A 57,671-nucleotide genomic window follows, 5' to 3' on the forward strand; every position below is an offset into this window, starting at 1 on the left:
TCGGACAAGTACGGTTGGCGAGTTTTTTTTCGGCGCGACTCGTTTTTCGTTTTCAAGGCGGAGCCTTGTAGGGAAAAGTGCAGCTAATCCCAAAAGATTCATAGCGTCTATTTTTTTGGCTCAACATTAAGCGTAGGTGTTAAGCTGTTATAGTAGTAGATGTTCTGCTCTTCTAAAAACTCAAAAACAAGAGGCAGGTTTTTATTAAACCGGGAGATATCTTTGTTGTAGTTATTTGTCCACGCAGATTCTGATAAAGCTAACATCCTTGGATAAGTCATAAAGTCTAGCCATTCTTCAGTGTCAAAACGTTCGGTCCACAAACAGGCCTGAATTCCCTTTATTAATTTCATTTCTTCATCTGAAAAAAGATGTGTACTGTCAGGATACCCATAAACATCTTCGATACTACCAAAACCGTCCCAACGTCTACCAACAGTATGAATATCATGTTGAACAAAATCAAAATATAAAGGAATGCGTGGGCAAAGGATAGTATTGTATCCTTTTGTCAAAGATTTTTTAAGTTGTTCTTTTTTATCGTGACGCCACCAATATACCAATGTGCTTTTATTACTTACACCAGATTCAATAATTTCATCCCAACCGGCTAGGTTTTTGTTTATTGAAAATAGATGATCTTTCATTCTTTGCATAAAATAGTGCTCAACATCTACTAATGATTCAAATCCTTCTCGTTGTATTACTGTTTGTATAGAGTCGTTTGTATTCCATGCCTCATTTCCAAAATGGACTTCGTCACCACCAAGATGAATGTACTTAGACGGAAACAGTTCTGCTACCTCATTGAGAATCGTGTTTAAATACCTATAAGTGCTTTCTTTCCCTGGATTAAAAGTAAAGTCGGGATACTTTTCACTTCCTCCACCCGAAAATTCAGGATATGCCCTATTGGCTGCGGTTGCATGTCCTGGCATATCAATTTCTGGAATAATTTCGACAAACCTATCCGTAGCAAAATCAATTATCTCTCTGATATCTTCCTTTGAGTAATATTTTGCGGGGGCATCGGGCTGCTTATAATGCCCTTGCCCACCAATAGTGGCAAGTTTGGGATAGGCCTCAATTTCTATACGCCACCCAGGCGCATCCGTAAGATGCCAATGAAATGTATTCAATTTAAATTTTGACATCATATCGATTATTTGCTTGACTTTGTTCTTTCCAAAAAAATGTCTTGATTCATCTAACATAAATCCTCTGTATTCAAAACGAGGTTCGTCCATAATGTATCCGCAGGGAATAGTCTTGCTCTTCGAGAACTTTAGCTCCTGCCATATAGTCATTAACCCATAAAAAATACCTTTTGGATCAGATGCCGTTAGCTCAATACGGTTTTTATTCACTTCCAATTTATAAGCTTCAGATCCTTTATCACTTGAGCTTTTTAGTTTTAGAACCAGGATTTTGTCAGAATTCTTGTTTGTATCAATTCCCAGATTATTTAGTTCGTTCTTAAATAAAGATATGGTTTGATTTAAGTTCTCATCTGAAGATGAAATAGCAATGCCATGTTCGAAAGTAAAAGTACCTGGAAGAATGGAAATGGAATCAGGATATGGGATAAGTGTCCATGACTTACTTTGCTCAATTTGACAACTATTGACTATTATTGAAAGGAATAATATAACTATTGCGTTTTTCATTTCTTGATTTCATTTACAATATGAAACTATGATCAGCATTCAAACTATTTAAATTCTAACTTAAAAACAGTAACTATTTCATTCATATCCGAACTCTTGGGCGTGGTAATGTTGAGTGTTTCATCTTGTATGGACCATTTTAAGGATACATTACTCCCAACTACGGAAACATTTTTAACCGTGGCCTTCTTATTTGAATCAAAGACATGTTTTAGTTGTATATCGGCATTGGCCTCGGGGAGTCCTAAAGAATAGACATAGATTGTATTGCCATCTTTGGAAGTAGTAAAACGAAAATCATTTTCATTATATTTTATAGTTGCCGATTGTCCGCCAAAATGTCCTTCCTCAAAGTTGGCAACTCCGTAACCATGTATGCTATGTACGCGTGTTTCATAAACAGCTTCTTCATGTATATCTATCCACGCTCCGATTACCTTAAGAATATTATGTTGTTCCTTATTAATGATTCCGGCGGCGGTTGGTGAAACATTTAACAGTACAATTCCCTTTTTGCTCCATACATCTATCATATTCCTAATTATCAAAGAAGGTTCTTTATAGACCTGACCCTCGGTGTAGCACCATGCACCATCGCTAATGGTAATATCTGTCATCCAGTAGTCTTCGGATATTTCAGTTTTGCCTCCCTGTTCTATATCTAACAGACTCACGTTTTCAGGTAAATCTTCTTGTTTATGAACTGCTATCGGTGCCTGACCTCTACTGACTGCGGTATTAAAATGGTGGGCAACCATTTGCTGTCTATAATTTTCGGGTATTTGATCTAACCACGAATCAAACCAAATGATATCTGGAGCATAGCCATCAACCACCTCTTTGATCTGGTCTAGCCAATATTGGTTGAATTCTTCCTCCTCAAGATTTCCATATAACTTCCTCAACTTTGGATCGGTGGTAGCCGTTATATAGTCTGGATGATACGGATAATGGCTGTTGACGCCAACATCGGGTCCTTTACCTAGCCAGTTGGTAGAATCTGTGGCATACCTTTGCCCCAGACGTGCGTGGTGAAAGGTTGCGATAGTTTTGATATTCTTTTTACTGAGTGCACTATATAGTTCTTCTGTAATATCTCTTTTGGGTCCCATATCTTTTACATTCCATGGGTTCACTTTGCTACCCCACATGGCGAAACCATCGTGATGTTGCGCAACGGGCCCGGCAAACTTGGCCCCTGCATCTTCAAACAGGGTGGCCCACTCATTGGCATCAAACTTTTCGGCCTTAAACATGGGAATAAAGTCGTGATAATTAAACTCCTTAACAGAGCCGTATTTTTTTTCATGATGAGAATAAATTCGGGATCCCCATTCACTTCCTCTATTGGGGAAATACATCCATCTTGGATACCATTCACTATCAAAAGCAGGAACACTATAGACTCCCCAATGAAAATATATCCCTAATTTGGCATCTTTAAACCATTCGGGTTCTCTTTCTATTGTTGAAAGAGATTCCCAATTTTCTTCAAATTTTAACTGGGTAGTTTCCTCTTTGGATTTAGGCACATCCTTACAGCCTATTAATAAGATAATTACCCCAAATAGTAATCTGGTGCTTTTTATTTTCATTTTAGTTGTTTTATTGATGATAGCCTATAGCCTTGCCCATGAGCGATTACGGTGTTAGAAATCTGGTTCTTTAAAGATAGAAATTTTATTGGAGGCAATTCTGCGAGCTGAGTTATGGACTATTTTGGTCACTGCTTTTTTTCTTTATTATATCTACATGTAGGTAAACAAGAAACAGGTTAAATAGAAAATAATGATTACAGATCGAGTGGTTAAATTTAGTTGAAGTGTAAATCCCTTGGTTACAACCCCTCCGCTAAAGTGGATGTTTAGGTTTATTATCTCCCATATTATTTGATATATTCGTAGATATATCCGTAAGTGTTTATATAAAATCTGAGAATAATCGGCAATTGAACAAATTCCTATCTCCAAGAGCATATAAACTAGTTAAATTTCTGAGAATATTAAATACTATACCATGAGACTTAAAGTAAATAGTGTGTTATTCATTTTAATTTTGATGGCGCCAATTATAGGATGTTTTGCCCAAGAAAAAGCACGCCCCAATGTAATTTTGATCATTACCGATGACCAGGGCTATGGTGATTTTGGCTTTACCGGCAACAGTCAGATAAAAACTCCTGTTATCGACAACTTGGCAAAGCAAAGCATTCGGTTCAATCAATTTTATGTGTCGCCCGTATGTGCGCCTACTAGGGCTAGTTTAATGACCGGGCGCTATTCTTTGCGTACCGGTATTAGGGATACATACAATGGAGGGGCCATTATGTCTCCCAACGAAACAACAATTGCGGAGATGCTAAAACAAGCGGACTATAAAACGGGCATTTTTGGTAAATGGCATTTAGGGGATAATTATCCTAGCAGGCCCCAAGATCAGGGTTTTGATGAGTCACTTATTCATCTTGCCGGTGGTATGGGACAAGTAGGTGATATAACCAACTATTTTAAAGGAGATCGCAGCTATTTTGACCCGGTACTCTGGCACAACGGTACCACTGAACCGTATAAGGGGTATTGCTCCGATGTATTTACGGATGGGGCTGTTGAGTTCATAGAAAAAAACAAGAACACCCCTTTTTTCTGTTACCTCTCCTTCAACGCGCCGCACACGCCCTTACAAGTGCCCGATAGTTACTATAAAATGTATGCGGATACCGATCCGTCCGAGGTATATGACAAGGAAGGGACCTCTACTTTAAAAATGACCAAAAAAGATAAGGAAGATGCCAGAAGGATATATGCCATGGTCTCCAATATTGATGATAATATTGGTAAGATCTTGGAGAAAGTAAATGCCCTAGGCATTGCCGAAAATACCGTTATCATCTTTATGACGGATAATGGGCCACAACAGCTAAGATATACTGCTGGGATGCGAGATAGAAAGGGGAGTGTTTATAGGGGAGGGGTAAGGGTTCCTTTTTTATTTAGCTATCCGGGCTTGTTCAATGGCAACAAGGATATTGAAATAAACACCGCCCACATAGATGTGCTCCCTACGCTTGCTGAACTTTGTGATGCAGATCTTCCAAAAGAAGTTAAAATTGACGGCAAAAGTCTGTTACCACTAGTTAAGGACGAAAAAATAGATTGGGAAGATCGGTTGTTGTTTTTTTACTGGACAAGACGTTACCCCGAACTTTATAATAATGTGGCATTACAAAAAGGAACTTACAAATTGGTTGGGCATACAGATTACGATGCTACCATAGGTCAATTTGAATTATTCAATACGAACATGGATCCGTACGAGCAAAGAAATATTGTCTTGGAAAATGGCGGATTGGCCAATGAACTTAAACAAGAACTCCATACAATTTACAAGGAATTGATAGTTTCAAAAAACCTCCAAGAACCGCCTTTGATCTCCATAGGTTCCAACTTTGAGAACCCTACCATCCTCAATAGGAACGATGCTGACGGACAACGGGGTATTTGGGATCAGGAAGAAATATATGGGAAATGGAATGTAAAAATAACAGAAGGCCGCTATAACTTCACCTTTAAATTTATAAAACCCGTAGAAGCCTCTGGGCGCATGATTTTGGAAACAAACGCCATTGTTAACCAAACTAAAAATGAGCTATCAACGGACATTATAGAAATGAAAAATGTAAGCCTTCCCAATATGGATGCTTCCCTTATTCCGTTCTATGCTGTCAACAACAAACGGATACTACCTTTTTGGGTAGAGGTAGAGCGCGTTGAATAGTAGTTCTTTTATTTAAATCATTACGAGGTCAACCCGTAAAGTATAGCAATACAGATATTACTACAATAACCAATAGCACGGATAAGATTACATCTACCCACGTAAAACTGTTTTTTGTTTCCGCAACCTGCTCCTTGGTAAGGGTGCCAAAGGCCAAACCTTTAATGGTGGCATAATCGGGTGCGGTTGTTGCCAAACTGGTAGATATACAAACAACTACAGAGAATATGAACATAAAAATTGCCATGTGGGCAAAGTTGATGGTGGCAAACTCATAAGCAATTCCTGAAAGACCTTCCTTGCCAATTTCCGCAGCAATTCTTAGGGCTGCAATGACCAAGCCCGAGAAAAGGGTAATAATGGCCGCCTGCGAATTTACCCGTTTCCACAGTATACCCAAAACAAACACGGCCGCTATTGGCGGTGCAATATACGATTGTACACTTTGTAGATATTGATAGAGCACGCCTCCTCCAATTTTGTTCATGATAGGAATCCAGACAATGCCAAGGAATACCACCAAAGTAGTTGCTATTCTACCAATATTAAGTAGTTTTTTTTCGGGTGTGGCCGGGCGTAGTTTTTTATAGATGTCTATAGTGAATATGGTGGAGCACGAGTTAAATACCGAAGCCAGAGAACTCATTAGAGCGGCCATTAGACCACCGGCCACCAATCCTTTAAGTCCGGTAGGTAATAAGGTCTTTACCAGTACGGGAAATACCTCGTCCGCCTTATCGTAAGTAAGTACCCCTTGCTTTGCCAAAGCAAAAGCGATGATACCGGGAATTAAAAAGATAAATATGGGGAGTATTTTAAGGTAGGCACCAAAAATGGCACCACGCCTTCCTATTTTAATGTTATTGGCGGCAAGGGTACGCTGTACAATGTACTGATCGGTACACCAATACCATATACCTACAATGGTGCCTCCAAACAACATACCCGTCCATGGAAAATCTGGGTCGGACATAGATCTCCACATGTTAAAATGATCAGATCCAACGGTAGCTCTAAGTTCTGTCCAACCACCAACTTCTTGCAGGCCTAGGTACGTAATGATCAAAGATCCTGCTATCAGAACAATGGTCTGTAGGGTTTCGGTATAAATTACCGCTTTCATTCCTCCTATAATGGTATATGCTCCCGTAAAAACTACAATGCCTATGGCACCATACCAAAACGGTATTCCCAGAAGTTCCGATACTACAATACCTCCGGCATAAATGGTGACAGAAACTTTGGTTATGACATAACCTACCAAGGAAAAAATAGAGAGAAACCATCGCGATCTGCTGTCGAATCGTTTTTCAAGAAATTCGGGCATTGTAAATACCTTGCTCCTCATATAGAACGGTAAAAACAACCAACCCAGAAGCAGCACTATCCAGGCATGCAACTCGTAATGCGCCATGGGCATACCGGATTCTGCTCCGGTACCGGCCAGTCCTACAACATGCTCGGAACCAATATTGGAAGCAAAAATGGAGGCGCCAATAACGAACCACCCCACATTACGACCTGCCAAAAAATAATCGGCCGTATCTTTATTTTTTTGAAGCACTACCCAAATGGCCACACCTATAAGTGCCAAAAAGTATACTGCCAATACAACCCAATCCATTTGTTCTAAAACTGATTCCATAAGTTGTTATTATATGTATTGGTTCACTATGTTTTCAAAAAGTTCTTGCTTGCCGCTTTGTAGCGCTAATTCCCCATTTTCCATAGCAATTTTGTAGAGGTCGTCAAAATCTAGTTTGCCTTCTTCAAAGGCCTTGCCTTTTCCGGAATCAAAAGAACTATAACGTTGTGCCAACAGTTTTTCATAGGGCGAAGAGTTAATAATCTTATCAGCGATCAACAGGGCCCTGGCAAAAATATCTGCACCGCCAATATGGCCAAGAAAGATGTCTTCCAAATCTGTGGAATTTCGCCTTATTTTGGCATCAAAATTAATACCGCCTCCCTGCAGGCCGCCCGCCTTCAAAAATACCAACATGGCTTCTGTGGTCTCCATAATATTATTTGGAAATTGATCGGTATCCCATCCGTTCTGATAGTCGCCCCTATTGGCATCCACACTGCCTAACATGCCGGCATCGGCAGCAACCTGAAGCTCGTGCTGCATCGTGTGCTGTGCCAAGGTTGCATGGTTGACCTCTATATTGATTTTAAAATCTTTGTCTAGGCCATATTCCCTTAAAAAGCCAACGACAGTAGCGCAATCAAAATCGTATTGATGTTTGGACGGCTCCATAGGTTTTGGCTCTATAAAGAAATTACCTTTAAATCCATTCGTCCTTGCATAATCTCTGGCCATTCCCAAGAAACGTCCCATATGATCCAATTCTTGTTTCATATTAGTGTTCAGAAGAGACATATAACCTTCCCGACCGCCCCAAAAAACATAATTTTCACCATTTAGGGCAATGGTTGTATCCAAGGCTATTTTAATTTGTGCACCCGCCCTCGCAACTACGTTAAAGTCCGGATTGGTAGCGGCCCCGTTCATATATCTAGGGTTAGAAAAACAGTTGGCAGTACCCCAGAGCAGCTTAACCCCGGATGCTTCCTGTTTTTGTTTTAGATATTTGGTAATGGCTGCTATCCTTTTTTCAGATTCAGCCAGGGTAGGTGCTTCATCGATCAAATCAAAATCATGAAAGCAATAGTAATCGAACCCAATTTTAGTGATAAACTCAAAAGCTGCGTCGGCTTTGTCCCTTGCCGCTTGATTGGGGTCACTGTCCAGTGACCAAGGATAGATTTTGGTGCCGGGCCCAAAAGGATCGCCCCCTGTGTTACAAAGTGTATGCCAATAGGCCATGGCAAATTTAAAATGTTCTCTCATGGTTTTACCGGCCACCACCTTATTTGCATCGTAGTATTTAAATGCCAAGGGGTTGTCCGATGCTGCCCCTTCAAATTTGATCTCGCCAATACCCTTAAAGTATTCTTTGTTACCTAGTACTATCATTTTTTGTGTTTGTTTAAAATAATTTCCAATTCATTTTTCCAGTCCTCATATGCCTTAAGATAGGCCTCCCTATTTTTAAAGGGCATAAAGGTCATCACATGGTCGTTCTCCATAATATGGTTTCCAAAACTTTCAAAATTTCCCTTGTGCAATGCTGCGGCTCTGGCAGCACCAATGGCCCCAGTAGTGTTGTAAATTTCTATTTCCTGTTCAATTAGGGTGGCTATGGTATTCGAAAAAATTTCCGAACGGAACAGGTTATCGTTACCCGCTCTTATAACTTTTGGAGTAATACCATCAGATTTTAATATTTCCATGCCGTACACAAAAGAAAACGCAATACCTTCCAATGCAGCTCTACAAATATGGGCCTTGGTATGATTGTTTAGATTGATGTTTGCAATATAGGTCCCAAGATCTTTGTTGTCTAACATGCGTTCTGCGCCATTGCCAAAAGGAATTACACTTACGCCGTCCGAGCCCACTGGGATCTCTGATGCCAACGTATTCATTTCTTCGTAAGAGGTAACACTTAAGTTGTTTAGCAACCAGCGATACTGAATTCCCGAACCGTTAATGCATAGCAACTTACCAATTCTAGGGATGGATTTGGTATGGTTAACATGTGCAAAATTGTTTACCCGGGCACTTTCCCTTACCGATAAATTATCGGTAACCGCATACACTACACCAGAGGTGCCGCCGGTAGCTGCCACTTCACCCGGATCAAAGACATTCAACGATAAGGCATTGTTTGGCTGGTCACCGGCCCTATAAAGTATAGGAATGCCAGCAGCAAGCCCGGTGGCTTTGGCGGCAGCCTTGGTAACCTTGCCCTGAGGGCCAAAGGTGTCTACAACACGGGGCACTAAGTTTTCGGCAATTCCAAAATGCCTTAATAACCAATCTGCCAACTGCTCTTTTTTAAAGTCCCAGAGGATACCTTCAGAAAGACCGGATTGTGTGGTACTAACCTCATCGGTTAACTTAAAACCTATGTAATCTCCGGGTAACATAAATTTATGGATCTTGGTATAAAGCCCGGGTTCGTTTTCTTTTACCCATTTTAATTTGGAAGCCGTAAAGTTAGCGGGTGAATTGAGGAGGCTGTTTTTACAAATGTCTTCCCCTATTTCCTGGTAGGCCGTATTACCGATTTCCACTGCTCTTCCATCGCACCAAATAATGGCGTTGCGCAAGGGTGTTCCATCTTTGTCTATTACGACCAATCCATGCATTTGGTAGGCAATACCGATTCCAATAATATCACTGGCTTGGATTTTAGTTTGATCCAATAGTTTTTTTGTGGCACCACAAACATGTTTCCACCATAATTCAGGATCTTGTTCTGCCCACCCATTTTTAACTGCGGTCATCTCCATTTCCGTTTCCGGTTCCTGTACTACGGCTAAACTTTTGCCACTTGCAACAGCTACCAGGGCGGCTTTTATTGATGAGCTTCCTATATCATAACCTATATAATACATATTGCTGGTACGGTTTGATTTTTATTTGATCTTAGGGCGTAGTACATAAAAGTACACGTTGTTTAAATTGTGATATTGTTAAAGGAGCGACTCAAAATTATCATATACTTAGCTTTCTTCATACAATTTAATGGATATATGAAATAAAAGCCAGTATTATTGATGATTTTGAAAACATAATATAATTTGTAATAAATTGATAATCAACTACTTATATATGTCAATAGAGGTCCAAAAATATGCGAAATCGTTTTCGTTTTTTTCTTTGCGAATCACCCATAAAATAGCCAATTTAATTTGTATTAAATTAGTTGATGCCTTTTGGCTTTTAAAGAATTATGAAGCAAAAACTGACATTAAAGGATATCGCTGCCCATTTTAAAGTTTCCGTGTCCACGGTTTCAAAAGCTTTGAACGATAGTTATGAAATCAGTAGTTCTTTAAAAAGAAAAATTACCAATTATGCCAAAAAGCATCATTACAGGCCCAATATTAACGCTGTAAACCTTAGAAAGGAACAAGCAGCCACTATTGGTGTAATTATTCCAAACATACTTAATTACTTTTTTGCGCAGGTTTTTAGTGGAATAGAAAAAGTGGCCAACAAAAAAGGGTATAACATTATTAGTTGCATATCTAACGAGTCTTTGGACAAAGAGGTAGCCACCACGGAGATGCTTAAAAATGGATTGGTTTCTGGTCTGTTGGTCTCCCTGTCCGAAGAAACGGAGAAATTGCAAAAAATAGACCATTTTAAAAAGTTTACAGAAATAGGCATTCCCTTGGTAATGTTTGATCGGGTGTCCGATGCGGTTTTATGTGATAAGATCATCGTAGACGATTTCGAAGGAGCTTATAATGCCACATCACATTTTATCAACTCGGGATGTAGGCGTATAGCGGTAGTTTCCATTTTAGACAATTTGCAAATTGGAAGGCAGCGTATCGAAGGCTATAAAAAATGTTTATTAGACCATAACATATTGGTGGATGAACGCCTAATCCTTAGAAATTTTGAGGCGGACTTCTTGGAAACTCAGATAAAAACACTATTGAAAACCCATGAGGTAGATGCTATTCTGGGCTTGGAAGAGTTCACGGCCATTAGTTCCATGACCATTGCCAAGGATATTGGGTTTAGAATACCCGATGATATTTCCATAATTGGTTTTACAAATGGTATGCTACCAAAATATGTAACCCCTACAATAACATCTGTAAGTCAACATGGAAGGTATATTGGTGAAAAGGCCACGGAAATGTTGATTTCGAGAATAGAAGAAGATAGCACCACCACCACTCCTTTTGATATTGAAGTATTGAAGACCAGCTTGGTCTTAAGAGGTTCTACTAGAAACTGATCCTTCAAAATGTGGATTAATTCTTAATCTTTTGTCAATCTGTTTTTTAATTGGTTTTTGATCTACAAGATTTTCAATTATTTGACAATAAAAGTGCGGTTTTGTCAATTATGGCCAATGTTGGTCCGAAACTTGCGAAAACGGTTTCGTTGATGATTTAATTCCTTTCGAAATAGGATATAAATAGTTGATAATCAATTTATTAAGACGAGGTAATGAAAAAGTTCCGGGTTTAATAAAATACTTCTATACCTACCGCCCAATTGTTAAAAATTAAAATTCCTCCCAGTCCTTCCAATAAATTTGAAGGAATGCAAGCTGCTTGTCTGAGCGGATAACTCAACTTATAATATAGATTAACTAAACTAAACAAAATTTTATGGGCACAAATTATTTTCGGATTTTTTGGATTTTACCTTTGGTATTGGTAGGACTCCAATCCAACGCTCAAACCGTTACCGGGAGAGTAACCGATGCCTCGGGGCCACTACCCGGGGCAAGCATTGTTGTTGACGGGACAACTAATGGAACACAAACTGATTTTGATGGAAATTACAGTTTGGATAATGTAGGAGATCAGGCCACTTTAATATTTAGCTATATTGGTTATTCTAGCCAAGAAATAAGGGTTAATGGCCAAACTTCCATCAATGTGTTACTTCAAGAAGATGCGCAAGCGCTGGCAGAGGTCGTGGTTCTTGGCTATGGTCAAATACAAAACAAAAGAACGGTTACCACTGCTGTAGGTGTGGTGAAAGCCGAACAGATTAAGCAACTACCCATATCCCAAGCGGAAGCAGCCTTACAAGGTACTGTTCCGGGTGTGGTAGTACAACAAAATTCGGGGTCTCCAGGATCTCCTCAAACCGTTAGGGTAAGAGGTATTGGAACACCAAACAATGCTAATCCTTTGTTTATTGTTGATGGTGTTCAGGTACCTAACCTAACCTTTTTAAACCCAAGTGACATCGTTACCCAAACAGTGCTAAAAGATGCAGCTTCTACTTCCATATATGGATCAAGAGGTGGAAATGGTGTAATCTTGGTGGAGACCTTAAAGGGAACGCGGAACAGTTCTAAACCAGAGATATCGGTTCAGTCGTTTTACGGCATCCAAACGTTGGCGAACAAACCCGAGTTAATGAACCGAGATCAGTATGTACAGTATTACAATCAAGGCGTAGCTGCTGCCGGAGGATCTATCGTTGCAGGATTTAGAGGAGCATTTACCGAAGCAGAACGGGCCGCATTGCCAGATACAGATTGGTACGATGTATTGTTCGATGATGCTCCCATACAAAATGTGTACGCTTCCATCGTTGGTGGTGGAGATAAGATTACCTATGCCGTTTCTGGAGGCTACTTTGGACAAGAAGGAATTTTGGGCGGCAACAATAAGGCCGAATTTAATAGAAGAAATATACGTACGGCACTGACCATTGATCTCTCTAACAAATTAAGTGTAACGGGTGTGGCCCAATATCAGAATCAGGATCGCTACACCATATCACAAAACAATGGTGCTGCAGGTAGTGGTATAAGCAGTTTCATAAATGCATTGCCACCAATTTATCCAGCTTTTGATGAGGCGGGCAATTTCTTTAACCCATTTCTTCAAAATGGTGTGCCCACGGCCAATGGAGTACCACTAAACAGTTTGGGAGCAGTACAGAATCCTTTGTTTTCAATTGCTGCGTCAGATACCCAAGCGGTTCAAGACATTCTCAACCTGTCCATTGTGGTCAATTGGGAACCCGTGGATAACTTAAAACTGAGCGGGACCTATGGGTCTTTCAATAATTTTTCTTTTATCAAAAACTTCTCTCCTTTAATACAGCAACCAGACCAAGAATATGATACTAGCACCGGAGTGGCCTACCAGGAAAGCTCTAATCGTCAGATCAATAGGCAATATGGGGGAACCGCACAGTTTTTTTTCAACAAATTGGCAGAAAAAAACCATAACCTTAATATTCTTTTGGGTTACGAGGTTGTAGAAACCGGGTTTTTTGGAGGGGCTACCACTAGAGATGCCGGACAATTTTTGACCAATGACTTTAAAGAGGTAAATTTTGCACTATCCGTAGACAATACGGACGCAACGGTTGTACCCGGGACATCTACAGAGATTGCCATGGAATCGTTTTTTGGAAAAGTAGACTATAACTACAAAGAGAAATACTTATTAAGTGCCGTTTTAAGAAAGGATAAATCATCAAATTTTGGTGCGGATAACCGGGAAGCTTGGTTTCCTGCAGTATCGGCCGGTTGGATACTGTCCGAAGAAAACTTTTTACAGAACGTAAATACCCTAAACCTCCTTAAAATTAGGGGTAGTTGGGGGGTTAGCGGTAATGACCGTTCAGCAAGGGCGTTGGCATTTCTGTCTTCCGTAAGTACCAATGCAAGCTATGCAGGGCAACCGGGTATTGTATTGACCGGCTTAGCCAATCCCGATTTGGGATGGGAAGAGTTAACGCAGTTCAACATTGGATTGGACATTAATGCATTTAATAACAAGCTTGGTCTTACCGTGGATTATTACACAAAAGAAACTACGGATATATTGCTATCGGCAACTACTCCGCTTACATCAGGTTTAACGCCAGCAGTACAAAATATTGGGGCTTTGGATAACAGTGGCTTGGAAGTGCTGGTGTCTTATAGAGACAATTATGAGAGTGGTTTTGGATGGAATGTAGCGGCCAACGTTGGTTTTAACAAGAACGAAGTAACCGATCTTGGAGAAACCTCTTTTATCTCTTCAGCCCAAATACAACCGCAGTTCAATGATTTTGCTTCCAGAACCCAAGTGGGCGATCCTATTGCCAGCTTCTATGGTTATGTAGTAGAAGGTGTAGATGCCAACGGCAATCTATTGTTTGAAGATATTAACGGAAATGGTAACAACCAATTAGTGCCAGATGGTGAAGATAAAGCCATTATCGGAGATCCAAACCCAGACGCCACTTTTGGTTTTAGTATTGGAGTTAATTATAAAGGCTTCGATTTTTCGACATTTATGTCGGGGACAGCCGGGAATGACATTTTGGATGCCACCATTAGATATGATGCCCAAGGTACCAGCAGGCCTTCATCTTATGTAACGGAGCCAGGAGCTCCAAGAAATGTGGTAGTAAGTAGCTCACCCAACAATGGCGAACAATTGATCTCCGATTTCCATATTAAGGATGGTACCTATCTAAAGGTAAAAAATGTTACGCTGGGATATAGTTTTCCCGAAAGTGCCTTGAATGCCCTTGGAGCTAAGGAAGTAAGGATATACGTCTCCGGACAAAACCTATTCACCTTTACGGAATATACTGGTATAGACCCCGAGATAGGCCAAAACAATATTAGCACTCCGCTAAATATCGGTATAGATCAGGGCTTTTTCCCTCAAGCCCGTCAGGTACTACTAGGGTTTAATTTTAAATTTTAAAAAAGGCAGGAAAATGAAAAAGTTTCAAAATATAAAAAACAACAAATCAAAGAGCTTGCTTCTTACCATTTTTGGCACAGCGTTTTTGTTTTTATCGTGTACTGACGACTTAACCGATAAAGAGCCCATAACCGAGATTGTGGCGGAAACAGCCTTTAAAACGGAGCAAGATGTTATTGCTAGCTTAAATGCCGCTTACGATCCCCTACAATGGCAAAGTGTTCTTAACAATCAGACCTTTCCATTGATGCAACAAGGTGTAAGGGCAGATGATTTACATTCCCAATCTGCAAATTTTTGGGCAATTGGACAACAGTACGATCAATTTAGTACCATTGTGGCTACCCTACCTTCCGTAGCATCTGTATGGAGTAAATGGTACCAAGGCGTGGCAAGGGCCAACTTTACCATTCAATTGGCGCAAAGTTTCGAGAATTTTCAGACGCCAGGCTTACAAGAACAGATTGTTTCCGAAGCCAGATTTTTAAGGGGTCTTTACTATTTCGAATTGGTAAAACTCTTTGGTGATGTACCGTTATTTGAAGAGGCAGTAACCTCGGCAGATCAGGAATTGTTTAAGCCAAGGACTCCAGCTTCAGAAGTGTACGCATTTATTGAGGCAGATTTGGAGGCCGCGGGCTCTACCTTGCCTATTCGGGGTAATGAAAGGGTGCAGGGTTCAGCAACCTCTGGCGCGGCTTACGGTTTACTCGCGAAAGTATTTCTGTATCAAAATAAGTGGGCCGATGCGGTTTCAGCTGCAGAGGTAGTCATTAACCAAGGTGTTTATTCCTTGGAAAGCGATTTTAGGAACAATTTTCTTCAAAGCACAGAATTTGGCCCCGAATCCCTTTTTGAAATCAACTACCAAGACGGACTGTTCCCAGGTGGTTTTAACGGCACTGGTCAGCAACAAGAAGGTTCTGGCATGTGGCGCTGGTCCTTTCCATTTCTTTCCGGGACCTACCCTTCTTTTAACAACTTCATACCAAGACAAAGTTTAGTAGACTTTTTTGATGATAGCGACCAACGCAAGGACGCCACCTTTTTACTGCCCGGGCAGGTGTTGAATTCCCCTGGCCTAGCAGCACTTAACTTTGATCCTGTGCCCGATAATTTTGGTTATGCCATTGGTGTAAATACAGGAGCGAAAAAATACTTTTTGACTTTTGAGGAAGTACAGCCTTTGCTTAATGTTGAAGGTTCCCCACTTAATGAAAAAGTGCTACGTTATGCGGAAGTGTTGTTAATCCATGCCGAGGCATCCGTAATGGGCGGCGGGGGTAACGGCGCAGCATCTTTTCAGCAAGTTATAGACCGCGCATATGGTCCTGGCAATACTGCCGCTCCAGCCTATGATTTACAAGGTGTAAAGGATGAACGTAGAAGAGAACTGGCAACTGAAGGATGGAACCGTTTTACGGATTTGGTAAGATGGGGAGATATTCAGGCGGCCGTAACAGCCGTAGGCAAAAGTTTTACTGTTGGAAGGGACGAGTTACTACCAATCCCACAACAAGAAATAGACACATATCCCCAAGGTATGCTGCAGCAAAACCCTGGTTACTAATATTAAACATGAAAGAAATGAAAAATATGATCAATATAAAAATGTTCCTCAAAACCCTGGGGACATGGATATTAACTTTTGGGCTTTTTGCAATAACCTTCTCCTGCGAAGAGGATACGGCATTTAATCTTGGACCAACATTGGCGTCATATTCCGACGGTATCCAAAATTTGGATGAGGAAGGTATCGATTGCGGAGGCGGCAGTGGTAATGTATGTCCTTCTTGTACCGATGGGATGCAAAACCAGGGCGAAGAAGGTATAGATTGCGGCGGACCCTGCACCATGTGTATCCCAACGCCACGGGCAGATGCACTTGTCAGTACCAGCATGCCATATTATTATACTTTTGAGGCCAATGACGCATCTTCTGGACGTAACTTAATCCCAATTGCCCAAGCAAATCAGGGTGTTACCTTTAATCTTGGTGCCACGGATCCAGCAGGAAGTAATGATTTGGTTGGTGAAATCCTTCGTCCGCAGAATGGCCCATTTGGAGGGTTCGAAGATTTTAAATTTCAACCGCAGACAGCACCTATAGATTTTTCCTCTTATGATAAATTCACTTTGGATGTCTACATTCCTTCAAGCAATGACTTTTCGGGTAATTTAGAACCCTTGGTAGAGGTTATCTTACATGATAATGTCGATGGCAACTTCTTTCAACGTTGGACAGTGATTCCCGTTTCCGTTGACCCCTCAAACTTTGATTCTTGGGTTACCCTACGATTCGACGGTACCAATGCTATATCCGCAGATACTGCAACACTCCTAAGAGACAATACCACATACGATAATATTACCCTTAGATTTGGCGGAAGCGGCCATACGGAAGCAGGAGAATTTTATATTAAAGACCTTAAGACCACCACAAGCTTTGTGGCCCCCGGAACCCCTAGAGCCGATGCGTTGGCAGGTAGCGGACTTCCCGTTTATTTCACTTTCGAAACAGGTGATGCTTCCTCCGGACTTAACCTGATACCTGTGGCCGATGCCAGTCAGGGAGTTGTGCCCAACTATGGTGTTGCAGATCCGGCAGGTAGCGATAATGGTGTCGCAAGAATTTTGAGACCGGAAAATGGACCATTTGGAGGGTTCGAGGATCTTAAGTTTCAACCACAGTCAAATCCAATAGATTTTTCGGTTTATCACAAATTTAAATTGGATGTCTATATTCCATCTACCAATGATTTTTCGGGAAACCTGGTACCCCTGGTAGAGCTAATCTTGCACGATAACCTAGATGGCAATTTCTTCCAAAGATGGACAGTAATAGGAGTTACGATAGACCCTGCGGATTTTGATTCGTGGATAACCGTGGAGTTCGACGGAACCAATGCCATGTCTGCCGCGGATGGTACGCTATTACCAGCAAATGATACCTACGATAACTATACATTGCGTGTAGGAGGTTTTGGACATGTAGAGTCTGGAGAGTTTTTTATTAAGGATTTTGTACCTTTTGAATAGTCAGTATGTTAGCTTAGAGTTAGTTACAAAAGGGGTTGTTCTCAACAGCCCCTTTTCTAGACCAAACATACCTAGTTTGAAACGTACTGGAACCCAAGTTCAAAATCTTCCAAAAACATGTTTTTGTCTTATAAAATGATTGAAATGGAAAAACTTATATTGTTGCTCTCATGCTTGGTTTTAACATGTTGCTCGTCGCAATCTTCGGACGATGTAATCCCAGTGGCTGCCAGTTGTACAGATAATCTAATGAACGGAAATGAAGTGGGCATGGATTGTGGTGGCGACTGTCCACCCTGCACTACATGTAATGATGGAGTTCAAAATGGCAATGAGACTGGTGTGGATTGTGGTGGAGATTGTACAAATTGTCCAGAGCCTATATCTCTGCCCAGTACGGGATACCAATCCCCTATGACCTACGATGGGTATGATTTGGTATGGGCAGATGAGTTCAGTGGCCCCTCCTTGAGTAGCGAAAAATGGAACTTCCATTTGGGTGATGGTTGCCCAAATCTATGCGGATGGGGCAACAACGAAGAACAGTATTTTACCAGCAGTCAAAAAAACATTTATATACAAGATGACAATTTGGTGATCGAAGCAAAAAACGAGAATATTTCGGGCAAGGCCTATTCTTCATCAAGAATCCATACCGACAATATTTTTGAGTTTCAATATGGAAGAGTTGATATTCGTGCTGCGATGCCTTCAGTGGCCGGAACTTGGACAGCTCTTTTTATGTTGAATCATAATTATCAAATAAACAATCCTGGTGAATGGTGGCCAAGGGGCGGAGAAATAGATATCATGGAATATTTAGGCGAAAATCCGGATGATATTTTGGGAACTGGACATTATGGCACCGATTTTCCGAATAATCACCGTTTCAATTCCGTCCATTTCAATGCATTAAACAATGAGTCTTTTGATGAGGTTTATTATGTATTTTCAATAATCTGGGAAGAAAATAGTATTAAATGGCTGGTCAACGACGTGGAATACCATTCTATGACCCCCGTTACAACCACTGCCGGCGGACAACCATACCCTTTTAACGATGAGTTTTATCTAATTTTTGCGTTGTCTGTAGGAGGAAATCTCCCTACCGCAACCCCATTGCCAAATGATTTCCCCGCTTTTTTGATTGTGGATTATGTGAGGATATTTCAAAAGAGTTAAATCAGGATAATCCTGCAAATTGTATATAATCAACTAAATACAGCATACGGTTTTAGAATAAATATGCTAGAGATCTTTAAACCGAGGACAATATTTTTTCAAATGCAATAAGAAAACGGAAGTATATGAAACATCTTATCATTTTAGTTATTGGTGCGGCCCTATTTGTCAATTTAGGAATGCTAATTAAAGCTCCTGATTTGGAGAATAACCTTGAACAGGAAACTAAAAAAAGAGCAAAATTTGAACCAGAAGATGGCAAAGTATTGGTCTTTGCAGGTCAAGATTTGGCCTCAATAGGAGGGTTAGACCAATACAAAGAGGGATATTCCGATTATTTCCCTACTCCTGGGGGTGTAACCTTATATACCAGTATAGGAGATAATGACGATTCTACCGGGACAGAAAGCGGATCGGGTTTGCAAGGAGTTTTTAATACTGTGGATGCTGGCAATGGCCCAAGCAATATGAGTTTGTTGATGAGTGACAAAAGGTATAGGAATTCGGTTTTGGCCATCGGTCTATCTTTGGTAAACAGTGAGGTAAAAGTTGCCAATGGGGAATTGGATAAGAATATTGAAAGTTTGGGAACGTTTCTAAAAAGCCTTGGTCAACGCCATGTTTTTTTACGTATCGGCTATGAGTTTGACGGCCACCTTTGGAACCATTACGATATTACTGCCTATAAAAAGGCTTACAAACGCATAGTAGATCTATTAAACGCCCAGGGGATTACCAATACGGCCTACGTATGGCAATCGGTAGGGTGGGTTTCTAACTGGGAACAACTAGAAGAATGGTATCCTGGAGACGATTATGTGGATTGGTGCGCCTACTCTTTTTTCGATCGATTTAAGGAAGCCATAATGATCGACTTTGCAAGGGAAAAAGGAAAACCGGTATTTATTGCCGAAGCCTCTCCAACAATTTCGGACCATACCGCAAAATTTGATGGTGATACTAAAGAAACTATCCTTTCCAATCCAGAACAAGCCCAAGAGGCTTGGGAAAAATGGTTCGTTCCCTTTTTTACGACTATCGAGGAGAATTCAGATGTTGTAAAGGCCATTCATTACATCAATTGCAATTGGAAAGAAAGGCCAATGTGGTTTACAAACAAAACGTTTAAAGATATAGATGCCCGTTTGCAATTAAGTCCCATGATTTCGGAAAAATGGAAGATGAAAATGAACGACGATAGGTATCTCAATGCCTCCGACAATTTGTTCAAGACACTTATAGAAAACGATTAAAAATGTCCGGAAAAACGGTATTCATAGCATTTGTGGTCTCTTTAGGAGGGTTTTTGTTTGGTTTTGATGCAGGTATTATTTCTGGTGTAATGTCCTATGCAGGGCCAGAATTCGATTTAACAGATCTTCAATCAGGATGGGTGGTAAGCTCGCCGTCCTTTGCCGCAATGATTGCCATGCTGGTCTCCGGAAGATTAAGCGATATTGTCGGTAGGAAAACAATACTAATACAAGTAGCCTTTCTATATGCATTCTCTGCCCTATTCTCTGCCTATGCCTGGTCCTATGAATCCTTGTATATAGCACGTATGATAGGTGGCTTGGCTTTTGGAGCCGCTTTAATTTTGGCACCCACATACATTGCCGAAATCGCTACAGCAAAGGAAAGGGGCAAATTGGTTTCCATACAACAGCTTAATATAGTTTTGGGGTTCTTTGCCGCTTTCTTGTGTAACAATTATCTAAATGGTCTTTACACTTCTGGTGGAAGCTTTATGACCAGCGAAACCGTTTGGCGTTGGATGCTCGGGGTAGAATTAATACCTGCGCTGCTATATTTCTTCATAATGTTTCTTGTACCGAAAAGCCCACGTTGGTTAATTATGAAGGACAGGTTTGAAGAAGGTCGGAAGGTCCTAAAAAGTTTACATGGTGAACAACAATCACAATTGGAGATAGAAGGAATTAAAAAAAGCATGAAAGCCCAAAAGTTTAAATCTAAGGTCTCGGTGTTAGAGCTTTGGAAACCTTCATTGCGTTTTATTGTTATCGTGGGGTTGGTGCTGGGAGTTCTTCAGCAGGTTACAGGGATCAATGCAATTTATTTTTATGCGACCTCCATTTTTAAACAAACGGGGATTGGTACCGATGCCGCGTTTACTTCTGGTGTGCTATTGAGTTTTACCACAGTGATATTTACTATTGTTGCGATATTCCTAATAGATAAAATGGGAAGACGACCCTTACTGCTCATAGGGGTTGCTGGCATAGCCATCAGTTTAACTTTATGTGCCTATGGCTTTAATAGGGCTACCTATAAATTAACCGTTGACGAAATAGGTAGTTTTAAAGATTTTGATGCAAGTGGTCTGATAAGCCTGGCAGATAAACACTATGAAAACGATGTTGACTTTAAAAACGCGGCTAAAGCTGTTTTAGGTACTAAAGTATACGCAACAAATGAAGGGGCCATATTGGAGGTCGCCACAGATATGAATGCTACCCTCGTATTAATCGGCATTCTGGGATTTATCGCATGCTTTGCATTCTCACTGGGCCCAGTTGTGTGGGTAATGTTATCAGAACTTTTCCCCAATAAATATAGAGGTTTGGCAATTGGCGTCATCGGTTTCGCCAACTCTTTTTCGAGCTGGGTGGTACAGCAAATATTCCCCTGGGAACTATCAAATTTAGGCAATGCCATGAGTTTTCTGATTTTTGGACTTATCGCCCTTGTCGGCTTCTTTGTGCTGTTGAAAATATTGCCCGAAACCAAAGGAAAATCATTAGAACAGTTAGAATTAGAATTAGTTAAATAATGAATTGCATACAAAACCCAATTTTACCAGGTTTCAACCCAGACCCATCCATATGTAGGGTGGGGGATGACTATTACATAGCCACCTCTACATTTGAGTGGTTTCCTGGAGTACAAATTCATCACTCCAAAGACTTAAAACACTGGAAACTAATTGCTAGGCCTTTGAGTCGCATTTCCCAATTGGATATGCGGGGCAACCCAGATTCCTGTGGTGTCTGGGCTCCATGTCTTTCATATAGTAATGGCCTATTTTACCTCGTGTACAGCAATGTGAGGTCTTTTGATGGTGTTTGGAAAGATACACCCAATTATCTAGTGACCTCCAATGATATTTCTGGCGAATGGAGCGAGCCTATCTATATGTCTTCCAGGGGTTTTGACGGCTCCCTTTTTCATGATGACGATGGTAAAAAATGGTATCTGAACATGCTGGTAGACCATCGTAACGGAAGATTCTTTGGAGGTATAGAGATGCAAGAGTATAGTTCGGAAAAACGGCAACTCATAGGACCCGTACACTATCTTACGCCGGGAACCAAACTTGGACTTACAGAAGGGCCCCACCTGTATAAGAAAGATGGGTTTTACTATATAGTGCTTGCTGAAGGAGGCACAGAATATGGCCACGCAATGTCTATAGGCCGGAGCAAAAGTATATTTGGACCTTACGAATTTCATCCAGATAATCCCTTTGTTTCCGCCGCAGAGGACAAAGACAATTATTTGCAAAAATGTGGTCATGGAGATCTAATACAGACCCAAAATGGAGACTGGTATGCGGTTTTTTTAATAGGAAGGCCACTTACTCTTCATGGCAAATGTACTTTGGGAAGGGAGACAGCTATCGAAACATTTATTTGGAAAGATGGATGGCCCTATCTTAAAAGTGGAAGTAGAGTCCCAAGACGGGAAGTCCCAACGGCAAACCTGCCAGAATTTACGCATGGAGCACAGGAACATCGATTGTTTTTTAATAACGAGACGGTGCCTCTAGACTTTCAGGCATTGCGCATCCCCATAACCGAAAATTGGTGTAGCCTTTCCGATAGGAAGGGTTTCCTAAGACTTTATGGCAAGGAATCCTTAAACTCGCTTCATTATCAGAGTTTATTGGCCCGTAGGGTACAACATTTTAATGTTCGGGTTTCTACCGCGATAGAATTTTTCCCAGAAAACATTCACCACATGGCCGGATTGGTTTTTTACTATAATTCCGGACATTACCACTATGCCTGTATTACCGCTAACTTTGATGGTACCAAGAAGTATCTATCGATTATTTCTTCAGACAACTTTGAAATGAGCTTTCAAGAAGAATTGGTAGATATTACGAATTTCGATAAAATTGTTCTCAGAGGTGAAATGAACAGGAATCGTTTGCAATTCTTCTATAGTTTAGACGATATTTCCTTTAATGATCTTGGTATTGCCTTAGATGCCAGTATTCTATCCGACGATCATGTTCGTAATGGAAGGAGTAGGTATAGGCCGGCATTTACGGGAAGTTTTGTTGGGGTTTGCTGTCAGGATTTGGCTATGAACGCTCACCATGCTGATTTTGAATGGTTCGAATATGTGGAAATTAAATAAAGATGATTATGAAATCACGAATTTATCTTTTAATACTGATAACAATAAGCTTACAAGCTTGCAGAAACTCTGAAAAAAATGTTCAACCCCAAGAAGAGATTGGTCTACCTGCTAAAAAATTGGCCAAATTTGAACCCCATGATGGAGAGGTAATATTGTTTGTAGGTCAGGAATTAGATGCTATTGGCGGTACCGAACATGACCAGAATGGTTATTTTGACCATTTTGACGCTCCTGGTGGCTTTACCATGTACACCGATATTATGCCCGGACTTACGGAAACTTTCTTGGATCATAGTTTTACATACAGCGGACTTAACGGTATATGGGAAACAGACGATTGGGGCGATGGTCCCAATAATATATCCCTTCAGCTCGCCGATGCGGATTTTGAAAATAGTGTTTTGGCTATTGGGTTGGCGATTATAGATAATGAGGAGAAAATTGCCTCTGGGGAGCACGATGTCTATATTAAAAAATTAGGTAATTTTTTTCATGAGTTGGGCAAACGACCTGTATTTCTCAGAATCGGATTCGAGTTTGCGGGTCCTTGGAATCGATACGATAGAGAATCTTATATTTTGGCTTATCGGAGGATTAAGGATTTATTGGATGAACAAGGAGTGTCTAACGTGGCTTATGTATGGCAGTCCAAAGGTTTTGGAAATACCATAGCGGATTTGGAGGCTTGGTATCCGGGGGATGATTATGTGGATTGGTGCGGGTATTCATTTTTCAGTAATTATAAGCAAGCAAAGATGGTGAAATTTGCCCAATCAAAAGAAAAACCCGTATTTATCGCCGAAGCAACACCTACTTCTATCGATTGGGAAAACGATCCGGAAGGTAACACAGGTCTAACCAAGGAGTTTCTGCTCTCTAACCCCGAACAGGCACAAATGGCTTGGGAAGAATGGTTTGTACCTTTTTTCAACACCATAGACACACACCCAGAAACAATTAAAGCCATTAGTTATATCAATGGCAATTGGCGAGCAAAACCCCGTTGGAAGGTAAACCCTACATTCAAAAATATAGATGCCCGACTTCAATTGAGCAAGGAAATCAGTGAACGATGGAAGGAAGAGACCGGAAAGGCTAAATACCTGAAAGCATCTCCAGATCTATTCGCCAGACTCTATAACAACTAAATTTATATAATGATGCGCATAACGGAATTGGCAAATCAGTTTTGGGAAAATGGTTATCTAGTAATGGAAGAATTTTTCAGCAAGGAACTGATGGACAAATACAATGGGTTGATACTGGAACATTTTGGAATGAATCCCGATTGGGAGCACTCTGATGAGTTTATCACAAAATCTGCCGTAGAAGTAGTGCCCTGGTTTCCTTACAGGGAGAATAAACCCTACTTTGATGGAATTGATAGGGACAAGAACTTCAACGCCATAACACAGGCCATCTTGGGAAAGGATTGGGATAACCTGTATTGTATGATGATGTATTCCAAGCAAGGTAGTAAGGGACAGGCATGGCATCAGGATTGTCCACCAGAAGACAGCGATGTTTTTAACCTTAACAGACTGGTATACACCCACGATATTGATGAGACTACTGGAGGTGAAATAGTAATTTTTCCTAAAGCACATAAATTAGGGTTGCTTCCTGTAGGGAAACCCCATGACGATCTTAAAGGTCAACTGATCTTTAAACCTAAGAAGGGAACCGTAGTATTTCTTCATGGCCATTGCTGGCATAGGGTAATGCCGGTAAAATCTAAATATAGGGTCTCATCCAATTTTAGGGCAATGCCAAAAGACACCCCAGAGGATATCACGGATATTTGCGTGTATAGAAATATGCGTTACCGGTTTTCCACAGCTGAGGTGGTGGAGGAAAGGATATAGTTTTTAGCGGTTGCAATGATGTAAAACAGCATGGGAAAAAAGGTGAAATGGGGCATAGTAGGTCTTGGCAAGATTGCAAAACTATTCGTTGATGATTTATTATTAGTAAAGGACGCGGAGCTTATAGCTGTTGCTTCTACCAACAGCGAAAGAGCCAAGGTTTTTGCCCAAGAGTACGGTGTTAACTCCTATTATGGTAGTTATCTAGAGCTGTTCAACAACAAAGAGGTAGATGTGGTATACGTTGCAACCCTGCACCATACACATGCCAAGGTTAGTATTGCAGCCATGGATCACAAAAAACATGTGCTCTGTGAAAAACCCGTGGCCATAAGCGCATTGGAAGCAAAACAGATGATAGCTTCGTCTATACGCAATAAGGTTTTTTTTATGGAAGCTTTTTGGAGTCGGTTCAATCCTACCATTAAAAAAACAAAAGAGCTGGTAGATGCGGGTGCTTTGGGAAGACTTAGATATATTAGTGCCGAATTTACTTTTTATAAGCTAGATGAAGACCCCAAGAGTAGGGCCTTAAACATAGATTTAGCAGGTGGATCGTTATTGGATATGGGTGTATATCCCATTTTTTTGTCCTATCTTTTATTGGGCAAACCAGCAGAGATTTTAGCTCGATCCAAATTTCATTGGACGGGGGCCGAAATCCAGACATCGATGATATTCAATTATAAAGATGCCCAAGCCATGTTGTACAGTGGTTTTTCCAATGATACGGATATGAAAGCCAAAATTTGTGGAGAAGACGCCGAAATTTATGTAGCGCCTATTTGGCACGAGGCACAGGGGTTTACCCTTGTGAACAATGGCAAAGAGCGGTTATATAAATTACCAACAAAAGGTAAGGGGTTTACCTATGAAATATGCGAAGTTCATAAATGTTTACAAAATGGAAAGTTGGAAAGCAGTTTATGGAGTCACCAAAATTCATTGGAATTAATGAACATAGTAGATGAGGTAAGAAAAAAAGCGGGGATTCGATTTTCGTTCGAATCGTAATCAAACAAGCTCATGTCTAAATTAACTTTAAAAGAAATTGCCAATCATTTTAAGGTTTCGGTATCCACGGTATCCAAAGCTATTAATGATAGTCATGAGATCAGTGAACAATTGAAGGTCCAGATTCAAAAATTTGCTAAAGAAAACCACTATAAGCCAAATAAAGTGGCCCTAAGCCTTTTAAACAGGAGCACCAAAACTATTGGTGTAGTAATCCCAAACATTCTTAATTACTTTTTTATACAGGTGCTGTATGGTGTAGAACAGATTGCAAATGATAGGGGGTATAGCATTATAAGTTGCATCAGTAATCAATCTTTGGAGAAAGAAACCCGTACATTGGAATTGCTCAGCACAGGTTCCGTGGATGGTATAATCATCTCTTCAGTGGCTACGGAGATGCAGTTCGATGATCATGTGTCGCACCTAAAGGAACTTACAAACAACCAAATTCCTCTTGTTATGTTTGATAGGGTAACTAATTTGATTGAATGTGATAAAATTATTGTTGATGATTTTGAAGCGGGGTATAAAGCAACCAAATATTTCATAGAAACCGGATGTAGAACTATTGCTATTGTTACCCCCATAGATCATTCCAATATAGGGAGATTAAGAATTGAAGGCTATAAAAAGGCCTTAGCCGAAAAAAATATCGATTTTGACGAAAAGTTGGTCATTCCTATAGGTACAAAGGATGATTTAGAACTGATTATGTCCTTTCTCCTAAATTATAAAAAAATTGAAGGCATAATGGCTTTGGATGAAATTACGGCCGTCAGGACGATGAGTATAGTGAAATCCAGAGGATATCACGTTCCCAATGACATTTCCATTATCGGGTTTACCAATGGAGAATTATCTCGCTACGTTACACCTGCCCTAACCATGGTAAGTCAACATGGAAAATACATTGGGGAGACCGTGGCCAATACACTTATTGATCGAATTGAAAGTAAAAATAAGAACGAGGTACATGAGGCCTATGGAACCAAGGTTGTGAAGACCAGTCTTATAGTTAGGGAGTCTACCAAAAAGCTATAGTTTTTCCCAGTGGGGTCTAGAAATATTCCCCAAACATTAAATGGCAGAAAATAAAGGCCAATACAGCAAGTATAATACCCACTAAAAATATGGTGAATGATTTTCGCAATAATTTAAACTTACGATCTATTGTTTTTCCTAGGTGAAAAGTATCCGTGGCAATCGTTGTGTATAGCTTATCTCCCTGATACATTAGTCCAACTAAGTTTTCCACGTATTCCTTTTCTTCCATTTCATTGAAATTTCCGTAAAACATCAGATTTCCAGATTCCTTACCACCGTGTTTAAGTTCCGGACGAGTGGCCATTACCGCATATGCTGTTGAAATTAAGTTGGTGAGCAGCATCATAATTGCCGGGTATATAAGATGCGGATCATTGTCCAATTGATTGAGCACCGTTCCTAGTATAATGGAAAGAATAAGGGCGTTTATGGAAATGAGTATGTTAGATTTGCGGTCGATCATCGAATTGAGGGTATACTGGTTTTTGGATACCAACCGAAATAGTGTTTCCACGCCACGCTCCGATCTGGGTTCTACTTTGGCCAATTTTTTCTTTAAGGACTTAAGGGCATCTTTATCAATACCCAATTCCTCGGCCAAAAAGTTGTCTTTTAATTTTTCGGTTTTTTTCTCGCTCATGATTACCGTTTTTATATTTTAAATCGAATTCCTGTCTTTAAATACAAAGTATTGTCCTTATCCACGGAGATAACCGAGTTATTTTTTTTATCTCGCAGATCGGCGTTGCTACTAAAGACGTTAGATATGTTAAAAAAGAGTTCTATATGCCTGCCGAATTTGCGCTCATAGCGAAGTCCACCAATTATAACGGACAAGTTTACCCTATCGGCAATTTCTGTATTGTTTACCAGTAATCCGTTCTGAATGTTGGCGGTAAAACCGTCGAGCTCGGCAACGAGTTTAAATCTGGATTTTTTGGAAAGATGGTACTGCAGATTGGATTTTGGCACTCCTAAGTTGTAGGACCAATTGGGGTGAAACTTTTTGTAATAGCTTATAAAGGGCAGTGGGAATGGAATACCTCTGTTTTGCGAGTATGAAACCCCTAAAATTAACCTATACGGCCTGCTAATGTCCTTATCATTGGTCTTGTCGTTTATAAAAACTACATCAGCCGAAAAAACGGCATCTTCAAAAGAAATTTTGCGTACTAGATTGGAGCTAAAACCAGGTGTAAAACGGCCCCCAAACCGCCAATCTCCATTCATTTTAACGGTATACCCAATATTAAGGTCAAGCAACTGAAAGCCTTCAATGGCATTAATGTCAAATGCATCAATACCAGCATCAAAATCGAGATCTATCTTACTATAATCCAAACCTAATAAGAGAAAGCTATTTGGTCTCAAACGGATAGGGTAATTGAACAACCCCCTTAACCTGCTATAACCTACATTGGAATCCCCTTTGGGCAGCACTGTATATTCTATTTTGGCCAAATCAGACAACTGTGCGGACATAAAAGATGTGCAAAGCAGCAGCAGAAATAGGTATTGCAATTTTTTTTGCGTCATTTTAATGGTTAGTGGTAGAGACCTTTTACCAATTTCCCAATACTTAGTCCTTGCACAAGGATGGAAAAAAGCACTACGGTATAGGTAATATACAGAATTATTTCTGATGAGGAATTGTTTGCCAAACTCAGGGCCAACGCTATTGAAATTCCACCCCGTAAACCTCCCCAAGTTAAAATGGCCACTGTTTTTATAGGACTGCTTTCGGAGTGCTTTAATAGCGAATAGGGTAGGAGCACAGAAATAAACCTGGCCAACAATACTACCAATACCGATATAAGCCCTAACATTAAATACGAGGTTTGAAAATGCAATAGATGAATGGCAAGACCTATCAAAACAAACAAAATACCGTTAAAAACATCATCTAGAACCTCCCAAATATCATTGATCAGTTTTCTGGTAGGCCCTTTGTTTGTGGCTATGTTTAATTTATTACCGATAATCATACCGGAAACTACCATGGCCAGCGGTCCCGAAACATGTATCAGTGATGCCATGGAATAGCCGCCCATTACTATTGCCAAACTTATCATAACCGCCAATTGCGGATTAGACTGTACTGACTTTATGCAATAATACCCCACAAAGCCAAGTAATCCGCCATAGGCTATACCGCCAATGGCCTCTTCTAAAAATAACTTGCCTATTTCCACGCCCAAAGAACTTTCCGTAGGATGACCCCCCATATCTCCCAGAATTAATATTCCTGCAAAGACAACTACACCGATACCATCATTAAAAAGTGATTCTCCCTCTATTTTAACTTGTAGGTTTTTGGCGATATTGGTTTTTTTAAGAATGGCGAGCACTGCAATTGGGTCGGTCGGTGAAATAAGCGCTCCAAACAACATGGCATGTAAGAATGGTATCTGTAGGCCAACTGCATCAGCTGCTAGGTAAGTTAGGCCACCCACAATAAATGTGGAGATAACCACCCCTAACGTTGCAAACAAAAGTACCGACCATTTTTCTTTTTTAAGATCGTCCAAGTTAACGTGCAAAGCCCCTGCAAAAAGTAAAAAACTCAAAATCCCATCTAGGAGTAAGGTCTTAAAATCGGAATTGGTAACAATATCACAGAAAAACAGATAGAAATCTGGGAAAATGCCTTTGCTTAGAGTTATTAAGATAATGGTCATTAAACTTAGTAACATTAGTCCGATCGTAGCAGGAAGTTTAAGCCATTTATAGTTTACAAAACTAAAAAAGGCGGCCAAGGAAAATACTATACTAAAAGATTGTAGCATGTTTTCATGATTTTACGTTAATATATTTTCCAACAAAAACTGCAATTACTATGGCAAGGTAAAATTGCCCAATAATATTCATTACCAAGGTTATCGCCTGCGATTGTGGTGTTAATGGTGTTACATCTCCATAACCTACTGTGGTAATACTGATAAAGCTAAAATAATAGAAGATATAGCCAGAATAGTTGCCCCGAAGGTGGAATGATGAAGGGTCTATAAAGTGAGTTATCTCAAACAATATACCACCGATAATGCCCAAATAGATAAATCCTAAAATAGGCCCCAAAATAAATTGAAGGTCGATTTCTTTCATCATCCGTAGCTGTTTTAGAAGTAGGGCGCAGAAGTATAAAAACAACAAAAAAGACGTTACAAGCCTCATTACGGTAATTGTTTTGGAGTTGGGGTAGGTAAATTCCAACCAAATAAAAATCAAGGCTAAAAAACCTAAGATATATGACCTTGTTCTTGTTTTGGTGTTGGAAGCGATAAGCGAGCTTACCAAGATTACAATTGTGTAGTTGATAACGACAGTGTGGGCAGGGTATACATCCGAAATGCTAGTATGGATGGGTGTCAGTAGAAAATTGATCACCCCGATAAGGGCTATTAAGTATTTGTTTCTGTTTAAAAAATCGACCATTTTTGGCTTTAATAATTTTCTGTTTGCGCTTACCTAATAAACATTTGAAGGTTGGTTAAGGTCTACTATGTCTTTTGTGTCTATTTGCAACTGATACCAATCTTCCATTTGTACAATGTTACCCCGCACCAGCGATGGTTTTCCTATGTAGGGCAATATATCTTGATGAATAGGGTTTCCGTCAATATCCGTTATCAGATAGTATTCGGCAATATTGTTATCATCTGTGGTTGCCAATACGGGCGGTATGCCTCCAGAGATGCAAAGGGAAGCGCAACTTCTGTGTATTTTACCCTTACCGGGTTTCATTACCCCAAAGTAACATTTAGGATCTATTATTTCTCCCCGCAGTTCCATATTCTTTACCACCACTTTTGGTTTGGGAAGTCTGTTGGCAATGGCATTGTCCACCAGGGTAATTTTTTCCTCGTCGGTAATCTGCAACAACGTTTTTCCGTTATAGTAAATAAGGTTCCCAGATATACTCAGGATGCTTCCAGAGAGTTTTTTTTTCTTGGCACGTATTTTTTGTAATGTAGGGTTTGCACTAAATTTCCCGAAGCCCACAAGAAGGATATTTTTATAAGTAGTGTCCCCTATTTTTACTTTTAGCATGGGATAAGGAAGTTCATGATATACCCCGGTAATTTTAGTAAGCTCACCAAATTCAAAGACACTATTTTTATCTTTATTCTGTGTAAGGCCAAATATGGCAGCCATTACCAAGAGCAGTACTAACATAGCGAGCACAAAACGCTTTAGAAGTTTTTTTGTTTTTTGAGCTACCTTGTTACTATACCCAATATAAAAATCATCATTCTTTTTCATTGCAATAGGTTTAAAAGGTAATGGGTTCAACAGCGGTTCCTTCTTCTAGGGCCTGTGGATCAATGTAAATCCCTTTATCGATTTTCTTTATCCTATAGGTTGCCACTTTTTCCGTAAATGGCGGCGGCGACTGCCCATTTTGCGGTAAATATTGATATCCGTGCCAAGGGCAGGTTACACAGCCATCTACCACTTTACCTTCACCCAAAGGACCTCCCTGATGTTTACATACGTTGGAAATGGCAGATAGTTTATGGTCGTATTTAAATAGTGCCACTCGCTCTTTTTTTACTACAAATATTTTTGCTCGATCTTCCGGAATATCATCTATTTCGCATATATATTCCCAACCATTGTTAACCTGCTTGGTCTTCTGTCGATCTAGTTTTGCCTCTCTTAAGGCAGCGGTCAGATGCAAGGAGGTCAAGGTTAAGAATCCCAAGGTTAAAATACCGATGGACCATATAGAAGGTTGTTGTTGCAAGGCACCTAGAAAAACATGCATCAATACCAGTGCATAGGCAAAATATACCATCATATGCAAGCGTTTCCATGTTTTTGGAGACAGATTTTTAAGCCAAAAATCATGACTTGTGGCCGCCATTAAGAACAAAATAAGCAGTGCGAAGAAACCCAGTACCTGGAAAGGAAAATTAACAAAAGAATCGTAATCCATATTAGAGGTAAACACTGCATAAAGGGCATTTACATTACCTAGCGTATGAAATTGAATAATAGAAAAAAGTCCATGAACCAAAGCGGTTAAAAATATGCTTACCCCAAGATGTCTACGATTGTATAACAAGGGTAAAAATCTCGGGTTTAATCGAGCTAAGGGCCCTATGGCCAACACAATATGCAACAGCACAATGGCAAGGGTGCCAAATGCCCTAATTATTATGGTTTCCGCTGTGGCCTCGGGATTTGTTGCCAGGGTAATTAAAACGAACCCCAACAAATAGGTGAGCATTGCAACGGCAATTAGTTTGTCGTACAATTTTTTATGTTTGTTCCAAAGTATCGTTGTGTAATCTAATCCCATAATATTTCAATATTGAATAGGGTTTCTTCCTTTATTTCATCGTAAATCTTAATTTCATTTATAGATTTATCAACTTTGAAATTATAAACCCCTTTTTTGTCCAAAACTCCCAGAAATTGGCCTTTAGGTTTTGCCAACGATACTCCGTAGGCTATTGCAGCAGGGCTGGGCAAAGGTTGTTTTACGAATATTTGAATTCCATTAAAATCCCCAGTCGGATCCAAAAAGGTGGTAAGCGCTTCGTTTTCAAAGATTAGATGCCTGTCTCCGGATGCGGAAGAAATCTTCAAATTGCTATCGGTCAGTACGGGTTCTTTAATACCCAAAGTGGCGAATAAAATCCCTAAAGGGGCGGTAGCAATTAATAACAGCCATATTAGTTTATGGGCTTTTCTTAGGCCGTACGTCATGATTTTGTTTTTAGTTTAGATACCAATCTGCTTAAAAGTACTGGCCACAAAGCAATAGCTCCGGGGATCAACAATAAACGTACTGTCCATTTACTTTCGGTAATTAAGGAATCTAGTTGAGAAGCTCCTTTGAAAAAGAAATAAATGCCAAAGAGTACACCTAAAATTGCATAAACAGTTAAGAACGTCAAGAAAATTTGAATGGTTGTTTCCATACTTAAATAAGGTTTACATCGGTGATAATTTCCAAAACGGCAGCAGCGGGTTGTTTAAACAATTCGTCCATTGCAGCATTTAGTTCACTTTCATCGGAAACCCTTTTTCCCCACGCACCGCAAGAGTTTGCGTATTCTGCAAAATTTGGGTTGGACAAGGTTGTTTGCCAAACGTCAAATTCCCCGGCGCGCTGTTCTTTTGATATTTTTCCCAACTCGTGATTATTAAGTACGATCAATTTTATGGGCATATTGTATTTTACAAGAGTGGTTATTTCCGCCAAATATTGGCAAAGGCCTCCATCTCCGGCTACTGCCACAACGGGTCTTGTGTTGCCCACTGCCGCCCATGCACCAATAGAGGCTGGAAGCGCAAACCCAATGGATCCCAGATAGCCAGACATTAGAAAATCTTGTTCTTTTGGTTCAAAATACCGGCCAAAAGAGTATGCATTGTTACCAACATCTACGCACATTACGGCATTTTTGGGTGCCAGTTTGTTCATGCTCTCAAAAACTGCAATAGAACTTACACCCTTATCGGAAGTTTCGGTAAGACGCTTTTCTTTTTCTTTTTTCCAGATGGCCCATCTTTCGGCAATTTCCGTTTTTTGATCTAAAGTTTCTGTTTTGCCCGCCAAGGCTTCCGTAAAGATTTCCAGGGTACGCGATATTTCTCCCCAAACCGCAACGTCTACCTCATGGAACTTGCTTAGTGCCAGTGGATCAAAATCTACCTGTATTGTGGGTTTTTTAGGCGTAATGCCCGTGTGATTGGAAAATGAGGCTCCGAAGACAACTAGCAAATCTGCTTCGTTCATAAACCAAGAGGCAATAGGGGTACCACTTCTTCCCAATACTCCACACCCTAGGGGGTGATTGTCTGCAATAAGGCCTTTTCCTTTAAAAGTGGTTACCACTGCTGCATTTAAGGATTCGGCAAATGCTACTATTTTCTCTTTATGGTTACGTGCTCCGTGTCCCATAACTATAACGGGTCTTTTCGAACTCCGAAGCAAGTCTATTGCTTTATTGGCCATTTCTTCGGGAGGAGCAATTTGTAGGGGTGTTATTCTATTGGTAGGAAACTGTGCCTTGGCATTAGGTTTTGCCCTTAACTCTTGTATTTCATCAGGAAACGTAAGATGCGAGACATCGCGTCTTAGAAGGGCATTTTTAATTGCCAAGGACATTAGTTCGGCATGCTTGCTATCACTTTGAACCCTTTGGTTAAATTCGGCCACTGTATTGAATGCCTGAACCAGATCTACTTCTTGAAAGTTACCGGTTCCAACAACTTGGGTAGCCACTTGTCCTGTGAGCGCTAAAAATGGAGCCCTGTCTACCTTGGCGTCCCACATACCGGTATATAGATTGGTAGCACCGGGCCCAGCGATAGTAAAACATGCTGCTGGTCTACCTGTTAACTTACCGTATGCGGAAGCCGCAAAAGCTGCAGCTCCTTCGTGTCTAATACCATAAAAATTAAGATTTCCCTTTTCTTCTTGTCGTTTCATGGCATCGGCAAAGCCTAAGTTGGAATGCCCCACCATTCCAAATACTTTGGTTACGCCCCAATTTATCATGGTTTCTACCATAATATCGGATACCGTAGGTTGATGTGCTTCCTCATCTTCTACCCCTACTAGGATGGAACCATTTTCCTCTTTGGTAGGAAAGGTCTGTACCCCATCATCATAACCGCCAGGCGGAAGTCCGGTACAGGGGTCAAAATCCCAACCGTGCCATGGGCAACGCAGCAATCCATTCTCAATGGAGCCTTCTCCCAACGGTCCTCCCTGATGTGGACATTTGTTATCCAAAGCAGAAAATTTCCCTTTAAAATGGGTTAAACAAATACCTTTATGGTTTACAGTTACGGTTTTGACCCTTCCTTCGGGTAAATCTTTTTTGTTGGTCAGAACTTTATGCCAGATGATATCTTTTTTAGCGGTCATTTCCCATCGTATTTTAGTGTTAGCATTTATTATTGAATTGGTCTTGTCTTAACTTCACGGCTTTGAAAGAGTATATAACAAGTAGTGCAAGGCCAATTAATGCCCAGCAAATACCGCCTATGGTTATGTAAATAAAGGAGTTATTATGGCCGCCAACGCTTTGCATTATCCCAGAAACCAAACCAGAGACTAGCAGAAACCCTACCGAACTGTATAAAAATACCATGGCGCTATTCAATAATTTTAGTTGCCTCAGTTTTTTTTCCATCAAAATTTGGGTAGTAGTAGTATCGGCAATGAGCATTCTCATTTCATTGCTTAGAGCAACCATTAAATTGGAGGTAGACAGTATAAGTAAGCCTATGCCCGGTATTATGGTAATGGGTATGTACCAGTTTTCCATAGTTTTCAGCGCTTATAAGCCATTAAGGCCTCTTCCAAAAATAACAAGGCTGCGTTTCTATCCGTACCGGTAGCAGGCAAAATAGCACCTTTAAATCCATTGTTGTGCCATGCACCAGTGGTCAGTGGGGTTAGCTTTGTTGTTTCCAAGGCATCGTGCCCATGATACCCACTGATATAGAAATAGTAGTCATTTACCAAGGAATCCGGAATAGCGAGTCCTAATCCAATAGAGAGCTTGTCACTATCCTTAAACTCAATAAAAGCACCTGTATCAAAATGATGGGACCATATTCTTATTTCGGAGATCAAACCATGTTTTTCAAGAAAGGATTCCAATACCAATTGGGCCAAAATCCGGTAATGCATTAATTCTTTAAGCCTATTTACATTATGCAACTTAAAGGTAAAATCGTCGGTTATTTGATAGGGCAGCTCATAATGGAATGCATACGAATAGGGTTTACTAATTTTGGCATCTTGCGTCTGTTGTTTTATCCAGTTTAGCACTTCGGTATGGCGACTACCATCCAATCTATAAGATTCTATAAGATTGGGCGTGTTCCAGGCTAAAGTAAAATTGTTGTAGTTAAGGGACAGTGTATTCCCTGCTTCATTCAGAGGTCTAGAAAACATAGCTCCGCTCTCTATGGAAAATCCAAGGTTGGTGTGACTATCGTCTGCCTTTTTTTCTACAAAACTTATTCCGGCCGCTGCTAGATACTGCGCTGCCAAATGCATTTGGGTGGTCATGTTGTTTATCATATTCTTTTTTAATTATCTACTCCGTATGGTCTTTCTTCAATGGCGATTTTAACAATGGTAGAATTACGCCCACAGTAACAAATTCTGCCGAAAGTTTACCCGCAACGCCCTTAAATTCTGCAAATACATACAAATTATGAAGGTTGTAATGGGCGCCAAATCCATAATTGAGTCCAAGCCCATTTTCCTTTTCTTCTTCTTCTTCTTCTTGCAAAGCTACTAGACGCTCCTTTTCTTCTGTATAGTTAACTCCTGTTAAAGGATACACTCCCAATTTATGAGTGAGTTCAAAAATATAATGCGCGTTCAGGTTAAGATCTAGAATTTTAAGTTCGTTTTCATCGTCTATTTCTTGATAGGGAAACAATGTAATTTCTGGCCCAAAACAAAAGTGATCATTTACCCCAAAATACAGGCGTGCATTGGCACCAAAAATACTGTTGTCTATTTCCGAGGATGGGGCCGCCCCCAACATCCATCCTTGTTGCGCTTGCCCATGATAGAAATTCCCAAAACCGAATAATCCAAAAGTTACGATTATAAATTTAAAGTATCCCTTTACGGTAGTCATCATTATCTTTTGTGCTCCGGACTGCTAAAACCAGCCTTACATCCTGCATCCCACTCGTCTGGAAGGTTTCCATGTGCCGGCACACCGCCGTTGTCTTTAAGCATGCGAGCCAAGTGCAAACAGTTCCATACCAAGAAGGTGGTATTTCTGTTTGTAAAATCGTTTTCCGGTCCCCCAGAGCCCTCATCCCTATATGATGGCCCAGGTCCGGCCTCGCCCATCCAACCTGCATCTGCTTGTGGGGGCACCGTATAACCAATGTGGGAAAGAGAAAAGAGAATGTTCATTGCGCAGTGTTTTACCCCATCTTCATTTCCTGTGATCAATGTGGCCCCTACTTTTCCGTAATCTCTATATTGTCCTTTATCATTGAATTTATGGGTGTAGCCATACATACGTTCCAATACCCGGTTACAGACGGACGATTTTTCACCCAACCAAACGGAGGTACATAAAATTAAAATATCACATGCATCTACTTCTTTTTGGAGCATGGGCCAATCGTCTTTTTCCCATTCTGGGGTTTGCGACATGTCCAACCCCAGACCAGCAGGGATTACATAATCCACAGGTCTAATGACCTTAGTACTGGCCCCATTTGCCTCAAAGATGTTTTTGGCAATATCAATTAACCCTTCCGTATGCGATAAGACAGGTGTTCTGTTTAATGTGCAATTTAAAAAGAGGACTTTAAGGTCGTTATATTTTGCTGGTGGTAAGGAACATTGATGTTCCGTCATTTTCTTTAGTTGTTCTGACATAGTATGATATTTAATTATTATTAAGGTTTATATGTTTTGTGCTTTATATTCAATGGAAACCTTTTAAAGGCAGTTAAACCTAAAACTAGTAGGAACGATGAATGGCACGGGGGAACTCCAGGGTATAATTTGACCTGTTTTGGTATACCCAGAAACCGTGTTGCGATTAAGCCAAAGTGGTTTAGGATTTCTGTAATTTTAGCTGGTGCGATCATTGTTTACCCTTAATTTGACGCAAGCGTTTGTAAATACTTTCATTATAAGTGTTTAAGTACTGTAAGAGCGCTTTAGTACCCAACGGATTTTGAGATAACTGCACGGTTTACATACTTTTAGGTATTGAAATATATTTGCTATCATATGTTAGGGTACCAAATTTTCTTAAACTACTTAAGGTATTGCTCACCGTTTGTCTGGATGTATTTGTTAAGTGTGCAATATCCTTATGGGATAGTAAGTTCCTTGCGCGAATCTCACCGTTTGCCATTTCCCCGAATTCTTGAACATAGTCCATAACAAAATCCTCTATGCGCGATGCACTGTCTCTGTAAAGCAAGTTTTCTAACCGGCGTTCCAATTTTTTAATTCGAATGCCATATACCTTAAGTACTCCATTTTTAAGCGATTTGTGCTTCTCCATTAGCTCTTCCATTGTATCTGCTTCTATATAGCAAACTACACAATCTTCTAACGCAAATGCCTGTTCTTCCAATGCAGCTTTTTCATCGTATAAAGAAAGTTCCCCGAAAATGTTTCCTTTTTTTACAACGTATTTTACAGTGTCGGACTTGGTATCGACAATCTTCACTGTACCTGTCTTAAGAAAAAAGATGCAGCGTTTACTTCGGTTTCCCAAAGCAATTACTTCTCCTTTGTTTACATATTGCATCTCCAATATTTTGCAAAGCTGCATCATGGTGGGCATGCCTAATTTACGAAAGAGATTAAAACCTTCTAAAAACCAGTATTTGGTGAGTGTACTCAATGTAGATTACTTTAGTTAGTGGAGCAAGACAACTAAAAGTAAGCAATTTTAACATATTCTGTTTGGGGGAAGTTTAAGCATGTTACTTTAGGCGACAATTGGCGAGTTTTATATAGGGTTTATGTAAGATTTACCTAACCATGCCCAATAAATAAAATGGCATGCCTAGGTACTCCAACAAGTGGAAAAATAACTTAGATAATCAAAGAGAGGTATTAAAAAAGGGCCTATTGAAGGCCCTTCCCTTATTCTGCAAATACTAGTTTTCCTTTTGTTTCTTTTTCTTTGAACTCTTTTACCAACTCCAATGCATCTGGGATTACATCGCTGCACAAAATGATTAGGGATCCTGGTACCGCATTTTTAACCGCATAGGTAATGGCTTCTTTTTCGGAGGGAATTATGGTAGTTTTTTTATTGGGATCTTTCATTTTAATACCGTCATTCAGCATTTTGATCAATTCTTCTTCTGTTTTTCCACGCAGACGTTTGTCTTGTCTTATAATAATCTCATCGAACATTTCTGCGGCAATACTGCCCATTTCATTATTGTCTTCCAAACGGCGGTCCCCAATACCTGCTATGATACCCACTTTTACGGTGGCATCCAATTCGTCCGTGAATTTTTGGAGTGCACGCATGCCTGCCGGATTATGGGCGTAGTCTAGTAGAATGTTGAAATTTTTAAATTTAAATAGGTTTAACCTACCGGGAGTTTGGGATGCCGAAGGTATAAAGGTCTCCAATCCGGCCTTCATATCCTCTATACTAATACCCTGTATATTACCTGCCAATAGGGCCGGTAATACGTTTTGAATCATAAACTTGGCTTTTCCTCCATAGGTTAAAGGAATATCTTCTGCCTTCATAATACGCATTTTCCATTCCCCACGACATATGGTTACAAAACCGTTTTCATAAACGGCGGTAATACCACCTATGCGTTGCAAAGCTTTTATTCTTGGATTGTTCTCATCCATGGAAAACAACGCCACGTTACATTCTAATCCCCGTCGCATATCATATACCAAATCGTCATCGGCATTTAGAATTGCATGCCCGTCCGGGAGTACCGTTTCCGGAATAACACCTTTTACTTTGGCCAATTGTTCTACGGTATTTATACCCTTTAGGCCTAGGTGGTCCGCAGCCACGTTGGTTACAATCCCTATATCACATTTAGTAAAACCTAAGCCTGCACGTAACAAACCACCTCGTGCGCATTCCAAAACGGCGAAATTTACCGTTGGATCTTTAAGTACAAATTCCGTACTGGCCGGGCCCGTGCAATCACCGGTCATCAATAGCCTATTCTGAATATAAACACCATCACTGGTGGTGTATCCTACCCTATGGCCTACCATTTTTGCCATATGGGCAATTAACCGTGTTGTGGTAGTCTTTCCATTGGTACCCGTTATGGCAATAATAGGTATCCTTCCGTTTTTTCCCTTTGGAAACAACTTATCGATTACAGGAGCTGCAACGTTTCTGGGAAGCCCCTCCGTTGGGGCTAAATGCATCCGAAATCCTGGACCCGCATTTACCTCCAATACAGCTCCTCCGGTTTCTGTCAAAGGCTTGGTAATGTCCGTGGTCATTATATCTATACCGCAGATATCCAAATCTATAATTTTGGAAATGCGTTCGGCCATGGAAACGTTGGCCGGATGTACAATATCCGTAATGTCCTCCGCAGTACCTCCTGTACTTAAATTGGCGGTATCTTTTAGGATAAGCATTTCGTCTTTGGCTATAATGGTATCCACAGTGTACCCTTTAGCTTTTATAATACTTTTTGTGAGGTCGTTTACGGTAATTTGGGTTAAAACCTTTTCATGACCATATCCTCGGCGAGGGTCTTCGTTTACTTTATCAATCAATTCTTGGATGGTAGACTTACCATCTCCAATGACATGCGCTGGGGTACGTTTTGCACCTGCCACCAATCTGTTGTTGATTACGAGCAATCTGTAATCTTCTCCTATGATATACTTTTCTACAATTACCGCACTAGAAACTTCTTTTGCGGCATGAAAGGCCTCTAAGGCATCCTCATAGCTGTTAATGTCTACAGTAATACCCCTTCCATGGTTTCCACCCACCGGTTTAATCACCAGGGGAAAGCCAACATACCTACAAGCTTCTTTTAAACTACGTTCCCTTCGGATTATATCGCCCCTAGGTACTTCCACTTCGGCTTGCTCCAAAAGGTATTTCGTATCCTCTTTATCGCATGCTAGTTCTACACCAATGCTACTTGTTTCACTGGTAACTGTGGCCTGTATGCGCTTCTGATTAGCTCCATATCCTAATTGGCACAGAGAGTATTTGTTTAAACGTATCCAAGGAATGCCCCTGGCTTCCGCCTCTTCCACAATAGAACCCGTGCTTGGTCCTAAACGTTCATCTTCCCGTATTTCTCGCATTTGCTGTATATCATCGGAAATGTCATAATCCTCTCCTTTAATTAAGGCCTCACATATCCTTACTGCCGACTCTGCCGCAAACCTGCCCACTTTTTCTTCCATATAGGCAAATACTACGTTGTACACTCCGGTTTCGCCATAACCCCGTGTTCTTCCAAACCCTACGTCCATACCTGCCAAGGTCTGTATTTCCAAAGCAATATGCTCAATTATATGACCCATCCATGTGCCTTCCTCCACCCTTTGAAAAAAACCACCGGCAGTACCTACGGAACATCGGTGTTCGTACATAGTGGGAAACATGGCCTCCAAGCGTTCTTTAAAACCATCAATTTTATTGGAGGGGTATTCTTCCATTTCTTGAAGATCCAAAACCATTACAATAAGTTTATGACGGCGTACAGACCAATAATTGGGCCCCCTCATGGCATTAATGCTTAGTATTTTCATGTTGATAGTTTTAAGTGGTTTAGGCGAAAGAATATAAATATATGCATTTTTCAATGAAAATTTTAGTTTATTTTTGCTCGATAGAAATCGCGCTAAATGAACTAAATGCAGATGAAAAAAGGAACATTGATTCCGATAGGAGGTAATGAGGATAAAGGTACTGGAGAACATGAAATCCATACGTTGGACTTTATTTGTGAGGGTATTTTATCGCGTGTAGTATCGGAATCGGGTGGGGTAGATGCCAAAATTGTAGTAATCCCCACGGCATCGAGCATTCCAAAAGAAGTAGGAAGGAATTATTTGGAGGCGTTTGCCAAATTGGGATGCAAGTATGTTGAGGTTTTGGATATAAGAAGTACAAAAGATGCCGAGAAGGCCTCTGCCATTGACCTCATTAAAGATGCCAATTGCATAATGTTTTCTGGAGGTAACCAGAAAAAGATCACAGATAAAATAGGCGGAACCCTGATTCATAAGATTATGATGGATCGCTATGAAAGCGAAACAGGTTTTGTTATTGCGGGTACCAGTGCAGGTGCTATGGCTATGTCCGAAGAAATGATTTCTGGCGGCAGTAGCACAGAAGCTTTTATAAAAGGTGCTGTTCGTATGTACAAAGGCTTAGGACTTATTCCCGAGCTTATCTTTGATACGCATTTTATACAAAGAGGCAGGTTTGGAAGGCAGTCCGAAGCCGTGGCCAAGTTTCCAAATCTCTTGGGGATAGGGTTAGCCGAAGACACAGGATTGGTCATAAAAAATGGTAAGGAATTTGAAGTGATCGGTTCTGGGATGATCATTGTTTTTGACCCGCAAAAACTATCCCACAACAATGAAAAGATATTGAAAGAGGGTACTCCCATGACCATGACCAATTTAACCGTACACGTCCTCTCTAATGGGGATCGTTTTAATATTGCCACTAGGGAAGTTAAGGTATTGCCTATTGAATCTCCTTTCGTTTAACCCCTAACCGTAAATTGAAATTTGTTCCGTACCGGAAGAAGTTTTCAATGCCCTGTACATACCTTCCGTATTAAAGGGCATAGCAATATTGGCCTTGGCGTCCACGGCAATTAACCCGCCATCGCCACCAATTTGCAATAAACGCTTGTGTATTACTTCGTTGCAGGCTTCTTCCAGGGACATGGATTTGTGCTCAATTAAACAGGCTGCATCGTAAGCCACAACACCCCTTATGAAATATTCACCACTGCCTGTACAAGATACGGCACAAGTACTATTGTTGGCATAATTGCCAACACCGATCATAGGACTATCTCCTACCCGCCCATAGCGTTTGTTGGTCATTCCACCTGTTGAGGTAGCAGCCGCAACATCGCCATGTATATCGCAGGCAACAGCCCCCACGGTTCCAAATTTTGAATCTTTCTTAAGGGAGTGATCTAGTTGAAAAGCATCGGTATCTTTTATCTCTAACCATTGTTGATGACGTAATTCGTCATAGAAATAACGATCATCTTCAAGTGTGTAGTTTAACTCTTTGGCAAATTGCATAGCACCTGCACCGGCCAAAAAAACATGTTCGCTATTTTCCATAACGTCCCTAGCTAGGCTAACAGGATTCTTTATTCCAGAAATTAGGGATACGGCCCCTGCGTTGAGCGTTTTCCCATCCATAATGGCGGCATCCATCTCATGGCCCCCTTCCGCTGTAAATACACTCCCCTTGCCGGCATTAAACAAAGGGGAATCCTCTAGCGCCATAACTGCCTGTGCAACCGCCTCAATGGCGGTTCCTTTATCTTCCAGAACATTATAACCCTTGTCTAATGCAATTTGAAGAGCATTCTTGTACGCAAGTTCTTTTTCTGGCGTCATCATTCCCTTTAGCAAGGTGCCTGCACCTCCATGAATGGCAATAGAAAATGGTTTCATGTATTATTGTTTATTATCTTCTGATACTACTTTGGCATGGGATTTCCTTAAAACCGACCTTATAATTATTTGGGCGTGTATACGGGAATTTTCTATAAACCATTTGTGGGTTTCCATACCTCCACAGATAACTCCGGCCAGATAAAGTCCCTCAACATTGGTTTCCATGGAATCGGGGTCATAGGTAGGAAGTTTTTTATCATCTTTGGAAAGGGTTATTCCCAACTTTTCCAAAAATTCGAAGTTCGGCATATATCCTGTGAGGGCCAGTACAAAGTCGTTTTCGATATTCAATGTGCCTTCCGGGGTAGATAATGTTATCTCGTTCTCTGTTATTTTGGTTGCCGTAGTATTATAGTACGCCTTTATACTGCCTTCATTTATCCTATTGATAATATCTGGCCTCACCCAATATTTTACTCTTTTGCCTACTTCCGGACCTCTGATGATCAGCGTTACATCGGCACCCTTGCGATAGCATTCCAATGCCGCATCCACAGCCGAATTACTAGCACCGATAACGGCCAATTTTTGACTTGCATAAAAGTGGGGATCCTTATAGTAGTGCGAAACTTTTGGTAGGTTTTCCCCGGGAATGCCCAGTTTGTTGGGAAGATCGTAAAAACCTGTTGCAATGATGATATTGGTAGCCTGGTAGGCGCCCTTGTCGGAAACGATGCTAAAACCATTTTCGGATTTACTCAATTCCATCACTTTTTCAAAAAGACGGATGTTAAGTTTATTGGAAGTAACAATTCTTCTATAATATTCCAAGGCCTCATTTCTCTTTGGTTTTGCCTCCTTGCTGATAAAAGGAATATCATCTATTTCGAGTTTTTCCGAAGAAGAGAAAAACTGCATATTTATAGGGTAGTTAAAGAGCGAATTTACTATAGGCCCCTTTTCTATAATTACATAGGTTAATCCCTTTTTTTTAGCTTCAAGACCGCATGCAATACCTATTGGCCCACCACCTACGATCAAAATATCAAATGCTTTCATGAAATTACGTTCTGTATCTACCTGCTCTCCTAATAATTAGCTCACAAAGCTATACAATTTATATCAGATTAATAACCGAAAAAAACTACAATAATGCGCCTACAGGCCTTATGCAGGTTTGCTATGATATAAGTCATTCTTTTTATGTCCAAACAGCGAGATCTTTAAGATATAATTTTAAAATTGATAATTATGAGTGTAAGACAAAGAGTACCGGTTGCTTCTATAATGAGTACCAATTTGGTTTCGTTAAATGCGGCAGATGGTCTAGACAGGGCAGAAAAGTTATTCAAAGAGCATAAAATAAGGCACATTCCGGTAACAGACGGGGATAAGATCATCGGAATGCTTAGTCTCACCGATTTGCTAAGGATAAGTTTTGCCGACGGAGCTTATGAGGATGAACAAACTGTGGAGACCGTTGTTTACAATATGTTTACCATTCCGCAGGTAATGGCCAAAAGTTTGGAACGTGTTTCCCCGGAGACGACCATTAAAGAAGTGGCCGAGATTTTGGCAAAACGAGAATATCATGCACTTCCGGTGGTTGAAGATGAAAAATTGGTAGGTATTGTTACAACTACGGATCTAATTAGGTATCTTTTAGATCAGTACTAACTATTTGCGATCTGTGAAATATCGGCAATTGTGGCCGTGGGATTTTGTGATTTAAAGACGAAGCTCCCGGCCACTAGTACGTCTGCTCCGGCCGTAACCAACTGTTTGGCATTGCCGTCATTGACACCCCCGTCTATTTCTATAAGCGTATTGGATTTCTTTTTGGTAATCAGGGCTTTTAAGTCTTTTACCTTGTCATAAGTGTTCTGGATAAAGGACTGACCTCCAAACCCAGGGTTAACGCTCATTATACATACCAAATCGATATCGTTTATGGTATCCTCCAAGAGGTTAATGTTGGTATGCGGGTTTAAGGCAACCCCTGCATGCATACCTTCGGCTTTTATGGCCTGTAGTGTTCTATGCAAATGGGTACAGGCCTCGTAATGTACGGTTAGGGTATGGGCTCCCATATCTGCAAATGTTTTGATATATCGGTCAGGATCCACAATCATAAGATGCACATCTAACGGTTTTTTGGCGTGTTTGGCAATGGCCTTAAGTACGGGCATGCCAAAGGATATATTGGGTACAAAAACACCATCCATGATATCGATATGGTGCCATTCTGCTTTACTGTTGTTTACCATTTCCACGTCGCGTTGCAAGTTGGCGAAGTCTGCTGCCAATAGGGATGGTGCGATAATTTTTTTATTCATTTTTAAGGAGATAATGCGGTTTTAGACAAAAGTAGTGAAATGTAGCGGTATCCATAAATGAAAAACTCCGGTAATCAGCCGGAGTTTATTCATCAATCAAAAAACGAACAGTCATGATAAACTGTTGTTATGTTTCACAAATTACAATATTTATGCCAAAAAAACAATATTGTAAACTTGACAGTGTAATTCGTGTTTGGGACCAATAAGTATTGGTATTACCCCAAATAGGTCTTTAATATCTTACTTCTAGACGTATGTTTTAGTCTTCGGATCGCCTTTTCCTTGATCTGGCGAACCCTTTCCCTTGTTAAGTCGAATGTTTCGCCAATTTCTTCCAAGGTCATGGAATGTTGCCCTGCCAAACCAAAGTAAAGTCTAATAACATCGGCTTCCCTTGGTGTTAAGGTTTCCAAAGCACGTTCAATTTCTGTTCGTAGGGATTCGTGTAACAATTCCCTATCCGGATTTGGAGATTCCCCACTACGTAAAACATCGTAAAGGTTGGAATCTTCGCCATCTATCAATGGTGCATCCATAGATACATGTCTTCCGGAATTTTTTAAGGATTGCTTTACATCCTCAACGGTCATATCCAATTCCTTGGCAATTTCCTCGGCAGACGGAATACGTTCGTGCGCCTGCTCCAGGAAGGCAAAGGTCTTGTTTATTTTGTTTATAGATCCAATTTTGTTTAAAGGCAAGCGAACGATTCGTGATTGCTCGGCAAGTGCCTGTAAAATAGATTGACGAATCCACCATACGGCATAGGAGATAAATTTAAATCCCCTAGTTTCATCAAAACGTTGCGCAGCTTTAATCAACCCCAAGTTTCCTTCGTTGATCAAATCTGGCAATGTAAGTCCTTGGTTTTGGTACTGTTTAGCAACCGATACCACAAATCTAAGGTTGGCTTTTGTAAGTTTTTCAAGAGCGATCTGGTCGCCTGCCTTGATACGTTGTGCCAACTCTACTTCTTCATCTGCGGTAATAAGGTCTACTTTGCCTATTTCTTGCAAGTACTTGTCCAAAGATGCGGTTTCCCTATTGGTAACCTGTTTTGTTATTTTTAGCTGCCTCATTAAATATTCCTTTCTAGATTAAGTTCATTATGCATGGACTGCAATTAGTTATACGTAAAAAAGCTAGAAAAGTTACATTTAGGTTACAAAAATTTGATTTTTTGGTTAAAATGCACTAAAAAAGCCCTCAAATGGTATTATGAGGGCTTCTCTTATATGCAAAGTGTTAAATTAGGGATTTTAGTCCCTACGTGGCTTACGATCTCTATTTCTATCGTTTCTTCCACGATCGCGGTTATCGCGTGGTGGTCTTTCCTTGAATCCTTCTGGTTTTGGCAATAAGGCCTTGCGGGATACTTTTTCTTTTCTGGTCCTTGGATCTACACCGAAGTACTTCACGTCAAAGACATCGCCCATGTTAACTACATCGGTAACATTTTCCGTACGTTCCCAAGCCAATTCGGAAACGTGTAGTAGCACTTCATTGCCAGGAGCTTCAACATATTCCACTACCGCACCAAAATCCAATATTTTAATCACCTTAACCTCATAGGCACTGCCTACATCTGGTTTAAAGGTAATGGAATCTATCTTTGCCAATACAGCGTCAATACCTTCTTGATCGGTTCCTAAAATCTCAACTAGGCCTTCTTCTGTAACCGGATCTTCATTGATTACTATGGTGGTGCCCGTGGTTTTCTGTAATTCTTGAATCACTTTACCGCCAGGACCAATAAGAGCACCGATATATTCACCAGGAATGGTAGCTGTTACCATTTTAGGTGCATGTGCCTTAACGTCGGCATTTGGTTTTTCAATGGTATCGGTAAGTTTGCCCAGAATATGCAAACGTCCGGCTTGGGCTTGCTTTAAGGCATTTACCAAAATTTCGTAAGAAAGCCCCTTTACCTTAATATCCATCTGACATGCGGTAATACCGTCGGCAGTACCGGTTACTTTAAAGTCCATGTCACCTAGATGATCTTCATCTCCTAAAATATCCGATAATACTGCGTATTTTCCGGTTTCAGCATCGGAGATCAACCCCATAGCAATTCCAGAAACGGGTTTCTTTAGTTGTACCCCGGCATCCATAAGTGCCATAGTTCCGGAACATACTGTAGCCATTGAGGAAGAACCGTTAGATTCTAAAACTTCCGAAACTACACGTACGGTATACGGACAATCTTCGGGAATCATTCCTTTTAAGGCCCTTTGCGCCAGGTTTCCGTGCCCTACTTCCCTTCTAGAGGTACCACGTATGGGTCTTGCCTCACCTGTGGAGAAAGGAGGAAAGTTGTAATGTAGGTAAAAAGTCTCTTCACCCTCAAAAGACGGCATATCTATTTGGTTGGCCTCCCTAGATGTTCCTAAGGTTACCGTAGCCAATGCTTGGGTTTCACCTCTGGTAAATATAGCAGAGCCATGAGTGGAAGGCAAATAATCTATTTCGCACCATATAGGACGTATCTCATCTGTTTTTCTACCATCCAATCGCAATCCTTCATTTAAGGTAAGATCCCTAACCGCCGCTTTTTCTGCTTTATTATAGTATTTGGAGATCAAATCGCCAAAATCTTCCAATTCTTCCTCGGAAAAACTTGTCTTTATCTCTTCTTTTATTTCGGAAAAGGCAGTACTTCTTTCGTGTTTGGCAGAACCGGCTTTGGCAATGGCGTATACTTTATCATAAGCCATTTCATGGATTTTTTGGGCCAATGCCTCTTCTTCCCTTTCACCTTCGTACTCACGAACCTCTTTTTTTCCAAAGGCTTCCGCTAATTTTATTTGGGCGGCACATTGTACTTTAACGGCTTCATGGGCAAATTTAATGGCCTCAACCATTTCTTCTTCCGAAATTTCACCCATTTCTCCCTCTACCATCATCACGGAATCCATAGATGCACCGATTACCATATCGATATCGGAGTCGGCCAATTGAGCTCTGGTTGGGTTAATAATAAATTTCCCATCTATTCTACCCACTCTTACTTCCGAAATTGCGCATTCAAATGGAAAATCGGAAAGTTGTATGGCTGCAGATGCTGCCAGTCCGGCCATAGCATCTGGCATTACATCCTCGTCATGGGACATTAATTGGATCATCACTTGGGTTTCCGAATGATAATCTTTTGGGAAAAGCGGACGCAATACACGGTCCACCAAACGCATGGTTAAAACTTCACCATCACTAGGACGCGCCTCTCTTTTGAAGAAACCTCCAGGATAACGGCCAGAAGCTGCAAATTTTTCTCGGTAATCTACCGTTAAGGGTAGAAAATCCAGGTCACTTTGTTTGTAATTGGAAACTACAGTACATAGTAGCATACATTTTCCGGATTGCACAACAACAGAACCATGGGCCTGTTTTGCCAATTTTCCGGTTTCGATAGAGATTTCCCTACCATCACCGAGGTCTATGACCTCTTTAAAAACTTTTGGAATCATAAATTTTAATTAAAGCCATTTTAGGCTTGTTAAACAATGGTCTTCCGACATACTGGTCGGATTGTGTTGTGTTGTTGTGTGGACCAATGAAAAACTATGTGCAAGCTTTTTGTGTTTGCCCCAAAACCTAATTGGGGACTTTGAATGGTAACTTAAAAAAAGGGGGAAGCTAAGCTTCCCCCAACGAATTATTTTCGTATTCCCAATTCCTTTATAATTGCCCGGTATCGAGTAATATCTTTTTTCTTTAAATAATCTAAAAGACTTTTTCTTTTTCCCACCAGTTTAACCAGTGAACGTTCTGTATTAAAATCTTTACGGTTTTTCTTTAAGTGCTCCGTTAAATGGTTGATACGATGTGTAAACAAAGCTATCTGTCCTTCTGCGGAACCTGTGTTTTTTTCTTCACCGCCGTGTTTCTTAAAAATTTTGGCCTTTACTTCTTTTGTTAAATACATTCCAATATTAGTTTAATGATTTTTATGTATTTGATTGATTTTCAATCAGGCCGCAAAGATAGAAATATTTTTATAATCTAAACCCAAACAACACTTTTTTATAATTCGATTAAACTTTTTCCACTAACCATGGTCTCACTACTAAACTTTAAATGATTGTATTATGAAAAAAAGTCTCAAAACCAGAAACATTACTGTGCTCTTGCTAACAACAATAATATTGTTTTTATCGTGTAGCAAGGAAGATACTACCGATGTTGGTACGGAAACAACAGCAGAAGAGGTAATCAGTGCCACGGAACTTAAAGTAAGCGACGAAGCCGAACTTATTTCTGAAGAAGTCACTACCATTGCCGAAGATGTGTACGAGGCCGATGAAATTTCAACAGTTTCCAAGGTGTTCTATAGATCGGGTTATCTTCCCGATTGTGCTATCGTAACTACCATACTGACCGATACCACTAAGGAAAAGACCATCGATTTTGGTGAAGGCTGCGAATTGCCCAATGGAAACATTTTAAGTGGGGTCATATTTTTAAGTTATGCCAAGGATATGGAAATGGCTACCAAGACTATTGCACTTTCATTGATCGATTTTACTTTTAACGGTGTGGCCGTGGAAGGGAACGCGTCTGTTGTAAGAACCAGGGAAAATACCAATGGCAATCCGCAGTCCGATGCCGTGGCTAGTTTTAGCGGATTGTGGCCAGATGATAGTACCGCTAGTTTTACCGGAAATAGAACCAGGGAATGGATAGCGGGTTATGGCTCCGGATTTTGGGGAGATAATGTATTCCTAATTTCCGGAATGGGTACTTATACTGGAAAACTGGGCAATGTGTTCAGTAAAGAGATCATTACCCCTTTACGGAAAGAAGCTGCGTGTAGGTTTATTGTAAGCGGGGTGTTGGAGATTTCTAGGAACGATGCCACGGCAAGCTTGGATTTTGGTGATGGCAGCTGCGATGCTACAGGAACCTTAACGCATCCGGATGGGACTACCTCGGAAGTCTTTTTAAGGCGATTTTTGAAGTAGGTAATACTAAAAATGAAAAGGCCCGCGATTCGCGGGCCTTTTTTATGATCTGATAGGATTGTTCTGAATAAGGTCTATATATAAGTTGATGTGTTTTTTAAGGTCTTTACGATGCGAGATAAAATCTAAAAAACCATGTTCTTGAAGAAATTCAGAGGTTTGAAAACCTTCTGGAAGTTCTTGTCCGGTAGCTTCCTTAACAACACGTGGGCCGGCAAATCCAATTAGGGCGCCCGGTTCTGAGATGTTGATATCGCCCAACATAGCGTAGGAAGCTGTAGTTCCCCCGGTTGTAGGATCTGTAGCCAAAGATATATATGGAATACCTGCCTCCGCCAACTGTGCCAACTTAGCCGAAGTCTTGGCCAATTGCATAAGGGATAGGGCAGCCTCCATCATACGAGCACCACCAGATTTCGAAATCATTAGGAAAGGGATCTTCTTTTTGATAGAATAATCAATGGCCCTAGCTATTTTTTCCCCTACAACGCTACCCATGGACCCTCCGATAAAACTAAAGTCCATACAGGCAATTACAAGATCTTTCCCTTGTGATTTTCCTATTGCGGTTCTAACAGCATCCTTTAAACCGGTTTTTTGCTGTGCAGCCTTTAAGCGATCCGTGTATTTTTTGGTGTCTTCAAACTTAAGCGGGTCTTTGGCGGTAAGCTTGGGATCTAATTCCTTATACTTATTATCATCGAATAGAATTTCAAAATATTCCTTGCTACCTATCCTTACATGGTAATCATCTTCCGGGCTAACATAAAAGTTCTTAGCCAGTTCTTCCGATTCCACAATTTTACCGGTAGGGGATTTGTACCACAATCCCTTTGGAGTATCTTTTTTCTGTTCCGTGGCGGTTTGTATTCCTTTTTCTGTTCTCTTAAACCATGCAGTCATAAGCTAAAAATTAAGTTAGGAGTACCGTTACGGGCTATAAGGTATTTACATTATTTAAATCTTCAAAAGCCTTTTTTAGGCGTTCAACAAAGGTCTTTTCACCTTCTCGCAGCCAGACCCTGGGATCGTAGAATTTTTTGTTTGGCTCATCACTACCATTTGGATTGCCAATCTGCGACTGCAAATAATCTTTCTTGTCCTGCACATAATCCCTAACACCAGATAAATAGGCATATTGCAAATCGGTATCTATGTTCATCTTAATAACACCGTAACCGATGGCTTCCCTTATTTCTTCTACAGTAGATCCAGAACCACCGTGAAATACAAAATCGATGTGGTTATGCTCAACACCGTATTTATCGGAAATATATTCTTGCGAATTTTTAAGAATTTTAGGGGTAAGTTTTACATTTCCTGGCTTATACACCCCATGTACATTTCCAAAAGCCGCGGCTATGGTAAATTTAGGACTTATTTTGGATAGTTCCTCATAAGCATAGGCTACCTCCTCGGGTTGGGTATATAGTTTGGAATCATCAACGTCCGAATTGTCCACCCCATCTTCTTCGCCTCCTGTAATCCCCAGTTCAATTTCCAAGGTCATACCCATTTTGCTCATTCTGGAAAGGTAACCTTTACAGATCTCAATATTTTCCTCGATAGGTTCTTCCGATAGATCTATCATATGAGAACTGAACAATGATTTTCCAGTGGCTGCAAAATGTTGTTCACTGGCATCTAGAAGCCCGTCTATCCAAGGCAATAGTTTTTTTGCGCAATGATCGGTATGTAATATTACGGTAGCTCCGTAGGCCTCGGCCAACTGATGTACGTGTTTTGCACCTGCAACGGCACCTTGGATGGCCGCATTTTGGCCTTCATTGGATAAACCTTTACCTGCATTGAATTGTGCGCCTCCATTGGAGAATTGAATGATGACGGGAGCATTAAGCGCTGCCGCTGTTTCTAAAACTCCATTTATGGTATTGGAACCTATTACATTTACTGCAGGCAGTGCAAAACCTTTTTCCTTTGCGTAATTGAAAATTTCCTGAACTTCATCACCTGTTGCTACTCCTGCTTTAATAGTATGGGACATAATTTTTTAGTCTGTTAGTTTTTAAAAAGATGCCACAAAAGTAATAAAATAATTAGCGTTAAAAAGGATAATTTATTCCGATGTTAAAGACGGCATTGGCAAAGTTATAGTCCCTAAACCATCTTTTGGTTGGTTCCTCTGCCGGATTATACGTTTTAAATCCTGTATCTAACCTAAAAACAAAGTAGGTAAAGTCATATCTAATACCAAACCCTGTTCCCAAGGCTATATCGGCCAAGGAACTGAAACCGTTAAATGTTGCGTCCGGATCCTCAACGTCATCAAAAACATTCCAAATATTGCCCGCATCTGCAAAGAATGCACCTTTAATGTTCCCTACAATGGGAAAACGATACTCCAGATTTAGGGAGAGTTTAAGATTGGCCTCATTAAAGTCGCTTACATTATTTGTTCTTCCCGGCCCAAGGGAATATGCATTCCAGGCTCTGTTATCGTTAGACCCTCCGGCAAAATAACTTCTTACGAACGGAATGTTATCCGCATTGCCATAAGGTACGGCCATTCCAAAAAAGCTGCGAAAGGCCAAAATATCGGACTGCGATAAATCCCAATGTTTTATAAAATCGAATTCGGTTTTTACATATTGGGAGTAGGGAACCCCAAAAATAAGTTTATCTCCCTCATTATTCTCATCGAAAGTGATGATACGAGAGAGGCCCGATAACAAATTGCCCGTGCTTTCCAACTTAAGGCGAAACTGATAAAAGTTGTTATCGCTTATTCCACTTTTATTGTTCTTGGTATAGGTGTAGTTGGAGGCAAAGATGAGGTTGTCTTCAGTTAAACGAATTCTACGTTCCTCTATGCTCCTCACATCGCGTACAACTTCTGTGTCAGCAGCTACGGTGCCATCCAGGATAGCTGCGGTAAAACCCGATGTTCCTGCCGGAATGATTAAATTGGGGTTACCTGTGGCATCGGGATCTTCATAGAATGTCTGTAGGGCGGCTTCCCCTTCAAAGGCATCTGCAATTTCGTCCAAACTGCTATAGGTGTTCTGGTATACATTAAAAAAACGATCTGGATTTACATTGCGGACAAACTGAATGTTGAGCAGCTCAATATTGTTTTTTACACGGTCCGAGGGAGACCAATTGTAGGCTAAAATGTTATTGAAAGTCTGTTTGTCCAAACCTATGTTCTTTTGAAAGCTTGTACCCATCGAAATCCTGGTCTGGGGCAACATATAGTAGGGAATCACTTTTTCTGAAACTATGGGAAACCATATTCTGGGAAAGGTTAGGTTAACGTCGCCCCCAATTTCCGAAACAAAGTCCTCATCAGCAATAGTGGCATCGCTTAATAATCCCAGGGAACCTCTTGCCGAAAGGCTTAAGGTTTCCGCTCCACCAAAAATGTTTCTGGATATGAGAGACGCACTGAACGCCACACCCACCGTTTCTATATTAGAGTGCTTAACATCCGTATTGAGGCCCAAAGAATATTTACGTCTGGGGGATAGGTATATATTAGAAATTAGACTTGCTCCTGTAGTATCTGGTACAAATTCTATGTTGGGATATCTAAAGGTATTTAAATTGGTGATCTGCCTATAGGTGCGCAGTCTGTCGAGATCTCTATAAACACTGTCCTTTTCCAAAAAAACGGCATCGGTAAGCGATTTAGGTTTATAGCGAAGACGGTTTTTATAAAAAATCCTATAATTGTCATAATCAATATACTGCAACGAATCCTGATCACTGTCAAAATCGTAATCGGCATAAATATTTACCTGTTTAAATCGATGTACCTTATACTCGGTATCGGCAAGGCTATTATCACTTCGTCCTTTTAAATCCTTAATGTTTAGTTCAACATCCATTTTTTGATCATCCCTCAATTTGGTGGTATCCCTAAGAATTTCGTAGGTGATGGAGCTTTCCTGAAAATTGTAGATTCCGGAATTCCTAAAAAGCGAAGTAAGCCTTTCACGTTCATTGTTGAAATTGGCAAGATCAAATTGTTCGTCTTTTTTAATAAAGGATTCATTGGTATGCAGCTGGTACAAGGAATCTATTGCTTTTGAAGCGATTCTTTTCGAAATGGAATCCAGTATAAAAGGTTTTCCCAAGGATATGGAGTAATCCAGAGCCCCGCGTTGTTTTCTTCTACTGGTATCGATGGCGAAGGAGGTAGTATTGTTAAAGTATCCCTTGCTGCCGTAGAATGCCTGCAAACGTTTTAAAGATTTAATGGTTTGGGAGGTATCTATGACCACCGGAGGCTCGCCTATCTTTTTTAACCACTCACTTGCACCGCGTACCACAAAAGATTCACCTAGCCGGTTCACCTGCTTTTTGGACAAGAAATTCTCTAACCGTTGTTTTCTTTTCTCTTTTCTATGAAGCCAATCCTGAAACGAGGAATCGGGGTCTTTCTTTGCAAGATTGTAAAGGTTAAGTCGCAGGGGGTATCCCAATAAAGTGCTATTGGGCTTCTGGGCAATTAAGCTTTGTACGTCTTCATCTATAATTTTCTTTCCGTCTGCATAAACGGTGTTTTTTGTAAGCAACAATTCGTCATCTTCTACCCTTTTAAGCGTATTGCAGGATGAAATTACCATACATAGCAATAATAAACCTATTTTTGCTTTGCTTGTTTTAAAACTCAAAAGGGCTGTCATATAGGTCAAAAATACATTATTTGCATGGTTGTTAAAAACCAAATAAAATTTATAAAAAACTTATATCAAAAAAAATACCGAATTCAACATGGAATGTTCGTGGCCGAAGGCATGAAGGCGGTATCCGAGCTCTTAAACTCCCATTTTAGGGCACATAAGATTTATTGCACCGATACGGAAAGTTTTAAAAAATTTGATGTTGAGGTACAGCAGATCACGGAGAATGATTTAAAAAAGATCAGTGGCCTGCAATCGCCCAACAAGGTGTTGGCCATTTTTAAGATACCCACGCCTAAAATTGTTGATCACAACGATTGGATATTGGCCTTGGATGATGTAAGGGATCCGGGGAATTTGGGAACCATAATTAGATTGTGCGATTGGTTCGGCGTGCATAACCTTGTTTGTTCTTTAAACACTGTAGACTGTTATAACCCGAAGGTACTGCAGGCAACTATGGGATCTATAGCCCGTGTAAACATTGTATATAATGATTTGACAGTTTTTTTGAATAGCGCCCAATGTCTTGTTTACGGGGCTTTTATGGGTGGGGCAAATGTTTACGATGAAGAACTTCCGGAACGGGGTATTTTGGTTATGGGCAACGAGGCCAACGGAATTTCGGAAAAGGTAACCCAATTAATAACCAAGCAAATTGCTATCCCACAATTTGGAGAGCCTACAACGGAGAGTTTAAATGTTGCCACGGCAACATCTATCTTATTGAACGAAATAAGGCGGAAATAGGGACTTATTCAAAAGTGAAGTTTACAAAAATCCCCCTGGTGCGCAATGCCTCTATATTCCCAGTCCAGGGGCTGTTGGGATCATCATCTGCCACCAACTCATCCGAAATGGCAAAAACACCGCGTATGGAAGGTGTAAACTTAAAGTACTCCAAGTAAAAATCTATACCAAAACCTAGTTCATAGCCATAGACACTTTTTTTCATTCTAAATGTGCCACTACTGTTGTCGTCCAAACTATCCTCATTACTTCCCAGGTTCATGGAGGCATATGCCCCACCGATGATAAAGGGTTTCCAATTACCCAATCTACGCGTGCTTACCTTTAAAAGCAGTGGAAAATTAATGTAGGTAGAACGTACTTCCCTAATGGCATCTTGTTCGTTGTCGAACCCCGGAAAACCCAAATCTCTTTGGGTATAAAGCAGTCCAGGTTCAAACCGAAGATCTAAAAATTCGTTAATACGCATTTCGCCGATAAGGCCCACATTAAAACCAGTAGTTTTATTTACGAGGATATCGCCTCCTATATCATCTTTGTAGTCAAACTTAAAATCGTATTGATTAAATCCAAGAAAATATCCCCAGTTTAATCGGGGCTCGTCCTCGTTCTCCAGATTAATGACAGGTTTTTCATTAAACTGGGCTTTGGCGGCAGGGCACAAAAGTACCAAGCACCCCAAAAGAAAAAAAATGTTTCTCATAAGCTTACTTTGTAGCTACGTATATAGTGGCCACCCCAAACGTCTGGGGTTTATTCTCTATAGCTATAAACCCAATTTTGTGTAAAATATTGTTGAAATCTTTGCCGTGTGGGAAAACAGCTGCGGATTCTGATAAATAGGTATAGGCGGAACGGTCTTTGGAAAAGAGCTTTCCGATTGTGGGAAGTATGTGTTTACAATATAGGTTATATCCTTGTTTAATGGGTGTTTTGGCAGGTACGGAGGTTTCCAAAACAACAAAGGTACCCTGTGGTTTTAACACCCTAAAAATCTCTGCCAAACCTATTTCCAAAGTTTCAAAATTACGCACTCCAAAAGCTACGGTAATTGCATCAAAATAATTGTTGTCAAAAGGAAGCATCTCGCTGTCCCCATGTACCATTGTTATGGTGTCATTGAGTTTCTTATCGGCAACCTTCTTTTTTCCTACCTCTAGCATCCCGGGGGAAATATCTAGTCCAACAATTTCTTGTGCCCCTGTTTTTGCCAGATTAATGGCCAAATCTCCTGTTCCTGTGGCAATATCCAAAATATTCTTAGGCTGTTTTTTCTTTAAGATGGCTACTACGCGCTTTCTCCATTTAATATCTAGACCAAAGGAAATTACCCGGTTTAGGCCATCGTAATTCTTGGATACGTTATCGAACATTTTGGTTACCTGTTCTTTTTTTCCAAGTTTTGAATCTTTATAAGGGGTCACCTGTTTTGCCATGCGCACCATTTTTCGGCAAAGATAGGCTTTAGCCATTATGTGTACACTTTATTTTGGCACTTCTTGTGTATAGGTGTAATCCTTGGCCCAAAACCCTGACAAGAAAATAAATTTCCGTAATTTTGCAGCGCAATATTTGCAAACTTTTTTAAAATGAGCTGTAACGCTGTTTTTAAGCCAGATGGGGCAATCCTATCTCGTT

48 protein-coding genes are annotated in these 57,671 nt (G+C 40.5%); 17 read left to right on the forward strand and 31 right to left on the reverse strand.

The features are described 5' to 3' along the window. Positions 1-107 precede the first annotated feature (107 nt). Positions 108-1,667, reverse strand: coding sequence for a beta-N-acetylhexosaminidase (locus ACEQ81_RS07735; protein WP_411030274.1), 1,560 nt, complete (start codon positions 1,665-1,667; stop codon positions 108-110). Between the two features lie 44 nt (positions 1,668-1,711). After that, entirely contained in the window at positions 1,712-3,262 is a 1,551-nt protein-coding gene (locus ACEQ81_RS07740; protein ID WP_411030275.1) for an alpha-L-fucosidase, read from the reverse strand. A gap of 421 nt (positions 3,263-3,683) precedes the next feature. Between ACEQ81_RS07740 and ACEQ81_RS07745 the strand changes: the two genes are divergently transcribed. Beyond that, a complete protein-coding gene (locus ACEQ81_RS07745) occupies positions 3,684-5,441 on the forward strand; it encodes an arylsulfatase (RefSeq protein ID WP_411030276.1) in 1,758 nt (585 codons plus the stop codon). A gap of 28 nt (positions 5,442-5,469) precedes the next feature. Here ACEQ81_RS07745 and ACEQ81_RS07750 read toward each other — a convergent pair whose 3' ends face one another. From ACEQ81_RS07750 to ACEQ81_RS07760, 3 genes are read right to left on the reverse strand one after another with little or no spacing between them, the layout of a single operon-like run. Continuing rightward, complete coding sequence (locus ACEQ81_RS07750; protein WP_411030277.1) at positions 5,470-7,086, reverse strand: sodium:solute symporter; 1,617 nt, start codon at positions 7,084-7,086, stop codon at positions 5,470-5,472. Between the two features lie 9 nt (positions 7,087-7,095). Next, positions 7,096-8,421, reverse strand: a complete 1,326-nt coding sequence (gene xylA / locus ACEQ81_RS07755) for a xylose isomerase (RefSeq protein ID WP_411030278.1) — start codon at positions 8,419-8,421, stop codon at positions 7,096-7,098. Next, positions 8,418-9,908 (reverse strand): xylulokinase, encoded by a 1,491-nt coding sequence (locus ACEQ81_RS07760; protein WP_411030279.1) that lies wholly within the window; start codon positions 9,906-9,908, stop codon positions 8,418-8,420. Before ACEQ81_RS07760 ends, xylA begins: the two co-directional genes overlap by 4 nt. Before the next feature lie 338 nt (positions 9,909-10,246). Between ACEQ81_RS07760 and ACEQ81_RS07765 the strand changes: the two genes are divergently transcribed. The 12 genes from ACEQ81_RS07765 to ACEQ81_RS07820 all read left to right on the forward strand — a co-directional run bounded on the left by ACEQ81_RS07765 (position 10,247) and on the right by ACEQ81_RS07820 (position 27,241). After that, positions 10,247-11,269, forward strand: a complete 1,023-nt coding sequence (locus ACEQ81_RS07765) for a LacI family DNA-binding transcriptional regulator (RefSeq protein WP_411030280.1) — start codon at positions 10,247-10,249, stop codon at positions 11,267-11,269. Between the two features lie 379 nt (positions 11,270-11,648). After that, positions 11,649-14,711 (forward strand): SusC/RagA family TonB-linked outer membrane protein, encoded by a 3,063-nt coding sequence (locus tag ACEQ81_RS07770; protein ID WP_411030281.1) that lies wholly within the window; start codon positions 11,649-11,651, stop codon positions 14,709-14,711. A 13-nt stretch (positions 14,712-14,724) separates the two neighbouring features. Next, positions 14,725-16,281 (forward strand): RagB/SusD family nutrient uptake outer membrane protein, encoded by a 1,557-nt coding sequence (locus ACEQ81_RS07775; RefSeq protein WP_411030282.1) that lies wholly within the window; start codon positions 14,725-14,727, stop codon positions 16,279-16,281. A gap of 8 nt (positions 16,282-16,289) precedes the next feature. Further along, positions 16,290-17,750 carry a hypothetical protein gene (locus ACEQ81_RS07780; RefSeq protein ID WP_411030283.1) on the forward strand — a complete coding sequence of 487 codons (1,461 nt, stop codon included), beginning with the start codon at positions 16,290-16,292 and terminating at the stop codon, positions 17,748-17,750. A 144-nt stretch (positions 17,751-17,894) separates the two neighbouring features. Next, positions 17,895-18,932: a family 16 glycosylhydrolase gene (locus ACEQ81_RS07785; RefSeq protein WP_411030284.1), complete on the forward strand. Its 1,038-nt coding sequence runs from the start codon at positions 17,895-17,897 to the stop codon at positions 18,930-18,932. A 125-nt stretch (positions 18,933-19,057) separates the two neighbouring features. Beyond that, complete coding sequence (locus ACEQ81_RS07790; protein ID WP_411030285.1) at positions 19,058-20,185, forward strand: glycosyl hydrolase; 1,128 nt, start codon at positions 19,058-19,060, stop codon at positions 20,183-20,185. A 2-nt stretch (positions 20,186-20,187) separates the two neighbouring features. After that, positions 20,188-21,723 (forward strand): sugar porter family MFS transporter, encoded by a 1,536-nt coding sequence (locus ACEQ81_RS07795; protein WP_411030286.1) that lies wholly within the window; start codon positions 20,188-20,190, stop codon positions 21,721-21,723. Then, complete coding sequence (locus ACEQ81_RS07800; protein WP_411030287.1) at positions 21,723-23,315, forward strand: glycoside hydrolase family 43 protein; 1,593 nt, start codon at positions 21,723-21,725, stop codon at positions 23,313-23,315. Before ACEQ81_RS07795 ends, ACEQ81_RS07800 begins: the two co-directional genes overlap by 1 nt. Before the next feature lie 8 nt (positions 23,316-23,323). Continuing rightward, the gene (locus ACEQ81_RS07805; protein WP_411030288.1) at positions 23,324-24,466 is read left to right on the forward strand and encodes a glycoside hydrolase family 26 protein; all 1,143 of its coding nucleotides are present in this window, start codon (positions 23,324-23,326) and stop codon (positions 24,464-24,466) included. A 9-nt stretch (positions 24,467-24,475) separates the two neighbouring features. Beyond that, complete coding sequence (locus ACEQ81_RS07810; RefSeq protein WP_411030289.1) at positions 24,476-25,183, forward strand: phytanoyl-CoA dioxygenase family protein; 708 nt, start codon at positions 24,476-24,478, stop codon at positions 25,181-25,183. 30 nt (positions 25,184-25,213) lie between these two features. Beyond that, a complete protein-coding gene (locus tag ACEQ81_RS07815) occupies positions 25,214-26,197 on the forward strand; it encodes a Gfo/Idh/MocA family protein (RefSeq protein WP_411030290.1) in 984 nt (327 codons plus the stop codon). Positions 26,198-26,209: 12 nt separating this feature from the next. Beyond that, the gene (locus tag ACEQ81_RS07820; RefSeq protein ID WP_411030291.1) at positions 26,210-27,241 is read left to right on the forward strand and encodes a LacI family DNA-binding transcriptional regulator; all 1,032 of its coding nucleotides are present in this window, start codon (positions 26,210-26,212) and stop codon (positions 27,239-27,241) included. Positions 27,242-27,257: 16 nt separating this feature from the next. On the opposite strand, the gene ACEQ81_RS07825 is transcribed toward ACEQ81_RS07820, so the two are convergent. The 15 genes from ACEQ81_RS07825 to cphA form a co-directional block, all read right to left on the reverse strand. Continuing rightward, positions 27,258-27,884 carry a Pycsar system effector family protein gene (locus ACEQ81_RS07825; RefSeq protein WP_411030292.1) on the reverse strand — a complete coding sequence of 209 codons (627 nt, stop codon included), beginning with the start codon at positions 27,882-27,884 and terminating at the stop codon, positions 27,258-27,260. Between the two features lie 11 nt (positions 27,885-27,895). After that, entirely contained in the window at positions 27,896-28,780 is an 885-nt protein-coding gene (locus tag ACEQ81_RS07830; protein ID WP_411030293.1) for a DUF6268 family outer membrane beta-barrel protein, read from the reverse strand. An 8-nt stretch (positions 28,781-28,788) separates the two neighbouring features. Then, positions 28,789-30,030: a cation:proton antiporter gene (locus ACEQ81_RS07835; protein WP_411030294.1), complete on the reverse strand. Its 1,242-nt coding sequence runs from the start codon at positions 30,028-30,030 to the stop codon at positions 28,789-28,791. Positions 30,031-30,034: 4 nt separating this feature from the next. Next, the gene (locus ACEQ81_RS07840) at positions 30,035-30,676 is read right to left on the reverse strand and encodes an ion channel (RefSeq protein ID WP_411030295.1); all 642 of its coding nucleotides are present in this window, start codon (positions 30,674-30,676) and stop codon (positions 30,035-30,037) included. A 33-nt stretch (positions 30,677-30,709) separates the two neighbouring features. Next, positions 30,710-31,504, reverse strand: a complete 795-nt coding sequence (locus tag ACEQ81_RS07845) for a hypothetical protein (RefSeq protein WP_411030296.1) — start codon at positions 31,502-31,504, stop codon at positions 30,710-30,712. A 10-nt stretch (positions 31,505-31,514) separates the two neighbouring features. Beyond that, a complete protein-coding gene (locus tag ACEQ81_RS07850) occupies positions 31,515-32,546 on the reverse strand; it encodes a Rieske 2Fe-2S domain-containing protein (RefSeq protein WP_411030297.1) in 1,032 nt (343 codons plus the stop codon). Then, positions 32,537-32,956 carry a hypothetical protein gene (locus ACEQ81_RS07855; protein WP_411030298.1) on the reverse strand — a complete coding sequence of 140 codons (420 nt, stop codon included), beginning with the start codon at positions 32,954-32,956 and terminating at the stop codon, positions 32,537-32,539. The genes ACEQ81_RS07850 and ACEQ81_RS07855 overlap by 10 nt, the downstream gene beginning before the upstream one ends. Next, positions 32,953-33,171 (reverse strand): hypothetical protein, encoded by a 219-nt coding sequence (locus ACEQ81_RS07860; protein WP_411030299.1) that lies wholly within the window; start codon positions 33,169-33,171, stop codon positions 32,953-32,955. The genes ACEQ81_RS07855 and ACEQ81_RS07860 overlap by 4 nt, the downstream gene beginning before the upstream one ends. A gap of 2 nt (positions 33,172-33,173) precedes the next feature. After that, a complete protein-coding gene (locus ACEQ81_RS07865) occupies positions 33,174-35,129 on the reverse strand; it encodes a thiamine pyrophosphate-binding protein (protein WP_411030300.1) in 1,956 nt (651 codons plus the stop codon). 19 nt (positions 35,130-35,148) lie between these two features. Then, positions 35,149-35,532 carry a hypothetical protein gene (locus ACEQ81_RS07870; RefSeq protein WP_411030301.1) on the reverse strand — a complete coding sequence of 128 codons (384 nt, stop codon included), beginning with the start codon at positions 35,530-35,532 and terminating at the stop codon, positions 35,149-35,151. A 5-nt stretch (positions 35,533-35,537) separates the two neighbouring features. Next, positions 35,538-36,296 carry a hypothetical protein gene (locus ACEQ81_RS07875; RefSeq protein ID WP_411030302.1) on the reverse strand — a complete coding sequence of 253 codons (759 nt, stop codon included), beginning with the start codon at positions 36,294-36,296 and terminating at the stop codon, positions 35,538-35,540. Positions 36,297-36,312: 16 nt separating this feature from the next. Further along, the gene (locus tag ACEQ81_RS07880) at positions 36,313-36,870 is read right to left on the reverse strand and encodes an outer membrane beta-barrel protein (protein ID WP_411030303.1); all 558 of its coding nucleotides are present in this window, start codon (positions 36,868-36,870) and stop codon (positions 36,313-36,315) included. After that, positions 36,870-37,628: a flavodoxin family protein gene (locus tag ACEQ81_RS07885; RefSeq protein ID WP_411030304.1), complete on the reverse strand. Its 759-nt coding sequence runs from the start codon at positions 37,626-37,628 to the stop codon at positions 36,870-36,872. Before ACEQ81_RS07885 ends, ACEQ81_RS07880 begins: the two co-directional genes overlap by 1 nt. A gap of 322 nt (positions 37,629-37,950) precedes the next feature. Continuing rightward, entirely contained in the window at positions 37,951-38,613 is a 663-nt protein-coding gene (locus ACEQ81_RS07890) for a Crp/Fnr family transcriptional regulator (protein WP_411030305.1), read from the reverse strand. Between the two features lie 245 nt (positions 38,614-38,858). After that, a complete protein-coding gene (gene cphA / locus ACEQ81_RS07895; protein WP_411030306.1) occupies positions 38,859-41,492 on the reverse strand; it encodes a cyanophycin synthetase in 2,634 nt (877 codons plus the stop codon). 105 nt (positions 41,493-41,597) lie between these two features. On the opposite strand from cphA, the gene ACEQ81_RS07900 reads away from it, so the two are divergent. Further along, positions 41,598-42,461, forward strand: a complete 864-nt coding sequence (locus ACEQ81_RS07900; RefSeq protein WP_411030307.1) for a cyanophycinase — start codon at positions 41,598-41,600, stop codon at positions 42,459-42,461. A gap of 3 nt (positions 42,462-42,464) precedes the next feature. Here ACEQ81_RS07900 and ACEQ81_RS07905 read toward each other — a convergent pair whose 3' ends face one another. Further along, positions 42,465-43,394, reverse strand: a complete 930-nt coding sequence (locus ACEQ81_RS07905; RefSeq protein WP_411030308.1) for an isoaspartyl peptidase/L-asparaginase family protein — start codon at positions 43,392-43,394, stop codon at positions 42,465-42,467. A 3-nt stretch (positions 43,395-43,397) separates the two neighbouring features. After that, positions 43,398-44,396 carry a YpdA family putative bacillithiol disulfide reductase gene (locus ACEQ81_RS07910; RefSeq protein ID WP_411030309.1) on the reverse strand — a complete coding sequence of 333 codons (999 nt, stop codon included), beginning with the start codon at positions 44,394-44,396 and terminating at the stop codon, positions 43,398-43,400. A 192-nt stretch (positions 44,397-44,588) separates the two neighbouring features. Here ACEQ81_RS07910 and ACEQ81_RS07915 point away from each other — a divergent pair, with 192 nt between their 5' ends. Beyond that, complete coding sequence (locus ACEQ81_RS07915) at positions 44,589-45,014, forward strand: CBS domain-containing protein (RefSeq protein ID WP_411030310.1); 426 nt, start codon at positions 44,589-44,591, stop codon at positions 45,012-45,014. Here ACEQ81_RS07915 and rpe read toward each other — a convergent pair. The 4 genes from rpe to rpsO form a co-directional block, all read right to left on the reverse strand. After that, positions 45,011-45,673 (reverse strand): ribulose-phosphate 3-epimerase, encoded by a 663-nt coding sequence (gene rpe, locus ACEQ81_RS07920; protein WP_411030311.1) that lies wholly within the window; start codon positions 45,671-45,673, stop codon positions 45,011-45,013. The two genes, ACEQ81_RS07915 and rpe, sit on opposite strands and share 4 nt — an antisense overlap. A gap of 218 nt (positions 45,674-45,891) precedes the next feature. Beyond that, positions 45,892-46,755, reverse strand: coding sequence for an RNA polymerase sigma factor RpoD/SigA (locus ACEQ81_RS07925; RefSeq protein ID WP_047247652.1), 864 nt, complete (start codon positions 46,753-46,755; stop codon positions 45,892-45,894). Between the two features lie 180 nt (positions 46,756-46,935). Further along, positions 46,936-49,143 carry a polyribonucleotide nucleotidyltransferase gene (locus ACEQ81_RS07930; RefSeq protein WP_411030312.1) on the reverse strand — a complete coding sequence of 736 codons (2,208 nt, stop codon included), beginning with the start codon at positions 49,141-49,143 and terminating at the stop codon, positions 46,936-46,938. Between the two features lie 188 nt (positions 49,144-49,331). Next, positions 49,332-49,601 (reverse strand): 30S ribosomal protein S15, encoded by a 270-nt coding sequence (gene rpsO, locus ACEQ81_RS07935; protein ID WP_411030313.1) that lies wholly within the window; start codon positions 49,599-49,601, stop codon positions 49,332-49,334. 163 nt (positions 49,602-49,764) lie between these two features. Between rpsO and ACEQ81_RS07940 the strand changes: the two genes are divergently transcribed. Beyond that, positions 49,765-50,637, forward strand: coding sequence for a hypothetical protein (locus tag ACEQ81_RS07940; protein WP_411030314.1), 873 nt, complete (start codon positions 49,765-49,767; stop codon positions 50,635-50,637). Positions 50,638-50,679: 42 nt separating this feature from the next. On the opposite strand, the gene accD is transcribed toward ACEQ81_RS07940, so the two are convergent. Genes accD through ACEQ81_RS07955 form a run of 3 tightly spaced genes read right to left on the reverse strand, consistent with a single transcriptional unit; the run spans position 50,680 to position 55,226 of the window. Further along, positions 50,680-51,540: an acetyl-CoA carboxylase, carboxyltransferase subunit beta gene (accD, locus tag ACEQ81_RS07945; RefSeq protein ID WP_411030315.1), complete on the reverse strand. Its 861-nt coding sequence runs from the start codon at positions 51,538-51,540 to the stop codon at positions 50,680-50,682. A gap of 34 nt (positions 51,541-51,574) precedes the next feature. Next, positions 51,575-52,642, reverse strand: coding sequence for a class II fructose-bisphosphate aldolase (fbaA, locus tag ACEQ81_RS07950; RefSeq protein ID WP_411030316.1), 1,068 nt, complete (start codon positions 52,640-52,642; stop codon positions 51,575-51,577). A gap of 58 nt (positions 52,643-52,700) precedes the next feature. Further along, positions 52,701-55,226, reverse strand: a complete 2,526-nt coding sequence (locus ACEQ81_RS07955) for a BamA/TamA family outer membrane protein (RefSeq protein WP_411030317.1) — start codon at positions 55,224-55,226, stop codon at positions 52,701-52,703. 84 nt (positions 55,227-55,310) lie between these two features. Here ACEQ81_RS07955 and ACEQ81_RS07960 point away from each other — a divergent pair, with 84 nt between their 5' ends. Beyond that, entirely contained in the window at positions 55,311-56,033 is a 723-nt protein-coding gene (locus ACEQ81_RS07960; protein WP_411030318.1) for a TrmH family RNA methyltransferase, read from the forward strand. 4 nt (positions 56,034-56,037) lie between these two features. On the opposite strand, the gene ACEQ81_RS07965 is transcribed toward ACEQ81_RS07960, so the two are convergent. Beyond that, positions 56,038-56,736 (reverse strand): porin family protein, encoded by a 699-nt coding sequence (locus ACEQ81_RS07965; protein ID WP_411030319.1) that lies wholly within the window; start codon positions 56,734-56,736, stop codon positions 56,038-56,040. Between the two features lie 4 nt (positions 56,737-56,740). After that, entirely contained in the window at positions 56,741-57,469 is a 729-nt protein-coding gene (ubiE, locus tag ACEQ81_RS07970; protein WP_411030320.1) for a bifunctional demethylmenaquinone methyltransferase/2-methoxy-6-polyprenyl-1,4-benzoquinol methylase UbiE, read from the reverse strand. Between the last annotated feature and the right edge of the window lie 202 nt (positions 57,470-57,671).

The sequence above is a fragment of the Spongiimicrobium sp. 3-5 genome (assembly GCF_046557915.1).
In the GTDB taxonomy this organism is placed as follows: Bacteria; Bacteroidota; Bacteroidia; order Flavobacteriales; family Flavobacteriaceae; genus JBHEBG01.

Coding starts and splice junctions, on each gene's coding strand:
- ACEQ81_RS07745 (WP_411030276.1), top strand. CDS start 3,684: ATGAGACTTAAAGTAAATAGTGTGTTATTCATTTTAATTTTGATGGCG.
- ACEQ81_RS07845 (WP_411030296.1), bottom strand. CDS start 31,504: ATGAAAAAGAATGATGATTTTTATATTGGGTATAGTAACAAGGTAGCT.
- ACEQ81_RS07965 (WP_411030319.1), bottom strand. CDS start 56,736: ATGAGAAACATTTTTTTTCTTTTGGGGTGCTTGGTACTTTTGTGCCCT.
- ACEQ81_RS07815 (WP_411030290.1), top strand. CDS start 25,214: ATGGGAAAAAAGGTGAAATGGGGCATAGTAGGTCTTGGCAAGATTGCA.
- ACEQ81_RS07960 (WP_411030318.1), top strand. CDS start 55,311: ATGGTTGTTAAAAACCAAATAAAATTTATAAAAAACTTATATCAAAAA.
- ACEQ81_RS07940 (WP_411030314.1), top strand. CDS start 49,765: ATGAAAAAAAGTCTCAAAACCAGAAACATTACTGTGCTCTTGCTAACA.
- ACEQ81_RS07910 (WP_411030309.1), bottom strand. CDS start 44,396: ATGAAAGCATTTGATATTTTGATCGTAGGTGGTGGGCCAATAGGTATT.
- ACEQ81_RS07840 (WP_411030295.1), bottom strand. CDS start 30,676: ATGGTCGATTTTTTAAACAGAAACAAATACTTAATAGCCCTTATCGGG.
- ACEQ81_RS07930 (WP_411030312.1), bottom strand. CDS start 49,143: ATGATTCCAAAAGTTTTTAAAGAGGTCATAGACCTCGGTGATGGTAGG.
- ACEQ81_RS07825 (WP_411030292.1), bottom strand. CDS start 27,884: ATGAGCGAGAAAAAAACCGAAAAATTAAAAGACAACTTTTTGGCCGAG.
- ACEQ81_RS07830 (WP_411030293.1), bottom strand. CDS start 28,780: ATGACGCAAAAAAAATTGCAATACCTATTTCTGCTGCTGCTTTGCACA.
- ACEQ81_RS07820 (WP_411030291.1), top strand. CDS start 26,210: ATGTCTAAATTAACTTTAAAAGAAATTGCCAATCATTTTAAGGTTTCG.
- ACEQ81_RS07740 (WP_411030275.1), bottom strand. CDS start 3,262: ATGAAAATAAAAAGCACCAGATTACTATTTGGGGTAATTATCTTATTA.
- ACEQ81_RS07955 (WP_411030317.1), bottom strand. CDS start 55,226: ATGGTAATTTCATCCTGCAATACGCTTAAAAGGGTAGAAGATGACGAA.
- ACEQ81_RS07900 (WP_411030307.1), top strand. CDS start 41,598: ATGCAGATGAAAAAAGGAACATTGATTCCGATAGGAGGTAATGAGGAT.
- ACEQ81_RS07885 (WP_411030304.1), bottom strand. CDS start 37,628: ATGTCAGAACAACTAAAGAAAATGACGGAACATCAATGTTCCTTACCA.
- ACEQ81_RS07795 (WP_411030286.1), top strand. CDS start 20,188: ATGTCCGGAAAAACGGTATTCATAGCATTTGTGGTCTCTTTAGGAGGG.
- ACEQ81_RS07770 (WP_411030281.1), top strand. CDS start 11,649: ATGGGCACAAATTATTTTCGGATTTTTTGGATTTTACCTTTGGTATTG.
- xylA (WP_411030278.1), bottom strand. CDS start 8,421: ATGATAGTACTAGGTAACAAAGAATACTTTAAGGGTATTGGCGAGATC.
- ACEQ81_RS07775 (WP_411030282.1), top strand. CDS start 14,725: ATGAAAAAGTTTCAAAATATAAAAAACAACAAATCAAAGAGCTTGCTT.
- ACEQ81_RS07855 (WP_411030298.1), bottom strand. CDS start 32,956: ATGACGTACGGCCTAAGAAAAGCCCATAAACTAATATGGCTGTTATTA.
- ACEQ81_RS07765 (WP_411030280.1), top strand. CDS start 10,247: ATGAAGCAAAAACTGACATTAAAGGATATCGCTGCCCATTTTAAAGTT.
- ACEQ81_RS07875 (WP_411030302.1), bottom strand. CDS start 36,296: ATGATAAACAACATGACCACCCAAATGCATTTGGCAGCGCAGTATCTA.
- cphA (WP_411030306.1), bottom strand. CDS start 41,492: ATGAAAATACTAAGCATTAATGCCATGAGGGGGCCCAATTATTGGTCT.
- ACEQ81_RS07735 (WP_411030274.1), bottom strand. CDS start 1,667: ATGAAAAACGCAATAGTTATATTATTCCTTTCAATAATAGTCAATAGT.
- ACEQ81_RS07835 (WP_411030294.1), bottom strand. CDS start 30,030: ATGCTACAATCTTTTAGTATAGTATTTTCCTTGGCCGCCTTTTTTAGT.
- ubiE (WP_411030320.1), bottom strand. CDS start 57,469: ATGGCAAAACAGGTGACCCCTTATAAAGATTCAAAACTTGGAAAAAAA.
- ACEQ81_RS07925 (WP_047247652.1), bottom strand. CDS start 46,755: ATGAGGCAGCTAAAAATAACAAAACAGGTTACCAATAGGGAAACCGCA.
- ACEQ81_RS07905 (WP_411030308.1), bottom strand. CDS start 43,394: ATGAAACCATTTTCTATTGCCATTCATGGAGGTGCAGGCACCTTGCTA.
- ACEQ81_RS07915 (WP_411030310.1), top strand. CDS start 44,589: ATGAGTGTAAGACAAAGAGTACCGGTTGCTTCTATAATGAGTACCAAT.
- ACEQ81_RS07810 (WP_411030289.1), top strand. CDS start 24,476: ATGATGCGCATAACGGAATTGGCAAATCAGTTTTGGGAAAATGGTTAT.
- ACEQ81_RS07870 (WP_411030301.1), bottom strand. CDS start 35,532: ATGGAAAACTGGTACATACCCATTACCATAATACCGGGCATAGGCTTA.
- accD (WP_411030315.1), bottom strand. CDS start 51,540: ATGACTGCATGGTTTAAGAGAACAGAAAAAGGAATACAAACCGCCACG.
- rpsO (WP_411030313.1), bottom strand. CDS start 49,601: ATGTATTTAACAAAAGAAGTAAAGGCCAAAATTTTTAAGAAACACGGC.
- ACEQ81_RS07865 (WP_411030300.1), bottom strand. CDS start 35,129: ATGACCGCTAAAAAAGATATCATCTGGCATAAAGTTCTGACCAACAAA.
- ACEQ81_RS07750 (WP_411030277.1), bottom strand. CDS start 7,086: ATGGAATCAGTTTTAGAACAAATGGATTGGGTTGTATTGGCAGTATAC.
- ACEQ81_RS07805 (WP_411030288.1), top strand. CDS start 23,324: ATGAAATCACGAATTTATCTTTTAATACTGATAACAATAAGCTTACAA.
- ACEQ81_RS07880 (WP_411030303.1), bottom strand. CDS start 36,870: ATGATGACTACCGTAAAGGGATACTTTAAATTTATAATCGTAACTTTT.
- ACEQ81_RS07800 (WP_411030287.1), top strand. CDS start 21,723: ATGAATTGCATACAAAACCCAATTTTACCAGGTTTCAACCCAGACCCA.
- ACEQ81_RS07780 (WP_411030283.1), top strand. CDS start 16,290: ATGAAAGAAATGAAAAATATGATCAATATAAAAATGTTCCTCAAAACC.
- ACEQ81_RS07860 (WP_411030299.1), bottom strand. CDS start 33,171: ATGGAAACAACCATTCAAATTTTCTTGACGTTCTTAACTGTTTATGCA.
- fbaA (WP_411030316.1), bottom strand. CDS start 52,642: ATGTCCCATACTATTAAAGCAGGAGTAGCAACAGGTGATGAAGTTCAG.
- ACEQ81_RS07785 (WP_411030284.1), top strand. CDS start 17,895: ATGGAAAAACTTATATTGTTGCTCTCATGCTTGGTTTTAACATGTTGC.
- rpe (WP_411030311.1), bottom strand. CDS start 45,673: ATGAATAAAAAAATTATCGCACCATCCCTATTGGCAGCAGACTTCGCC.
- ACEQ81_RS07850 (WP_411030297.1), bottom strand. CDS start 32,546: ATGGGATTAGATTACACAACGATACTTTGGAACAAACATAAAAAATTG.
- ACEQ81_RS07760 (WP_411030279.1), bottom strand. CDS start 9,908: ATGTATTATATAGGTTATGATATAGGAAGCTCATCAATAAAAGCCGCC.
- ACEQ81_RS07790 (WP_411030285.1), top strand. CDS start 19,058: ATGAAACATCTTATCATTTTAGTTATTGGTGCGGCCCTATTTGTCAAT.